Raw genomic sequence first — 56,699 nt, 5'->3', positions numbered from 1 at the left:
ACGCCCGAGACGAGCAGCACGAAGACCAGGCCGATCGCCACCGTGAACAGGCTCCGCGCGTCCTCGGCGAGCGCCTGGCCGCGGGTGCGCGCGCCGGGAGCGATCCAGGCCCAGAAGATCCGCAGGCCCGCGGCCGCGGCGACGAACACGGCCGTCAGCTCGAGCTGTCCGTGCGGCGCGATGTAGAGGAAGAACGTGTCGCCCTCCCCCACATGGAACATCACCGCGATCGACGTGCCGAGGTTCTGCGCGTTCTGCAGCAGGATGTACGGCACGTAGACGCCGACGATCCCGAAGGCCACGCACTGCGCCGCAATCCAGGCGTTGTTGGTCCAGACCTGCCCGGCGAACGAGGCGGCGGGGTTCTCGGAGTAGTAGTCGATGAAGTCGCCCCGGGCGAAGCGCCGCAGCTCCTCGTCGTCGCCCAGCGCGGCGAGCAGGCGCGGGTCGCCGAGGATCCAGAGCGCGTAGAGCGTCGCCACCACCGCGGTCGCGAGGGCGACGGCGAGCGTCAGCCAGCGCAGCCGGTGCAGAGCGGCCGGGAGCGAGAGGACGACGAAGCGGGAGACCGCGGCGAGCGGCTCGTCTCGCGTGCCGGTCAGGCGTCCCCGAGCCCGCGAGAGCGAGACGGCGAGCCGCGTGCCGACGGCCGTCGATCCGGCGGTGGAGGAGATCGTGGCGAGGTCCGCGGATGCCGCCTGGTAGCGCTCGATCAGCTCGTCCGCCTCGGCTCCGGTCAGGCGGCGCCTGCGCGAGAGCTCGTCGAGGCGGGTCCACTGCGCAGTGCGGGCGGCCGAGAGAGCGTCGATGTCCATCTCCTGACAGGATAGCCAGGCACGCCGCCGAGGCCGAGCATCCGGGAGGAGCACCGTGGAGGAGCAGCGCACCGAGTTCGACGACGCCGACCTGATCACCGGCGAGGCGATCGCGCTCGAGGTGCCCGTCACCTCCTTCGTGCTCCGCGCGGTCGGCGCGATCATCGACCTGATCGCGGAGCTCCTGCTCGCGCTGGGCCTGTTCCTGCTGGTCTCCTCCCTCTCCGGGGACGGCGGCCTGGACCCCGCCGCCTCGGCCGCCGTGGCGATCGCGGCCCTCGTCATCGCCGTGGTGATCGTGCCGGTCACCGTCGAGACGGCCAGTCGCGGCCGCTCGCTCGGGAAGCTCACCGTCGGCGCTCGCGTCGTCCGCGACGACGGCGGTTCCATCGGCTTCCGGCACGCCCTCGTGCGCGGCCTCACCGGCGTCCTCGAGATCCTGATGACCTTCGGCGGGCTCGCCGCGGTCGTCGGCCTCCTCTCGCGCCGATCGCGCCGTCTCGGCGACGTCCTCGCGGGCACGCACAGCCAGCTCGAGCGCGTTCCCCGCGCGGAGCCGCTGGTCGTCGAGATCCCGGAGCCGCTGCGGGGCTGGGCCGTCACGGCGGACACCGCGCGCCTCCCCGACGCCCTGGCGCGCCGACTGGCGCAGTTCCTCCGTCAGCGCCACGGCATGACGGAGCCGTCGCGCTCGCAGCTCGCCGCCGCGCTGGCCGACGAGACCGCGGTCCACGTCTCCCCGCTGCCCGCCGCGCCCGCGGAGGACTTCCTCCTCGCCGTGGCCGCACTCCGCCGGGCGCGGGAGGAGCGCGCCCTGCTCCTGTCCGACCAGCGCCTCGAGCGGCTGGCCCCCGTGCTCTCGAGCACGCCGCGCGGCTTCCCCGAGCGGCCCTGACGCGCGCGGCAGCGGCCTAGGCGGGCCCCGCGCCGTAGCGGACGGTCTCCCAGCCGCGCGGGACGAGGAGCCGCCGGTCGTGCTCGGCGCAGAGGTCGTAGCCGTGCGGATCCGGCGCAGGACTCAGCGGCCCGACCGCCACCAGCGAGTCGCGGTAGTCGTAGGTCAGCGTGACGACGGCCTGCGCACGGCAGCCCGTCCGCGAGCAGTGCCGTCCGGTCATCGCCGCCCACAGTAGCAATAGGCTGGAGCCATGCCCCGTGCTCGTCGTTCCGCCGCTCGCCCGACGAGCGGGTCGCGCGGAGGCTCCCGCGACCGGCACGGCCGCGGCGCACGAGGGCCGATCACCGGTCCGCACCTCCCCCTGCTGCAGACCCGCTCCGACTTCTTCGAGGCGACGATCGGCTCGGCCTTCGACTACCTCCGCGGCACCTGGCCGGAGGAGCTCGCCGGCATCCGCGTCGACGTCGCGGCGACTCCCGACGTCGACCCCGACCGGCTGCAGGGCACGGGCATCGCGCGGTGGCGCGTCGACCACGCCGCGCGCCGCATCACGCTCTACCGCGTGCCGATCGAGCGCCTGGCGAAGCTGCACCGCCGCGACGAGTGGCACCAGCGCATGCTGATCGAGAGCTACGTGTTCCGCGCCGTCGCGGAGCTGCTCGGCCGCGACCCGTGGGACATCTCCCCGGACCGCTACCGGCACCCCTGAGGCGCCGGCAGCTCTGAGGCGCCGGGACCGCTGAGGCGCCGGCACGGCCGAGGCGCCGCCGCCCCGCGTCTCAGTGCGAGTAGACCGTGATCGGCGAGGAGAGCGGTCCCGGCGGGACGATCGTGTACGAGGCGATCCGCCCGTCGCGCGCGATCGAGACCGAGGCCTGCACGGGCTGGGTGCTGCTGACGACCGCGCCGTCGCCGTCCAGCGGGGTCGCGAGAGCCGCGAACGGGCCGAGCTCGAGCGTGCGGGTGCCGCCCGGGGCCTCGATCTCGACCGAGGCGGTCGAGTCGCTGCCGTTGACCAGGTGCAGCCGCGCGTCGCCCTCGCCCGTGCCGGCGACGCCGAAGGGCGTCGTGGTCGCGGTGCCGGAGGCGAACCAGGCGAAGTCCGTGCCGGCCGAGCCGGTCGAGGTCGTCCGCCCCGCCGCGACGATCGGCTGATCGGCCCGCAGGACGATGCGGTAGGAGCCGTCCGCCAGGCCCGTGAGCGGGACCTCGCCGACGAGGCCGGCGGGGACGACGACCTGGGTGGAGGCGCCCGACCCGCTCGGATCCTCGTTGGTGACCTCGACCGAGACCGTGCTGTCGGCGTCGCCGGGGGTGAGGATGCGCAGCACGGGGCTGCCCGCGCCGCCGCTGCCGTCGTCGCTCGCGGTCTCGGCCGGAGGCGACGTGACGGTGAAGCCGGCGATCACGGCGAGCGTGTCCGGGCCGGCGGAGGGGCCGGTGGTCTCGACGCCCTCCGGGGTGAGGCCGGAGATGGCGCTGCTCTGCATGCTCGCGGCGACCTCGCCGCCCCGGGCGGTCACGTGCACGACGGGCTGGACGACCCCGGGGGCGAGCCCCGCGAGCGGGAGCGCGCGGACCGCTCCGGCCGGAACGACGATGCCCGTGGCGCCGGTGGCCTGGACGGTGCCGGTCTCGGAGAAGAGCGTGAGGTCGACGGTGGAGGCGACCTCGCTCGGGTTCGCCAGGATCAGCACGGAGGTGCGCCCGACGTCGGTCGAGCCGGCCACGAGCCAGCTGTCGGCCGAGGGCTCGGCGCAGGCGCGGGCCGACAGTCCGGAGAGGGTGTCCGTGCCGATGCCCTGGACGGTGGCTCCGCCGGGAGCGGGGTCGGAGCCCGCGGGCACGCTCAGACCGGTGATGCCGGTGCCCGGTGCGGCGACGTCGTCCTCGTCGAGGACCGTGGGGTCCGAGGTGGAGCCCTCGGGCCGGACCGCGGTCGCCGCGCCGTCGAGGGCACGCAGCTGCTCCGGCTCTCCGGCGTCGATCAGATCGCCGCCGCAGACCAGCGAGCTGTCGGCCGCGACGGGCGTCACGACGACGCCCTCCGCGGCGCTCGAGACCAGGGGGGACGGGAGGAGCTGGGGCACGACCACGGCGGCCGCGGCGATCACGACTCCGGCCGCGCCCACCGCACCGCGCAGGGCCGTCCGGCGCCGACGGGCGGCCGAGGGTGCGCGATCGGGCGTCGAGGCCGCGGCGCGATCGGCGCGGCGCTCCGCGCGGGAGCGGCGGGCGGAGGACTCGGGCATCTGCTTCTCCTGGTCGGCGGGGTCAGACATCGTCGTTCCCGTCGTCGAACTGGCCGGTGGCCTCGCCCGGTTCGTCGTCGATCCCGGCGACCGCGCCGCTGGAGCGGCCCCGCTCGAGCGAGAGCCCGGTGGGCACCGCCAGCAGGAGGGCGACGACGAAGACGAGGAGGAGGGCGATCGTGTAGGCGATCCCGAAGGGCCCGACCACGCCGGACGGAGCGGCCTCGGTGCGGGTCCCCTCGGTGTCGACGGCCGTCCAGAGGAGCCCGTAGCGGGTGTCGCCGACGGCCGAGAACGCCGCGTTGCCGTCGAGGGAGACGGCCGCCCGCGCGCGCACGGCGGCGGCCGCGTCGCCGACCTGGGTGCCGGCCGGCTCGGTCAGCACGACGAAGCGCACGCCGAGGCTCTCGAGCGCGGAGGGGACGTCGTAGCCCGTCCGCGAGACGAGGTTGCCCGCCAGCTCGTCGATCGCGTCCGTGCTCTCGGCGCCGGTGTTCGCGAGGGTCGACTGCTGGTCGAGGGTCGCGCCCGCTCCGCGCTCCAGCCGGGCGAGGACGCCGCCGTCCGCCTGCGGGACGAGCACGATCGTGCCCACCCGCGGGTCGTTCCGGGCCTCGGCCGCCACGTAGGCAGGGAGCGAGCGGTCCGACGTGGTCGACACGGACGTGCCGGCGCCGGACGGGAAGGCCACCGCGAGCGGACCGACCAGTGCTGCTGCCGCGGCCGTGACGACGAGCGCCGGCACCACGCGCACGGAGCGCACGGCGGCGAGCGAGAGCGACGCGCCGATCACCAGGCCGAGCCAGTAGAGGCTGAGACCGGTGCCGCTCCAGACGGAGACCGCCTCGGAGCCGGTGGTCGCGACCTGCACGCCCTGGGCGAGCGAGGCGGTCACGAGACCCGCCGCCGCGACGCCGACGCCGCCGAGGGCCGAGAGGTTGTTCGGGAGGAGGAGGGCGGCCAGCGCCGCGACGATCAGCGGCACGACGAGCACGGCCGTGACCAGCGGGGCGGCGGAGGCGCCGATCCCCAGACCGCCGAGGAACGCGAGCCATCCGTCGGGCAGACCGGCCGGGAAGCCGGCGAGCAGCGCGACGAGGTCCGACTGCGCGGAGGGCAGCGGGACGCCCGGATCCGCGAGGACGCCGAGCCAGTCGCCCCGCGGTGCGCGGGCGACCACCAGCGGGAAGAGGAGGACGGCCGCGGGGATCGGCAGGCCGAGGAAGCGGCCGATCCGCCGCCCTGAGGTGGCGACGACGACGAGCCAGATCACCAGGAGCGGCACGGCCAGCACCGGCGCGCACGCGACGACGGCCGCAGCCAGGATCGAGGCGCTCGCGGAGGCGGACCAGGAGCGGTACGCGCCGAACCCGGCGAAGAAGAGCCAGGGAAGCAGCACGTGCACCAGCAGCGGGGCGGGGTGCCCGTCGGCCTGCGCGGCGAAGAAGGCGGGAGCGAGGATGTAGACGAGGGCTCCGGCGGCGCGGGCGGTCGCGCGCGGGGTGAGCCGCGCGATCATCAGCCAGGCGCCGAGGGCGGCAGCGGGGAGCGCGACGAGGTAGAGCAGCACCATCGAGTAGCTGGGCGACCAGAAGGTCAGCGAGCCGAGCACGGCGAGGACGGCGGCGAACGGGTCCGCCGCGCCGATGAACCCTGAGCCGAGGTCGCGCCAGCCGTAGGCCGCGTTGCGCCAGAGCTCGCCGACGGTCGGCGAGAGCGTCAGCAGACCGCCACCGCTGAGCGCGGGAGCAGCGAGGAGCGGCGTGTAGATCACCAGGCCGGCGAGCGCGGCGACGAGGACGACCCACACTCCCCCGCCCTGGAAGAAGTGCAGCGGATGGCGGTCCCGCCCGGCCTGCACGCGCACGGCGTCGTGGCGCACCGAGCGCAGCTGCCGCACCACGTCCAGCGGGATGCGCAGCGGCGCGACGGCCTTCCAGCCCACGTTCTTCGACGAGCGCAGCACCGTGCGGGCCCGCAGCACCTTCGTCCCCCCGAAGGCGACGACGAGGGCCGCGAGCAGCTCTCCTCCGACCAGCCCGGGCTGCTTGCGCAGCAGGCGCACGACCGCGCGGCCGATCGCCAGGGGGACGAGCGAGAGCCAGTGCAGGAGGAGGAGCGCGACGGGCGCGTAGGCGAGCCGGCGGTGCAGCTGCGCGGTGCGGTGCTGGCGCGCGCGGCGCCGCTCCCCGCTGTCGATGCGGCGGCCGTCGGGGCGCTGCAGCCCGATGCGGGCGGTGGTGACGCGGGCGTCCGGCACGCGGCTGACCCGGTGCCCGGCGAGCCGGGTGCGGATCGAGAAGTCGAGCGCGTCGTCGACGACCGGCAGGCCGGGGTCGAAGCCGCCGAGCTCCTCCCAGAGGGAGTGGCGCACGAGCATGCCGCCGGCGGCGACGGCCAGGACGTCGGGCGTGGAGTCGTGCTGGCCCTGGTCGAGCTCGTCCTCGACGAGGTGGACGGTCGTGCCGTGCTTGGTGATCGACTCGCCGTAGCTGCGGATGTAGCCGGAGCGCGTCCAGTCCATGATCTTGGGCCCGGCGACCGCGACGGAGGGGGCGACCTCGACGGCTCCCAGCAGCGCCGCGAGGGCGCCGGACTCGGGGGCGGAGTCCTGCGCGAGCAGCCACAGCCACTCGTCCTCTCCGGCCGGCGGCTGCATCACGCGGACCGCGCGGGCCACGGCCTGGCCGAAGGGGAGGTGCTCGGCGACCTGCACGAGCTGCGTCGGACCCCAGGACGCGAGGAGCTCGTCGGTCGTGTCCTTCGAGCCTCCGTCGACGAACACCGTCGCGTCGGGCTGACGGGTCTGCGCCCGCAGAGCCGCGAGGGTTCGTTCCAGATAGGCCGCGCCGTTGCGCGCGACGAGGACGGCGGTGACTCGTGGATACATCGCGGACCACCCTAAGCGATGCCGCCGCGCCGCCCGCCTGCGGCTCGCCGCCCCGTCGGTCGGGTCGCGGCGAGGAGGGGACTAGGCCCGGCGGCGCAGCTTCCGGCGCTCGCGCTCGGAGAGGCCGCCCCAGATGCCGAACCGCTCGTCGTTCTCGAGCGCGTACTCGAGGCACTGGGCCCGGACCTCGCACGAGGTGCAGATCTTCTTGGCGTCGCGGGTCGAGCCGCCCTTCTCGGGGAAGAAGGCCTCGGGATCGGTCTGCGCGCACAGCGAGTCGACCTGCCAGGAGAGCGCGCCCCCCGGCGCCTCGGTCGCGGTGTCGATCCCGGGTCGGACCCCGGGCACGCCCAGACGGACCGGATCGACGAACCAGTCCTCGGGGACTCCGGAGTGCTGTTCCGGAAGCGTCATGCCGTCTCCTACCCCGCCTGCGAACCGATGATCGGCGGCCGCTCCTCCCGGAGCCGCTGCCTAGGTAATTACAGCGGTGTCATTCGCTCAGGTCAAGTCGCGGACCATAAACCCTCAACCCGCCGTGGAGGGTTCACGACACACCGGCGTGTCGCGAACGTGAGATCCGATCAGGCGGTCGCGGCGCTCCGTGCGCGCCAGGCGCTCTCCACCATCTCGGCGACGGTGTGCCGCATCTCCCAGCCCAGGTCGCGGGCCGCCGTCTCACCGGAGGCGACGATGCGGGGCGGATCGCCCGGCCGCCGCGGGGCGACCTCGGGCGTGAAGGCGATGCCGGTGCTGTCGGCGATCGCGCGCATGATCTCCCCGACGGAGGCCCCGGATCCGCTGCCCAGGTTGTAGACCGGGTCGATCGGCTCGCCGGCGGCCAGGCGGCGCGCCGCGGCGACGTGCGCGAGCGCCAGGTCGGCGACGTGGATGTAGTCGCGGACGCAGGTGCCGTCCGGCGTCGGGTAGTCGTCGCCGTTGATCCGGGGCGTGCGGCCGTCCAGCAGAGCCTCGAAGACGAGGGGGAAGAGGTTGTGGGGGCTGGTGTCGTAGACGTCCGGGTAGCCGGACCCGACGACGTTGAAGTAGCGCAGGGAGGCGTGCCGGACGCCGTGCGCCCGCCCCGCGTCCGCGAGCAGCCACTCGCCGATCAGCTTCGACTCGCCGTAGGGCGACTCCGGGCTCTTGGGGGTGTCCTCGGTGACGATCTCGACGTCGACCGCGCCGTAGACGGCAGCGCTCGAGGAGAAGACGATCGAGGAGACACCGGCGCGCTCCATCGCCGCCAGCACGCGCATGGTGCCGGTGACGTTCTGCTCGTACGTGTGCAGGGGGCGCTGCACCGAGACTCCGGCGTACTTGAACCCGGCGACGTGGACGACGCCCTCGATGTCGTGCTCGGCGAGCACGCGGTCGAGCAGGGCCTCGTCGAGGATCGATCCCTGATGGAACGGGACGCCCTCGGGCACGAACGACGCGTGCCCCGAGGAGAGGTCGTCGAGGACGACGGGGTCGATGCCCTGCTCCGAGAACGCGCGCACCACGTGCGCCCCGATGTATCCGGCTCCCCCGGTGACCAGCCATGCCATGTGGATCCTCCTCGGTGCGGGCCCGCAACTCCGCGCGCCGGAAGACACCCTAGCGGCGGGGATCGACGGCGCGGATAGGCCGAATGACGACGGGTGGCGATATCCTGCCGCCGTGCTCCGCTCCGTCGCCCTCCTCGCCCTGCCCGGCCTCGCGCCGTTCGAGTTCGGGGTCGTCTGCGAGGTGTTCGGGATCGACCGCGGCGCCGACGGAGGTCCCGCCCTCGACTTCCGGATCGCCACTCCCGATCCGGGCCCCGTCCGGACGAGCCTCGGATTCGACCTGCTGATCGCCGATGGTCTCCACGCGGCCCGGGACGCGGACCTGATCGCCGTCCCCGCCCACGGCCGCGGGCCCGCCGACGAGCGGGTGCTCGACCTCCTCCGCGAGGCTCACGAGCGCGGCGCGTGGATCCTCAGCGTCTGCAGCGGGGCCTTCACCCTGGCGCAGGCGGGCCTGCTCGACGGTCGGCGCGCGACCACCCACTGGATGCACGCCGCGGAGCTCGCCCGGCGCTTCCCCTCCGTCACGGTGGACCCGGAGGTCCTCTACGTGCAGGAGGGGCGCATCGTGACGAGCGCGGGCACCGCGGCCGGCATCGACGCGGCTCTGCACGTGGTGCGCGAGGAGCTGGGCGCGACGGCGGCGAGCGTCGTCGCCCGGCGGATGGTCGTACCCCCGCAGCGCCACGGCGGGCAGGCGCAGTACCTGCGGACCCCCGTTCCCGAGGCGCGCGCGGACTCGCTGGCCGAGGTCACCGAGTGGATGCTGGAGCACCTCGACGAGGACCTCTCGATCGAGGCGCTGGCCCGTCGGGCCCTGCTGGCCCCCCGCACCTTCGCGCGCCGCTTCCGGGCCGACCTCGGCACGACTCCGCTCGCCTGGCTCACCCGCCAGCGCCTCCTCCGGGCGCAGGTGCTGCTGGAGGAGACGGAGCTGACCCTCGAGGCGGTCGCCGCGCGGGTCGGCTTCGGCACGGCTGCGGTGATGCGCCACCACTTCACGCGCGTCCTGCGGACCACGCCGGCGGCCTACCGCCGCACGTTCGCCGCCTGAGCGGCCGGCACCGGGATCGCTGGAGGGATCAGACCGTCGCGACGAAGAGCGTGCCCCGTCCGGTGACGGCGAGAGTGCCCTCCGACGGGGTCACGAACACGCTGCCGCCGCGCTCGACGCGGACCGAGCCCTCGGCGCCCTCGAGCGAGAACGAGCCCTCGGTCGCGATCGCGATGGCGGGTCCGTGCAGGGCGACGCGGGCCGGCGTCTCCGACTCCGGCTCCACGACGGCGAGCACGAAGTCGGGGACGTCCGGACGGTAGACGCGCACGCCCGGTCCGGCCTGCTCGGCCGGGAGGTAGGGCACGGGCAGCGGCGAGAACTCGAGCACGCTCACCAGCTCGGGCACGTCGATGTGCTTGGGCGTGAGGCCCCCGCGCAGCACGTTGTCGGAGGCGGCCATCAGCTCCACGCCCGTGCCCGCGAGGTAGGCGTGGATGTTGCCTGCGGGCAGGTAGAGCACCTCGCCGCGGGCGAGGCGGACGCGGTTGAGCAGGAGCGAGAGCACGATTCCGGGGTCGCCCGGGTAGCTCTCGGCCAGGTCCCGGACCGTGGTCGTCTCGAGGCGGTCGTCGCCCGCGGACGCCGCGACGACCGCGGACACCAGCGCGGCGACCTCGGCACGGTCGCCGTCGGCGAGCAGCCACGACACGGCGCCGCGGAGGACCTCCGAGGGCTCGCCCTCGAGCGTCCGGGCGAACCGCGCGATCGCGGCCGCCTCCTCCGCTGGGGCGCGCCCGGCCAGCTCGGCGAGCAGCGCCCGGGCGTCCGCCGGCTCACGGAAGCCGCAGAGCGCGTCGAAGGTCTCGCTGAGCGCGTAGATCAGCTCGGGCTTGTGGAACGGGTCCTTGTAGTTGCGATCGGCGGCGTCCCGCGGGATGCCGGCCTCCTCCTCCTCGACGAACCGGCGCCGGGCCCGCTCGGACGAGGGGTGGGCCTGGAGCGACAGCGGCCCGCCCGCCGCGAGGATCTTGAGCAGGAACGGCAGACGGGGAGCGCCCGATACCGGATCGACCGACCCCTCCACTCCGGCGAGCGCCGCCTCGGGGTGCTCGGCGATCCACTCGGCGAGCGTGCCGGCGCCGACCGAGGCGGGGTCGAGGATGCGCGCGGGCGAGCCCGGGTGCGCGCCGAGCCAGAGCTCGGCCTCGGGGGCGCCGGAGGGCGCGGTGCCGAGGGCCTCCGAGATGCCGGTGAGCGAGCCCCAGGCGTAGTCGCGGGGGGTGTTGCCGATCGGGATGAACACGGGAGCGCTGGCCTTCCGTCCGAGGGGTGGGTCCGAGCCGCTCAGCCGGACGCGCCGGGGCCGCTCCGCTGCGACGCTAGCAGGATCCACAACGCGGGCCCGGGAGGAGGGCCCGCCTGTTGGTGCTCTCCGCCAGAGGACGCGGCACTCGCAGGCGCGCTTCGTACGCTGGGAGTCGCAGCACTGTCGCCGTCGGAGCGGTCGCCGTGCCGCATCCGACGAGCGAGGGAGCACAGAGCATGGACAGCACGACCTTCGAGACCCTGGGGGCCGACTTCTACGGGTTCGAGGCGGCGCTCACGCCCGCCGAGAAGGAGCTGCTGGTCGGCGTCCGCGCGTTTCTCGAGGAGCAGGTGCGGCCGATCGCCGACGAGTACTGGGAGCGCGCGGAGTTCCCGCGGCAGCTGATCCCCGCGATCCACGCCACCGGCGTCATCGGCCTCTCCTGGCCCGAGACCCGCGCGATCGAGAACTCCGCCGTGTTCCGCGGCTGGGTGGCACTCGAGCTGGGCCGGGTGGACGCGGGCATCGCGACCTACGTCGGCGTGCAGAACGGCCTGGTGATGGGCACGATCGGCGTCGCCGGCTCCGAGGAGCAGCGCGCCGAGTGGCTGCCGAAGCTCGCCTCGGGCGAGGTCGTCGGCGCCTTCGGCCTCACCGAGCCGCACTCCGGCTCCGACTCCGCCCAGGGCCTGCGCACCACCGCCCGCCGGGACGGCGACGACTGGATCCTCGACGGCGAGAAGCGCTGGATCGGCAACGCGACCTTCAGCGACGTGACCGTGATCTGGGCGAAGGACGCGGAGGACGGCCAGGTGAAGGGCTTCCTCGTCCCCACCTCGACACCGGGCTACCGCGCCACCGCCATCGCGCGCAAGCAGAGCCTGCGCACGGTGCAGAACGCCGACATCGTGCTCGAGGGCGTCCGCGTCCCGGAGTCGCTGCGCCTGCAGGGCGCGAACTCGTTCCGCGACACCGCGAAGGTGCTCCGGCTCACCCGCGCCGAGGTCGCCTGGCAGGCCATCGGCGTCGCGATCGGCGCCTACGACGCGGCGCTGCGCTACGCGAAGGAGCGCGTGCAGTTCGGCAAGCCGCTCGTCGGGCACCAGCTGGTGCAGGACCTCCTGGTCAAGAGCATCGGCAACATCACGGCCAGCATCGCCCTGGCGACCCGCGTGTCCGAGATGCTCGACGCCGGCGAGCAGCGCGACGAGCACTCCGCCCTTGCGAAGGCCTACGCGACGGCCCGGATGCGCGAGACCGTCGCCTGGTGCCGCGAGGTGATGGGCGGCAACGGCATCGTCCTCGACTACGGCGTCGCCCGCTTCTTCGCCGACGCGGAGGCCCTCTACTCCTACGAGGGCACCCGCGAGATGAACACGCTGATCGTCGGCCGCTCGATCACCGGCACCGCTGCGTTCGTCTGAGCCTCCCCGGCCGGGGAGGGTGCGGCTGCGCGCCCGGCACGCCGCCGCGCCGCCCCCGCTCCCTAGACTGGTCGCCATGATCCGACGCGCCGCCCCCGCCGCTCCCCGAGCGCTCGCGGTGGCGGTGCTGGCCGTGCTGCTGGCCGGCCAGTCGCTGCGGAACCTCGCCGGATGGTGGGGCTGGGGCGTCGTCGTCGCGGTGCTCCTGGGCGCCTCGATCGCCGTGCTTGTCCGCGCCCGCCCCCGCCTGCGCTGGGCCCGCACGCCGAAGTCGCTGGTCCTCTTCCTCGGGCTCGCGGTGCTCTCGCTGCTGTGGTCCGCCTATCCGGGAGCGAGCGCGATCGGAGTCACGGCGCAGCTCACGACGACGCTCGGCGGCGTCGTCCTCGCCGTCACGCTGAGCAGCCGGGAGCTGCTCACGGCTCTCGGACGGGCCCTGCGCCTCTCCGTCGGCCTGTCGCTCCTCTTCGAGCTCGTGATCGCGGTCGTCGTGCGGCAGCCCGTCCTGCCGTTCGGCGTCGAGCCTCCCGCCGACGGACCGACGCCCGACGCCTTCTACTGGTCGCAGGCCGCCCTCTTCACCGGCGAGCCCGTCCAGGGGATCGTCGGCAACCGCAACCTCCTCGGCTTCCTCGCCCTGCTCGGCCTGATCGTGATCGCGATCGAGCTGGCGGCCCACTCGGTCCGGCGCCGGTGGGGAGCGGTCTGGGTCGCCCTGTTCGTCGCGACCCTCCTGCTCACCCGCTCGGCGACCGTCCTGCTCTGCCTCGTCGCCGTCGTCCTCGCGGCCGCGTTCGCGCTCTGGGCTCGCCGGAGGGGCGAGTCCCGCCGGCGTCCCGTCTACCTGACCGCCGCGGGGCTGGCGGTGGCGGCCGTCGCCGGAGGCGCCGCGGGCTGGGGCGCCCTCCTCGGCCTGCTCGGCAAGAGCGAGGACGCCACGGGCCGCCTCGACATCTGGGACTCGGTGATCGCGCTCACGCTGCAGCGCCCGGTCCTCGGCTGGGGCTGGGTCAGCTACTGGGCTCCCTGGGCCGCCCCGTTCGACACCCTCGCCGAGCGCAAGGGCGTGCTCTACCTGCAGGCCCACGACGCCTGGCTCGACGTCGCCCTCCAGCTCGGAGCGGTCGGCCTCGTCCTCTTCGCGGCGCTCGCTGTCTCGACGCTGTGGCGCTCCTGGTTCCGCGCGGTCGACCGCCCGCGGCGCGACGCGACCTCGACCCTCCCCTACACGGCCGTCAGCCTCGCTCCGCTGCTGATCGTGGTCGCCCTCCTGGCGCAGTCGCTGTTCGAGAGCCGGATCCTCATCGAGGGAGGCTGGCTGCTCCTCGTCCTCTTCGCGGTGCAGACCAAGCGACCGGCGACCGAGACGCCCGAGGTCCTCGCCACGACCCCGCTCCCCCTCGCCGACGCGACGGCGTCCCCGCAGTTCGCGGCGGCCCTCGCGCAGACCACTCTCGTCACCGTCCTCTGCGCCCCGGCGGTCCGCGGGCTCCTCGGCTGGCCCGGCTACATCGCCGCCGTCGCCACGCTCACCGCCCTCGCCGCGGTCATGCTCGTCCTGCGGCGCGGGCGGCTCGACTGGGAGGGCCTGCTGCCTACGAGCATCCTGGTGTTCCTCGGCTGGATCGCGCTCAGCGTGCTGTGGAGCGACTACACCTGGGCCACGGTCTCGAGCGTCGTCTACCAGTTCGCCCTGGCGTTCCTGGCGATCGCGATCGGCCTCACGCGCGACATCATCCAGATCATCCGCTCGGTCGGCGACGTGCTGCGGGTCGTGCTGATCGCCTCGCTGGCCGTGGAGGTGCTCTCGGGGGTGCTGATCGACCAGCCGCTGCGCTTCCTCGGCGTGGAGGGCCTGCTCGCGGTCGGCGGGCCGGTCCAGGGACTCGTCGGCACGCGCAACCAGCTCGGGCTGGTCTGCCTGCTGGCGATCGTGACGTTCTCGGTGGAGCTGATGACCCGCTCCGTCGCCCGCGGGCCGGCCGTCGCCTCGCTCGCCCTCGCCGCGGTCACCCTCCTCTTCACGCGCTCCGCCGTGAGCGCGGGCGTGCTCGCCGTGGCCGTCGTCGTCGCCCTCGCTCTGCGCTGGGTGCGCCACGGCGACGGCACCCACCGCCGTCGGCGGCAGTTCGCGGTGCTCGGCGTCGCCGCCGCGGCCTCCCTCACCGTGTGGCTCCTGCGCTACCGGGTGATCGAGCTGCTGAACGCGGGCAGCGAGTTCGAGTTCCGGCTGCGGCTCTGGCAGCAGGTCTGGCGCTTCACGGACCTCGCTCCGATCGTCGGCTGGGGCTGGGTGGGCTACTGGCGGCCCGACCTCTACCCCTTCACCGCCATCGACTACCTCTCGGGCCGCCCGCACTCGTCGAGCCTCAACGCGCTCTTCGACGTGGCCCTGCAGGTCGGCGCGGTCGGGGTGGTCCTCTTCGTCGTGCTGATCGGCCTCGCGCTCTGGCGCTCCTGGCTGATCGCCTCCGAGCGCAAGGCGGTCGTGCACGTCTGGCCGGTGCTGGTGCTGACCGTGCTGATGGTCACCGCGCTGGCCGAGAGCTCGATCCTGCTCGACGCCGGCTGGCTGCTCGTGGTGCTCTGCGCGATGCGCGCGGCCCAGGGACTGAGCTGGCGTCGGCTCCTGCACCCGCGGGACTGACCGGACTCCTCAGCGCCCGCGCCGCCGCGCCACCTGGCGGAGCACGGCGAGGTGCTCCTCCCGGCAGCGCTCCCAGCTGAAGGACCGGGCACGCTCGACGCCGAGCGGGCCGAGCTCGCCGGTCCGCTCGATCGCCTCGAGGATCCCGTCCGCGATCGAGCGCGGCTCGAGCGGATCGACGTAGACCGCGGCGTCCCCGCAGATCTCCGGGAGCGAGCCCGCGTCGGAGGCGGCGACCGGGCATCCCGACGCCATCGCCTCGATCGGCGGGAGGCCGAAGCCCTCGTAGAGGCTCGGGAACGCCAGCACCGCGGCTCGGCGGTAGAGGTCGGCGAGCTCCTCCGAAGTGACGTGGCCGCGCCACTCGACGAAGTCCGGCAGCGGGCCGAGGCGGTCCAGATCCCCTCCTGTCAGCACGAGGCGGAGGGCGTGCCCCTCCTCCCGAAGCAGGCGCACCGCCTCGAACAGGCGGGCGTGGTTCTTGTGCGGCCAGGCGCGCGCCGGGTAGAAGACGAAGTCCTCGCGTGTCCCCAGATTCGAGACGAAGCGCCGGGTGTCCACGCCGAGATGCGACACGTGGATCCGCTCCTCCGGGATGCCCAGCAGCTCGACGATCCGCCCCTTGGTGAAGGCGCTGATGGTGATGACCGCGTCGGCGCGGCGAGCGGTCGCCTCGTAGGCGAGCCGGCGGAAGACGCGCTCGACGCGGGGGAAGAGGTGCGGGAGGTCGCGGTGCTGCAGGTCGAACAGCATCTGCACGTGCCCCTGCCGCCGCGACGGCCACGGGAGCGGGACCGTGAACGGGAAGTAGAGCACCGCGTCCCGGCCCAGGCGCCGGCGCAGGCTCGGCGTGCGCAGGAGCGCCTGGAGCATCCCCACGGCCCGGCGGCGGTGGCCCGCCCCGCTGACGACCCCCTCGGCCACGACCTCGGGCACGCCCTCGCTGAAGCCGCGCGCGTTCTCGGGGACGAGCACCTGCACGTCGGGCCCCTCCTCCCCCGGCCGCGGCGCCAGGAGGCGCGTGAGCGCGCGCGCGTAGGTCTCGCCGCCGCCCATCCCGCCCGGGTCGACGGTGAGCACGGCGAGCGTGACGGGGCGGAGTTCCGGCATGGCGTCCAATCGGTCCGAAGCCCGGCCAGGATACCGGCGGGCCGCACCGCTCCCGGCGCCCGGCCGTGCCCGTGGGTAGTATGTGTCCCGCTGTCATCGACCCCGACGAATTGGACCACCACGTGCCCCGCGCTTTGATCACCGGAATCACCGGCCAGGACGGCCTCTACCTCGCCGAGCTCCTCCTCTCGAAGGGCTACGAGGTCTTCGGGCTCGTCCGCGGGCAGAACAACCCCAAGTACGAGCTGGTCCGCCGCACCGTGCCCGAGGTGACCCTGCTCACCGGCGACCTCACCGACGTGTCGAGCCTCGTGCGCGTGCTCGCCGCCGCCCAGCCCGACGAGGTCTACAACCTCGGTGCGATCTCGTTCGTCGCCTACTCGTGGGAGAACGCGTCGCTCACCACCGATGTGACCGGCAAGGGCGTGCTCAACATCCTCGAGGCGACCCGCCTCTACGCCGGCTCCGACATGTCGCGCGTGAAGTTCTACCAGGCCTCCTCCTCCGAGATGTTCGGCAAGGTCCAGCAGGTCCCGCAGAGCGAGGAGACGCTGCTCTGGCCGCGCTCGCCCTACGGCGTGGCCAAGGTCTTCGGCCACTACATGACGATCAACTACCGCGAGTCGTACGGCATGCACGCCTCCTCCGGCATCCTCTTCAACCACGAGTCGCCCCGCCGCGGCCCGGAGTTCGTCACCCGCAAGATCAGCCTCGCGGTCGCCCGCATCAAGCTCGGCCTCCAGGAGACGCTGGAGCTCGGGAACCTCGACGCGAAGCGCGACTGGGGCTTCGCCGGCGACTACGTCGACGCGATGTGGCGCATGCTGCAGCAGCCCGAGGGCGACGACTACGTGGTCGCGACCGGCGAGACCCACGAGATCCGCGAGTACCTCGACATCGCCTTCAACCACGTCGGCATCGAGGACTGGACCCCGTACGTGACCCAGAACCCCGCGTTCATGCGTCCCGCCGAGGTGGACCTGCTGATCGGCGACCCGGCGAAGGCGCGCGACGTCCTCGGCTGGGAGCCGAAGGTCTCGTTCCCCGAGCTCGTGGCGATGATGGTCGAGAACGACCTCGCCGAGCAGTCCGCGCTGATCAAGTAGTCATGCCTGCCGCTCTCGTCACCGGAGCGAGCGGTCAGGACGGGGGCTACCTCGTCGAGCGCCTGCTCGCCGACGGCTGGGAGGTCTCCGCGCTCGTGCGCGGGACCGACGACGCCGCTCTTCCCGCCGCCGTCCGCGCCTTCGAGGGCGATCTCCGCGACGCCTCCGGCCTCGGCCGTATCGTCGCGGAGGCGCGGCCGGACACGGTCTTCCACCTCGCCGGCCTCTCCTCCGTCGCGCTCTCGTGGAAGGAGCCCGTGCTCACGGCGGAGGTGACCGGCACCGCGGTCGCCGCGCTCCTGGAGGCCTCGCTGTCGCTCCAGGAGTCGGCGGGCCGCGAGGTCCGCTTCGTCCAGGCCTCCTCTTCCGAGATCTTCGGGGCCGCGACCGAGAACCCGCAGACCGAGCGGACCCCGATCCGCCCGGTCTCGCCTTACGGAGCCGCGAAGGCGTTCGCGCACCACCTCGTCGCGGTCTACCGCGGCCGAGGGCTCCACGCCTCGTCCGGCATCCTCTACAACCACGAGTCGCCGCGTCGGCCGCTCGGCTTCGTCACCCGCAAGATCACCGCCGGTGTCGCGGCGATCGCGACGGGCGCCGAGTCGGAGCTCTCGCTCGGCAATCTCGACGCGCGCCGCGACTGGGGCTGGGCCCCCGACTACGTGGACGCCCTCGTGCGCGCCTCGCGCGCCGAGGAGGCGGGCGACTACGTCGTGGCGACCGGAGTCGCGCACTCGGTCCGCGACTTCGTCCGTGCCGCCTTCACCGCGGCCGGCGTCGACGACTGGGAGCAGCGGGTCACGATCGACCCGCGGTTCGCGCGCCCCGTGGACGCACCCGAGATGCGCGGCGACTCCTCCCGGGCTCGCGAGGTGCTCGGCTGGGCGCCCACCGTCGGCTTCGAGGAGATCGTCGCCCGCATGGTCGAGAACGACCTCGAGCTGGCGCGCCGCTCCCGCTGAGCCGCGCGCACCGCGTGCAGAAGGCCCCCGCTCCTGGAGCGGGGGCCTTCTGCACGCGGTGTATCGAGGACGCCTAGGCGGTCGCGTCCGACTGCTCGGCCCGGGCCCGCTCGTCGACGCCGTCTCCCTCGACGAGGTACGACCAGACGCGGGCGGCGTACTCGTCCCAGGTGCCGCCGTCGATCGCGAGCGCCTCCGTCGAGAGCCGCGCGTGCAGCTCGTCGTCGGTCAGCAGCCGCTCGAGGGCCGCGGCGATGTCGTGGTCGTCGTGCGGATCGACGAACAGCGCGCCGCCCGAGGCGGAGACCTCGTGCATGCTGCCGAATCCGGAGGTCACGACCGGGGTGCCGACCGAGATCGACTCCACGATCGGGAGACCGTAGCCCTCGTTGATCGAGGGGAACACGGTGCACCGGGCCAGGCGGTAGGCGCTCCAGAGCAGCGCGTCGGTGATCTTGGAGAGCGAGCGGACCGGACGGCCCTGGCCCTCGAGGACCTCGAGTCGGTACTCGAACTCGGCGCTGCTCCAGGCGTTGCCGCCGATGAAGACCAGGCTGAAGCGAACGCCCCGGCGCCAGAGCAGCTCGGCGGCCTGGAGCACCGCCAGGTGGTTCTTCCGCGGCTCGTGGCTGCCGACGCAGACGACGAGCGGGAGGTCACCGGTCACCAGCGAGCGCGCGGCGGTGGCCAGCTCCTCGTCCGAGACGCTCTCCGGCTGCGAGGGCAGCAGGATCGGGCGGATGTCCGGCCCCTGCATCCCGACGCTGCCGAGCATGTGGCGCCAGCCGGAGTACTCGGTCGCGGCCGCCTCGGAGATGGTCGCGATGCGGTCCATGTGCGACACGGCGACGAGCGTGCGCGAGAACGCGGCGCTGATGCCCGTGCTCGCCGTCTCGGCGGTGGTGACCGGCACGCAGTCGAAGCCGATGGTGCCCGTGCGGTTGCCGCTGAACTCGGCGAGGGCGGAGACGCGCGACGTCCGCTCGTCCTCCACGGCGAGCTCGGGCAGGAGGTAGGTGCCCTGCCACGGGACGATCACGCGGGAGCGGTCCTCGGCGGCGTCGGGCACGTCGCCCGAGACGGCGTTCCGGCTCTGCTCCGGGGTGAGCATGACGAGCGACTCGTGGGTCGAGTCCCAGCCGGCGAGCAGGATCTCGTGGTCGCGCGTCCAGCGGACGAGGCTCTGGCGCACCACGCGCTGGATGCCCGTGGCCAGCCCCGTGCGCGCGGTGTGGTGCACGTCGACGACGACCGCGCCGACGACCACCTCGACCTCGGGGTGGTGGAAGCGGGCGAAGACCCGGTTCGAGGCGATGGTGGACGCGGCGTGGGTGAGCAGACCGGCGGTGCCGTCCAGCCGGGCCCGGCGGCGGCCGTCGACGACGTCCTCCCGGCGCGGGAGCGTGCCGCGGAGGACGGCGAGCACCAGCCAGACCTCGCGGTCGGTGGGGGCGGGCAGCAGAACGCTCAGCTGTCCGGTGAGGGCGTCGACGCTGCCCAGCGGCTCCACGGTGGGGGCCAGGGTGCGCACCAGGGTGGCGAGACGGTCGACCAGGTACTGCTTAGAGCGCACGGGGCGCCTCCTCGTGCTCGATGAGGGCCGAGGGGCCGATCAGGGCGGCCCACAGCTCCCGGGCGTAGTCGTCCCAGGTGCGTTCGGGCCGCTCTGCCGCCTCGAGGCGGAGCTCGTCGACGAGCTCCGGCGACGTCAGCAGGCGGCGCATGCCGTCGGTGATCTCCTCGTCGGACTCCGGGTCGATCAGGACGCATCCGCCGTGCTCGGCGATCTGCGCCGTGCTGCCGTAGCGCGAGGTCAGCACGGGCAGCCCGATCGACAGCGCCTCGGCGACCGGCAGGCCGTACCCCTCGTGCAGCGACGGGAACGCCAGGAACAGCGCCTCCCGGTAGCTCGCGATCAGGACGTCGTCGTCGGCTCCGCGGAGCACCTCGACCGGGCGCCCGGCGGCGACCAGCTCGCGCACGCGGGGATCGAAGACCTGGTGCGCCCACGGGTTGGCCCCGCCGATGAAGCGGACGCGGAACCGCAGGCCCTCGCGCCAGAGGACCTCGGCGGCGTGCAGCACCGCGAGATGGTTCTTGCGGGGCTCCTGGCTGCCGACGCAGAGCACGAGCGGCAGGCCGGACGCGCTCCGGCCCTCGGAGCGCAGGCCGTCCGGGAGCTCCACGGGCAGCGGGACCGGGACGACGGTCGGGCCGGTGAGGCCCTGAGCGGGGAGCGCTCGCACGAAACCCTCGAACTCCAGCGCGGCCGCGGCGCTCACCGTGGCGACGCGCTCGGCGTGCTTGACCACGGAGAGGAAGTTGACGAAGCGCACCGTCTCCTCCGGCGGCACCGTGTCGGCGCTGACGACGGGAATGGCGTCGTGGCCGAGGACGACGACCTCGTTGCCGGAGTACTCGGCGAGGGCCGCGAGCGGCCCGCACTGGTTGTAGTCGGGCACCGAGGGGATGACGACGACGCTGCGGTAGGGCACGACGAACTCGATGCGCTCCGGATCGCCGTGCTCCCAGTCGCGCCGCCCGGCGGAGGACCAGTCGACGACGCGCTCGTGCTCGATCGCGCTCAGGCGCCGGAAGGACATCGATCCGTGGACCCAGGCGACCGGGACGATCTCGTGCTCGGCATCCCAGCGGGACACGGTCTGGCGCACGACCCGCTGGACGCCGGTGTTGTGACCGTGGCGGGCGGGGAAGTCGACGTCGATCAGGACGGCCCCGGTGACGACCTCGACACGGGCGTCCAGATCGGCGAACCCGGTCGCGGTGCGGGAGCCCGCCTCGAGGAAGATGCGCAGCGCCGCCTCCTCGGGGGCGAGCTCGAGGGCGCGGCGGAACCAGTCGAACAGCTCGCTCGTCGGGTACGCGGCCGTGAACGACACCAGCGCGACCCAGGTCAGCTCGTCGTCCTGGCGCAAGCGGATCTCTCGGGCCACCTCGTCGAGGTACGGGCCGGGCCCGCGGGTGCGCAGCGAGGCGCGGCGCTCCTCGTCGAAGAGGAGCGCGCCGATCTGCTCCAGGCGCTGCAGCATCGCCTCCGTGCGGTGGGCGCGCGCGGCGGCCGAGCCGGCGGCCGAGATCTGCGACCGGTCGCTCATCGCGCCCGACCGGACAGGCGGCGCTTCACGAAGCGCGCGCTGTGGCCGACGGCGCCCGACAGCCCGAGCTGCTCGACGCGGATCTGGAAGGTGCGCACCAGGCGGAGCGGCTTCGTCACCCGCCAGGAGAGGGTGCGCTCGAAGCCGGAGGCGGTCACTCCGCCCACCTGGATCCGCTCGACCCACTCGTCGAAGGGGTCGTTGAGGAGGGAGTCGACCTGCGCGCGCAGGCGGGCGAGCTCCTCGTCCGGGGACTCGGGCTCGGCGAGACGGGGCTCCACCGGAACCCCGGACGTGCGCGCGGGCTCCGCCGGGACGGCTGCGGGAGCGGCGTCGCCGACGGCCGACTCGAGGCTCGGGTCGGGAGCGGGAGGAGCGTCCTCGCCCGTGCCGTCGAGGACGGGGGCGGGGTCCCCAGCGCTCTGCGGCGCCGGGTCCAGGGGGACGTCGGAAGGCTGCGTGGGCATGGCGAACACCTCGTTCGTGTCGTTCAGTCGGCGAGCGGGAGCAAGACTACCCGCCATGCGCCGCGCACCGGCACGCCAGCCAGGGGGCTCCAGGGTGGGCCGCACGTATAATGATGCGGTCCGTCGCCCGGCGGAGGCCGAGAGCTTGGAGTTCCATGCCCAGCAAAGCTGTGGATCGCGCGCGCGCGATCGCCGACGAGCCGTTCCAGATAGCCGGCACCACGTCGGCCGTCGGCGGCGGCTCGGGCGGCTTCGTCGCCTCCCTCGCCGAGATCCTGCGGCACCGCGAGCTGCTCCGCCTGCTCGTGGGGCGCGAGCTGAAGTCGCGCTACAAGGACAGCAGCCTGGGCTTCGTCTGGAGCCTCGTCCGGCCGCTGATCATGCTCCTCATCTACTACGTGGCGATCGGCCAGATCCTCGGGGCCTCTCGCGGCGTCCCGAACTTCGCGATCTTCGTCTTCTCGGGGCTCACCCTCTGGGGCCTGTTCAGCGAGATCGTGACCGCGGGCACCACGTCGATCCTCGGCAACGGCGGACTGATCAAGAAGGTGTACCTGCCGCGGGAGATCTTCCCGGTGGCGGCCATCGGCTCGGCCCTCTTCAACTTCGGTGTGCAGTTCGTCGTCCTGATCGCGGGAGCCGTCCTCACGGGCTCGCTGATCTTCGGCGTCCAGCTCCTCTACATCGTGCCCGCGCTGGCGATCGTGCTCGTGTACGGCCTCGCGCTGGCCCTGGCCCTCTCGGCCCTCAACGTCTACCTCCGCGACGTCCAGTTCCTCGTCGAGGTCGGGCTGCAGATCTTCTTCTGGCTCTCCCCCATCGTCTATGCGTGGAACTTCGTCGTCGCCGCCTCCACCGGAGCGGGCCACGGCTGGGCCGAGCAGCTCTACCTGATCAACCCGATCTCGAACGCGATCCTCGCCTTCCAGCGCGCGATCTGGGGAGACGGCTCGCGCGTCAGCATCATCGACGGCAACGAGATCGCCCCCCAGGTGTGGCCGCCGGACATGGAGCTGCGCCTTCTCATCGTCCTCGTCGTCGGGCTGGTGTTCGTGTGGATCGGCCACCGGATCTTCCGCCGCCTCGAGGGCAACTTCGCCCAGGAGATCTGATCGTGACCCTCACCAGCAAGCAGGAGTCCGTGCCCGCCTCCTCCGGCACCCCGACCGTCGTCCGGGTGCGCAACGCCTCCAAGCGCTTCGTCATCCGCAAGGACAAGTCGTTCAAGGAGCGGATCGTCAACTTCGGCCGCGGGCGCAAGCACCGCGACGAGTTCTGGGCACTCCGCGACGTCGACCTCGAGATCCCACTGGGCTCGACCGTCGGCCTCATCGGCGCGAACGGATCGGGCAAGAGCACGCTCCTCAAGCTCATCGGCGGCATCGTGCAGCCGACGACCGGCACCGTGGAGCGCCGCGGACGCCTCGCCGCGCTCCTCGAGCTCGGAGCGGGCTTCCACCCCGACCTCACCGGGCGCGAGAACGTCTACCTCAACGGCGCGATCCTCGGACTCTCGCGCAGCGAGCTGGACAGCAAGTTCGACTCGATCGTCGACTTCTCCGAGATCGCCGAGTTCATCGACACCCAGGTCAAGTTCTATTCGTCGGGCATGTACGTGCGGCTCGCCTTCGCTATCGCGATCCACACCGATCCCGACCTGCTGCTGGTCGACGAGGTGCTCGCCGTCGGCGACGAGCCGTTCCAGCGCAAGTGCATGGACCGCATCCGCGCCTTCCAGCGCGCGGGGAAGACCATCGTGCTGGTCACCCACTCGCTCGAGCAGGTCGGCGAGCTCTGCGACCGCACCATCGTCCTCGAGAAGGGCACCGTCGTCTTCGACGGCGAGACCTCGGAGGGGCTCCAGGTCCTCCGCGAGAGCTTCGAGGACCGTCGGGCCGCCCGCCAGGAGCGCGAGGCCGAGGCCGCCGAGGCCGCGGACGAGCCCGCCCCCCAGCTCATCGAGATCCTGGGCTGCCGACTGCGCGGCGGATCGATCGAGCACGGCGGCACGGTCGTCCGCAGCGGCGAGACCCTCGAGTTCGACGTCACGGTGCGCACCAGCCGCCCGGTCGACGACTGGAACATCGGCATGGGCATCGACACCCCCCTCGGCCAGCGCGTCTTCGGGACGAACACCGAGCGCATCGGCACGCCGCTGAGCGCGGTCGACGGAGAGATGACGGTCACGTTCACCCTCCCCGACCTGCACCTCGGCGCCGGCAACTACGCCGTGCACGCCTCCTCGGCCACCTTCTCGCAGGGCGAGACCATGCGGATCCCGGTCGCCGCGACCTTCACGGTCGAGCGGGCCTCCGTGCACGACGGCGTCGTCGACATCGACTCCACCGTCCGCCTCAGCAGGCCGTGACCGCGCGGCGCCGCCGCCTCCTGGTCGACGCGACCGCCCTCGCGGCGCCGCGCCTGACCGGGGTCGGCCGCGTCCTGCTCGGCCTGCTGCACGCGCTGGACACCGACGCGACCGCCGCAGAGGTCGAGGTGCTCCTCGTCGTCCCGGCGAGTGAGGCGGGCTCGCTCGGGCGCTTCGGCTTCCGTACGCTGCGCGTCCGACCGGTGCCGCTGCCCCGGCCGGTGTGGAGCGCACTGACCCGAGTGCCCGCGCCGGGGATCGACCTCCTGCTCGGCCGCGGCGCCTACTTCTTCCCGAACTTCCGGAGCTGGCCGCTCGCCCGCTCCCGCTCGATCACCTTCGTGCACGACGTCTGCTTCGCTGTGATGCCCGAGCTCGTTCCGCGCGAGCGCCGAGAGCTGCTGTCGCGGTCCGTGCCCCGGTGGATCCGGCGCAGCGACCTGGTCCTGACCGGCACCCCGTCCTCCGCGGCCGAGGTCGAGAGCGCTCTGGGCGTCGATCCGGCGCGCGTCCGCGTGCTGCCGACCACGATCGACGCCGACCTCTTCCATGCCCGCGGCGAGGAGGAGGTGGCGCGGGTCCGCGCGGAGCACGGGCTCGGGTCCTACCTGCTCTTCGTCGGATCGATCGAGCGCCGCAAGAACCTCGTCACCCTGGTGAACGCGTACCGGCAGGCCGAGCGGCCGGAGAACCACACCCTGCTCCTGGTCGGCGGGGACGGCTGGGACAACGAGGACGTCCACTCCGCCGTCGCCCGCGCGGTCGCCGCAGGAGCCGACGTGCGCTTCGCCTCCTCCTACGTCGCCGACGAGGATCTGCCGGCCCTGCTCACGGGCGCCGACGCCGTCGCCATGCCCTCCTGGCACGAGGGCTTCGGCCTGCCCGCCCTCGAGGCCGTCGCCTGCGGCACTCCGGTGCTCGCGGCAGACATCCCCGGCCTCCGCGACGCGCTCGCCGGGCGGGAGTCCGCCGCCGTCTTCATCGACCCGGCGGACCGCACCGGGTGGTCGGCCGCGATCGGAGAGGCGCTGCGCCGTCCCCGGCGACTCGCACCGGAGCCCATCCCGGGGTGGGACCGCACCGCCCGGCGCCTGCTCGAGCTGGCCTTCGACGACCGCTGATCAGCGCCGGGTCGTGAACAGCAGCCAGCGCCCGGAGGCGGAGGCGACCTCGGGCTCGACGTCCCCCGTCGCCGCCTCGACGTAGGCCCGCCAGCCGTCGGGGTCGTCGGTGTAGCCGGCGGTGTCCACGTAGACGGCGCAGGCGCCGCTGCCCGCCACCGCGTCGGCGAACTCCGCGGGGTCGTCGACGTCGCCCCAGACGTCCCAGCCGTAGGTGCCCTCCACAGCCCCGTAGCTCCAGCGGAGGCGTCCCTCCTCGGTCGCGAGGTAGGGCAGTGCCTCGTCGTAGTCGGAGAGCGCTCCGATCCGCCCGCTGTCGGGGAAGCTCTTCAGGGGGAGTTCCACCACTCCGCAGCCGTCGTCCAGCTGCGCGTCGGCCTCCGACACGAACGAGCGCATCTCGGAGTCGTCGGTCGGAGCGATCGGCACCGCGGCCGATACTCCGGCCAGCTGATCGACCACGGCGACGGCGGCGAGCAGCGCCGCCACGAGGATCCGGACACCGCCACGGGCCGTGATCCGATCGAGCAGGAGCGCGAGCACGCCGAGGACGAGGACCGCGATGACGATCGACATCCGCGCCCACGCACGGATCGTCGGCCCCGCCACCAGCGAGACCACGACGCCCAGGCCCGTCACCGTGTAGAAGAGGAGCGCGGCCAGTGTCGCCACGGCGAGGACGCGCACGCGGGCGTCCGAGAAGAACCGGCCGACCGCGGTCGCACGGAGCGCCCGTCCGCCGCCGAGCGCGGTGATCGGGAGCGCCACGAGCGTGATCAGGAGCGCGACGCTGGCGAGGATCGAGAACCCGGGCGGCTCCGTCGTCGGCGCCACGCCGGACTGGCCCGCGTAGGTGTTCAGCAGGCCGTACCCCTGCGGCAGCCCGGTCCCCGACCAGGGCAGGCCCAGCAGCACCAGCTTGCCGGCGTAGGCCTCCGACTCCCCCACGGTCCGCGACGTGAAGTACGGGCTGTAGCGCTCCCCGAAGTCGAGCGAGAGCAGCAGCAGCGAGAGCCCGACGAACACGCCGAGCGCGAGGATCGGCACCGACGAGACCGCGAGCACGCGCAGCCGCTCGCGGGAGAGGAGCCCGGCGGCCGTGCTCACCGCCCAGGTCGCTCCGAGGACCAGGACCGCGAAGACGTAGTAGTAGCCGCCCGTGCTCGCCACCAGGAGCCCGAGCACGACTCCCGGGACGACGGAGCGCAGTACGCGGCTCCTCCGCGTCGCGCCCCGCTCGGACCAGGCTCGGAGAGGATCGGTGCGCGGTCCGGCGACCATCAGCACCATCACGCCCAGGAGCGGGATCGCCCAGTAGTTGGCGAGGAACGCGTGGCCGAATCCGATCCGGAGGAAGTGGTACGGCAGCAGCGACAGCAGGACCGCGGAGAACGCCGCGACCCAGGGCCGCGTGCGGAGAGCGCGGAAGAACACGTAGCCGGTGACGGCGACCGTCGCGAACGTGCCCAGGTAGAAGACGTTCAGGAGCGTCGTCCCGTCGCGCACCAAGAGGGCCAGGACCGACACGGCGAGGGCGGAGGCGACGTCGAACTGCGCGCTGAAGAAGGCGTTGAACCCGTCGGGGAAGCCGAGCGCCGCGTTGCCGTCGAACGGGAACGCCTGCGTGGCGCTGGTGAAGAGCGTGTAGTGCAGGATCTGGTCGTCGCCGCCCACGGTCCAGCGGGCTGTCAGGTCCTGCGGCCCGATCCCGAGCGCGAGCACGGCGGCGACGACCGAGACGAGGGCGGCGACGAGGGCCCATCCGAGCTCGACGAGCGTCCGGCGCCGCCGACTCGCCGTCCGCGGGCCGCGCACGTCAGTAGCCGCGCTCACGGCGCTGCTCCTCCACGCTGGTCTGGACGATCCGGTTCAGCTCGGTCTCGCCGTCGGTGCCCGCGTAGTCGTAGATGTCGAACCCCCCGCAGGCGACGATATCGGAGGGAGCGCCGAGCGTCCCGCGCGCGAGCCCCGCCCAGTCGGGCGAGCGGTCGGCCAGGACGAAGCTGTACTGCCGGTCGCGGTAGTCGCTCAGGTTGTTCATCCACAGCTGCACCGTGAAGTCGAAGTTGACCTGCTGGACGTGCAGCGAGGCCGGCCCGTAGAGGTCCAGCGGCCGCGTGGACCAGAACGAGCCGACGCCCGCGAGCTCGCGGCCGTCGATCCAGCGCTCCAGGCAGTCGGCGTCCGGGTCCGATCGCGCCTCGGCCGCCGCCGAGGCGACCGCCGTTGTGGCCGGCACGGCGGCCACGACGAGGCCTGCGGCGGCCAGCGGAGCGACGACGCGGACGACCGGCGCCAGCCGCGCGCCCGCAGCACGCCGGTGCGCCGCCGCGGCGCCGATCAGGGCGATCACGACCACGGTCGCGGTCACCGGGATCGGCATCAGGTAGCGGCTGACCGAGCTGCCGGTGAAGACCTGCACCACCAGGAGCACCGCCGTCTGCGCCGGCAGGAACGCGCACACCGCGAAGCGCGCACGGGCCGCCTCGTCGAGGGCGGCTCCCCGCGCCAGTCGGGCGGCACCGGCCACGACGACGGCGAGGGCCGCCAGCAGCAGCAGACCCAGCAGCGCCACCTCGAGCTTGCCGATCAGCGGCGCCTTCAGCACCAGGAACTGCACGATCAGGTCGTCCAGGGCCGTCCCGGCGAGCGGCAGCCGGAGGTACCCGCCGGCGTCGGTCCCGATCAGGAAGCCGAGCGGGACCCGCAGCGCGGCTCCGAGCGCGGCGGCCCCGAGGACCGTGCCCGCGACGATCAGCACCGCTCGGGGAGCAGCGAGAGCGAGCACCAGCAGCACGACGAGGACCACCAGCAGGGGGCCGACGAACTGCACCAGGAGGAGCGGATCGGAGAGGGTCGTCGCGGCGACGGCCGCCCCGACCAGGAGCAGCGGACGCGCGGCCGGACGGCGCTCGCGCAGTGCGCCCAGAGCGACGGCGAGCCCGGCGAGGCCTGTGAGCACCGCGCCGTAGTAGTAGGTCGTGAGGAGGAAGGTGGTCGCCAGGGCCCCCTCGTTGTTGAGCGCGCGGCCCTCCGTCAGGCAGAGCACCAGCAGCACGGCGATGCCGGCGAGCGCGGCCGCGGGCCGCAGCCGGCGGTGCCGGTCCGCGACGAGCCGTCGCGCGAGTATCCGGAGCACGCCGTAGAGGAGGACGACGTTGAGCACGGCGTTGACCGCGAGCGCCGCCGCGGGATCGCCACCGGTCAGCAGCCACGCGACGCCGAAGACGGGGAGCTCGGGGAAGAGGAAGAGCTGGCTCGTCATCACCCACGCCGCCGGGCGGCCCTCGGCGAAGGACTGCAGGATCAGCGGCAGCGCCAGCGAGTCGCCGTCGCGGAAGAGCAGCGGCCGCCACGGCGTGCCGACCATGAATCCGAGCACGAGCAGGGTCCCGCTGACGACGACGGCGAGGGCGGCGAGCTCGAGGAGGGCCCTCCGGGTCCGAGGGGATCCCGTCGGACCCGCCGTCACCGGTGCTTCCCGCCGAACCGGATGGCCAGGACGAGCAGGAGGTTCTTCAGGAGGGTGTCGCTCGGGATCTTGGAGTTGCCGACCGTGCGGTCGAGGAAGACGATCGGGATCTCCTTCACTCCGCGGGCCCGGCGCAGCGCCCGGTACTTGAGCACGATCTGGAAGCCGTAGCCGGCTGCGCGGATCGTCTCGAGGTGGAGGGTGCGCAGGAGGTCCGCGCTGAAGAGGTTGAAGCCGCCGGTCCAGTCGGTGATCTTCGAGCCGAGGAAGAGGCGCGTGTAGAGGTTGCCGCCACCGCTCAGCAGCTTGCGGTCGAGCGTCCAGTCGGGAGTGCCCCCGCCCGCGATGTAGCGGGAGGCGACCACGAAGTCGGCGCCCGCGCGAACCTCGCGGAGGAAGGCGTCGATGTAGTCCGGGTCGTGCGAGAGGTCGGCGTCCATCTGCAGCAGGTAGTCGTAGCGGCGCTCGGCCGCGAGGAGGTGCTGGAAGGCCCAGATGTACGCCGCGCCGAGCCCCTCCTTCTTCTCGCGCGAGAGCACGAGGACCTCGAAGGTGTCGGACCCGAGCTCGGCCGCGAGCTCGCGCGCGCGGTCCGCGGTGCCGTCGGGGGAGCTGTCGTCGATGACGGCGACGGTCACGTGGAAGTCGGGGTTGCGGGACGCCGCGAGCGCGACCCGCGGCAGCGCCGTCGCGATGTTCGCGACTTCGTTGTAGGTGGGGACGACGACGGCGAGGGAGCGCATGAGGCGGGGAGGATCCGTTCTTCCGGTGCACCGGCTGACCGGTGAGAGCCCTGCGAGTATAACGAGGCGGTGCTCGCGAGCCTCCGAGCGCGCCCGCGGCCCGCCGCCCCGTCCGCGCACTCTCTCAGGAACATGGCACCGGCTGTTCGACCGCCCGGCAGGGGTCCGCGGTTACGATGGACGACAGTGCACGGCGGTTCACCCCTTGTTCGCCTGCCCCGATGGACGCCCGTCGGAGCCCGACGGTCGGGCATCGACGCCAGAGGGGGACGGGAAAGAGCGCCGCAGATGAAGAGACTCCTCGAATCGCAGAAGGTCCGCTTCCTCATCGCGGGCTGCACCAACACGGCGATCGACTTCCTCATCCTCAACACGCTCGTGCTCCTGCTCGGTCTGCCGACCCTCGTCGCCAACGTCTTCTCCGTCCTGGTCGGCATCACGATCTCGTACGCGCTGAACCACTTCTTCGTCTTCCGCCACCCGGGCAGGGTCTCGGTCGCCACGTTCGCGAAGTTCTTCCTCGTCACCGGGTTCAGCTCGCTGGTCCTGCAGTCGGCGATCATCTACGGCTTCGAGGTCTTCTTCGACACCCGCTTCGGCAACTCGCTGCTCTTCCTCCCCAGCTCCGGCGAGAACGCCTTCCTCGCGATCAACATCGCCAAGGCCGTCGCCGTCCTCGTGGGACTGGTGTGGAACTTCTGCATGTACAAGTTCGTCGTCTTCCGCCGTCCGGCGCACGATGCGCTGCCCGCGATCGAGACGGTCTCCCCCGCCGCCGTGGCCGTCAGCACCGAGCCCGTCGACATCGTCCGCTGAGGGCCGCAGGCTCCCGGGCCCCGCTCGAGCCGCGTGCTAGCCTCGTCGAGTTCTTCCGACGGGGCACTCCTCCCGTCGACGCCGCACCACCCGGAGGCTCCCATCGCCCGCTCGACGTTGCCCATCGCGGTCGTCGTCGTCACCCACTTCTCGGGTGAGGTCCTCCGCGCGTGCCTCGAGTCCGTGCCGGAGGCGACGGAGCACGACGTGCGCATCCTGGTGGTCGACAACCTGACCACGGACGACTCCGTCCGTAGCGTCGTCGAGCGCCTGCCGCAGGTCGAGTTCCACGAGACCGGGCAGAACCTCGGCTACGGCCGGGCCGTCAACTACGCGGTCGACCGCCTCGGGCCCGAGGTCGAGTGGATCCTGGTGACCAACCCGGACACGGTCTTCCTCCCCGGCTCGATCGACGCCCTCTACGCCGCCGCGACGGCGGACGACCGGATCGGCTCGATCGGGCCGCGGATCCTCGACTCCGACGGCACGATCTACCCCTCCGCCCGCGCTCTGCCCTCGCTCGGCACGGGCGTCGGGCACGCCGTCTTCGCCCACGTCTGGCCCGGCAACCCGTGGTCGGCGACCTACCGGCGCTCGCGCGCGGTCGAGACCCTCCGCTACGGCCGGATGGAGGCGGGCTGGCTCTCCGGCGCCTGCGTGATGGTGCGCCGCACGGCCTTCGAGGAGATCGGCGGGTTCGACGACCGCTACTTCATGTACTTCGAGGACGTCCAGCTGGGCGACTCGCTCGGACAGCGCGGCTGGACCAACGTCTACCTCGCCGACGCGGTCGTCTCCCACCTCGGCGGGCACTCCACCCGCCTGGCCTCGGCGCGGATGCTCGCGGTCCACCACCGCAGCGCCTACCTCTACCTCGCGCAGAAGTACGGGGCCTGGTATCAGGCGCCGATCCGCGCGGCGGTCCGCGCCGGGCTGGGCGCCCGGGTCGCGCTGATGCGCCTGCGCTCGAAGAGCTGATCCGCTCCGATCGGGCGGGCCGCCTGGCCGGCGCCGGGCGGCCCGCCCACCGGATCGGCGGTCAGGACGCGGAGTCGAGCTCCGTGTAGAAGGCCCGCGCCTCGTCCCAGGTCGGCAGCAGGCCCTGCGCCTCGGCCTCGGCCAGCGTCGGTGCGTCGGTGTCCTTCGGCGAGAGGAGCAGCTCGCCGGCCTCCTCCGGGAAGCGCAGGCCGATCTGCTCGTCGAGCGGGTCGATCCCCTTCTCCCGCACCGGGTCGAAGGTGGCGTTCACGAGGTACGAGACCACGGCGCCCTCGGTCAGCGCCACGAAGGCGTGCGCGACCCCCTCGGCGATGTAGACGGAGCGGCGGTCGACGTCGTCGAGCAGGATCGACTCCCAGCGCCCGAAGGTCGGCGACCCGACGCGCACGTCGATCACGTAGTCGAGGACCGCGCCGGAGAAGCACGAGACGTACTTGGCCTGCGACGGCGGGATCTGCGCGAAGTGGATGCCGCGGACGGTGCCGCGCCGTGAGACGGAGGTGTTGCCCTGCCGGAGCGAGAGCGGGTGCCCGACCTTCTCGGCCAGGCGGTCGAAGCGGTAGAACTCGTAGAAGACCCCGCGATCGTCGGGGAACTGGCGCGGAGTCACTTCGTAGACGTCGGGGATGTCGAGCTCTCGGATCTGCACGGTCGCCAGTGTAACGACGGCGTGTCACGGGCCCGCGACGCCTCTCTGCGCCACCCGGCGGCGTACCGGAGCGCCGACCGTCGGCCGACGGACCGCTCGGGCATGATGAGGAGGTGACCTTCCTCCTCACGGGCGCCTCCGGCATGCTCGGCACCGACCTGCGCGCGGCCCTCGGCTCCCGCCCCAGCACCGCCCTCGGCCGCTCCGACCTCGACGTGACCGACCTCGACGCCGTGCGCGCCGCCGTCGCGGGACACGACGCCGTGGTGAACTGCGCCGCGTACACCCGCGTCGACGACGCCGAGACCGACGAGGAGGAGGCGTCCCGCGTCAACGCCGTCGGAGCGCGCAACCTCGCCCTCGCCACCGCAGAGACGGGAGCCGCACTCGTGCAGGTCTCCACCGACTACGTCTTCGACGGCTCCGCGACGACCCCGTACTCGGAGGACCACCCCCGGAATCCGATCTCGGCCTACGGCCGCACGAAGGCCGAGGGCGAGCGCCTGGTGCTCGAGGCCAACCCGGAGCGCGGCTACGTCGTCCGCACGGCCTGGCTCTACGGCGAGCACGGCGGCAACTTCGCGAAGACGATGGTGCGACTGGCGGGCGCGCACGAGACGCTGACCGTCGTCGACGACCAGCACGGCCAGCCCACCTGGACCGCCGACCTCGCCGCGCGCCTGATCGAGCTGGTCGACGCGGAGGCCCCGGCCGGCGTCTACCACGGCACCAGCTCCGGCGAGACGACCTGGCTCGGCTTCGCCCGTGCCGTCTTCGCCAAGGCGGGCCTGGATCCCGAGCGCCTGCGCCCGACCGACAGCGGCTCGTTCGTCCGCCCCGCTCCGCGTCCGGCCTACTCGGTCCTCGGACACGACGGCTGGAGCCGGGCGGGCCTGCCGCCGCTGCGCTCCTGGCAGGACGCCCTCGCCGCCGCACCCCTCGAGGCGGTGACCCCGTGACCACCACCCTCCGCGTCGTCGTCGACCAGATGCTCGCCCGCGTGCCCGGCGGCATCGGCCGCTATACCGAGGAGCTCACCCGCGAGCTGATCGCGACGGCACCCCGCGACTGCGAGGTGGAGGCCGTCGTCTCCGCCCACCCGCCCGAGAAGGAGGAGGAGCTGCGCCTGCGCCTGCCCGGCCTCGCGCGCATCCACCGGCTGCCGCTCGGGCGCCGCGAGCTCTCGCGCGCCTGGCAGTACGGGATCGCCATCCCGGCCGGCGGCGGCATGATCCACGCCCCGAGCCTCTTCGCCCCGCTGCGCAGCCACGACGGGAGCGAGGGCGAGCAGATCGCCGTCACGATCCACGACACGGTGCCGTGGACGCATCCCGAGACCCTCACCCCGCACGGCGCGAAATGGCACCGGGCGATGGCCAAGCGCGCCCGCAAGCACGCGGACGCCGTCGTCGTCCCCACCCACGCCGTCGCCCACCAGCTCTCCCAGCTGATGGACTTCGGCGATCGACTGCGCGTGATCGGCGGAGCCGTCGGCTCCGGCCTGGTCGTCCCGGAGGACGCCGACGAGCGCGCCACGGCGCTGGGCCTCCCCCCGGAGTACGTGCTGAGCGTCGGCACGCTGGAGCCGCGCAAGGGCCTGGTCTCGCTGATCGCGGCCTTCGGAGGAGCGTCCGCGCCGGCGATCCCGCTGCTCCTGGTCGGCCCGACCGGCTGGGGCGACCTGGACGTGGCCTCCGTCGCCGACGAGCAGGGCCTCGACGAGACGCGCGTGCGCGCCCTGGGAGTCCTCAGCGACGCCGACCTCGCCGTCGTCCTCTCCCGGGCCACCCTCTTCGTCTACCCGAGCATCGCCGAGGGCTTCGGCCTGCCCGTGCTCGAGGCGATGCACTTCGGAGTGCCGGTGGTGCACTCCGACGACCCCGCGCTGATGGAGGTCGCCGCGGACGCCGGCGTCGCCGTCGAGCGCGGCGACGCGAAGGACTACCCGGACCGCCTCGCCCTCGCCATGAGCAGCGTGCTCGCCGACACCGGTCTGCGCGAGCGGATGTCGGTGGCCGGCCGCGACCGCTCCCGCGCCTTCAGCTGGCGCGACTCCGCGGAGCGCGTCTGGGCGCTGCACGCCGACCTCTGAGGCGTGCGGCACCCGGCCGTCTACGGCGCGGAGTCGCCCGACAGTCCGGCACTCACCAGCGAGTGCACGACGTCGTAGTCCGGGTCCTCCGGGTCGACGGCCGGCGGGACCAGCTCGATCGGATCCACTGGCTGCGACTTCGTCTTGAGCCCCAGCTGCACGAAGTAGCCGAGCATCCCCTGCGGGACATCCGTCTTGATGACCTGGGACCCGGCGGACGCGACGTCCTGGAACTTGGCGAGGACGTTGCCCGGCTCGAACTGGGCGAGCAGCGCCTCCTGCACCTGCCGCTGGCGCGCCATCCGGTCGTAGTCGCTCGTGGTGTAGCGCGACCGGGCGTAGGCGAGCGCCTGCTCGCCGTTGAAGTGCCAGTGCCCGGGATCGATCCACTGGTTCACGCCCTGCATCACGCCGTCGGAGTCGGGCAGCCCGCCCAGGGGCAGCGGCTCGTCGGCCACGTAGTCGATGTCGATGCCGCCGAGCGCGTCGATCAGCTGGGCGAAGCCCTCCATGTCGATCAGCGCGTAGTACTGGATCCTCAGATCGAGGATGCCCTCGACCGCGTCGCGCATCGCCTCGATGCCGGGCTCGCTGCCGTGGTCGACGGCGTCGGGGTAGAGCTCCGGGTGCTTCAGCTCGACCTCGGTGTAGACCGAGTTGAGCTTGCAGACGTCGACGGCGCAGTTGTCGGTGTCGTAGCCGTCGGGATAGAGCTCGTGCATCGGGCTGGTCTCGGGGAACGGGAAGTCGACGAACTCGCGCGAGACGCCGATGATCGAGGCCTTGCCGCTCGACGCGTCGATGCTGACCACCGAGATGCTGTCGGGGCGCAGACCGTCGCGGTCCTCCCCCGCGTCGCCGCCGAGGAGCATCACGTTGTAGCGGCCGTCGATCGGCTGCTCGATCGCTCCGCCGCCGAAGATCGACGACAGCGTCCCCCGGGTAACGCCGAGCAGGTAGGTGCCGTAGGCGGTGGTGCCGACCGAGACCGCCATCAGCGCGATCGTCGCGAAAGCGAGCACGCCGCGCATCCGCGGGCGCACCCGGACGACGCGGATCAGGCGGAGGGTGTCGAGCGTCAGCACGGCCCAGACCACCCCGTAGACGACGAGCGCGGCCTGGAGCGCGAGCATCGAGAGGTCGAAGGTCGCGAGCGTGTAGAGGCCGGTCGGGAAGACGAAGTAGAGGAGCACCGCGACCAGGAGGGCGACCCAGAGCCCGAGGGTGAAGCCGAGCCCCAGGCGCCCGAGCCGGCGGTTGCCCGCCAGGACCTGAGCGGACCCGGGCACCAGGAGGTTGACGATCAGCAGCCACCACGCCCGCCGCGTCATGAAGGCGCGGGAGGCGACGTCCGGGTGCCGCAGCGGCAGGGCGACGGCCGTCACAGACCCGCCACCAGGGCGTCGTTCTTCGCGGCGACCTGCACCTCGAGGTCGGCGGCGAAGGCGTCGAGCGCTGCGGAGAGGGCGTCGTCCGCGGTCGCGAGGATCTTCACCGCGAGCAGTCCGGCGTTCCGCGCTCCGCCGATGGAGACGGTGGCGACGGGGACGCCCGCGGGCATCTGCACGATCGAGAGGAGGGAGTCGAGCCCGTCGAGTCGGGCGAGCGGGACCGGCACTCCGACGACGGGGAGCGAGGTCACGGCGGCGAGCATGCCGGGGAGGTGGGCGGCTCCGCCCGCCCCGGCGATGACGACCTTCAGGCCGCGGCCGCGGGCCTCGCGGCCGTACGCGATCATCGCCTCCGGGGTGCGGTGCGCGGAGACGACCCGGACCTCGTGCGCCACGCCGAACTCGGCGAGGACGGTGGACGCCGCCTGCATGACGGACCAGTCCGAGTCCGACCCCATCACGACGCCGACGAGCGGCGCGGGCCCGTTCACGAGCGCGTCCGCGCTCACGAGAGGGCTCCGGCAGGGGTCGGGGAGGTCGGCAGGCTCGTCACGGCGACCATCGTACGGGTCAGTCCGTGAGAACGGCCGCCGCCGCGCGAGCCTCGTAGACCACGAGGTCGAGGTCGTCGCCGCCGGCGTTCACGTGCCCGACCTTGCGGCCCGGTCGCGGCTCCTTGCCGTAGTTGTGCACCTTCACACCCGGGTGATCGGCGAGCACCCGCGGGTAGCGGTCGGTCAGCGACTCCCCCACCGGGCCGCCGAGCACGTTGACCATCACGGTCCACGGATCCCGGCAGCCCGTCGCGCCGAGCGGCAGGTCGAGGACCGCGCGCAGGTGCTGCTCGAACTGCGACGTGGTCGATCCGTCCATCGTCCAGTGGCCGCTGTTGTGCGGGCGCATGGCCAGCTCGTTGACCAGGATCCGGTCGTCCGTCGTCTCGAACAGCTCGACGGCCAGAACGCCGGTGACCCCGAGGCTGTCGGCGATCGTCTGCGCGATCTCGGCCGCGGCGGCTGCGAGCCGGCCGGCGGACGCGGGGGCCGGAGCGATCACCTCGGCGCAGACGCCGTCGCGCTGCACGGACTCCACCACCGGCCAGAGGATGCTCTCGCCGGAGGGACGCCGGGCGACGAGCTGCGCGAGCTCGCGGCGGAAGCCCACCAGCTCCTCGACCAGGAGCGAGCCGCCCCGGCCGTCCTCGGCGAGGGCGGTGAACCAGTCGTCCGCCTCGTGGGCGCCGCGCACCACGCGAACGCCCTTGCCGTCGTAGCCGCCGCGCGCGGTCTTCACCACGGCGCTGCCGCCGTGCTCGGCCAGGAACTCCCCCAGCTCCTCGGCGGAGGAGACCTCGGCCCACTCGGGCACGGGCACGCCGAGCTCGGTCAGGCGGCGCCGCATCATCAGCTTGTCCTGGGCGAACAGCAGGGCGTCGGGCCCGGGGTGCACGGCGACGCCGCGGGCGACGAGCTCGCGGAGGATCGGCTGGGGAACGTGCTCGTGGTCGAACGTGACCACGTCCACGGTCTCGGCGAAGGCGAGCACGGTCGCCTCGTCGCGGTGGTCGCCGACCCGTGTCGCGGCGAGCCCCGCCGGGGCGCCCTCGCTCTCGGCGAGCACGGCGATCTCGATGCCGAGCTCCACCGCCGCGGGGATCATCATCCGAGCGAGCTGGCCGCCCCCGATCACGCCGACGCGCATGGCGCTCCTCCGTCTCCGCCCGCTGGCGCGGGGCGGCTCCATGCTACCGAGGCCCCGACGCGCTCACGCGGGCGGCGGCCACTCCTGCTCGAGAGCGGGAGCCGCGCCGATCGCCTCCCGCAGCAGGTCGGCCGTGAGCTCCGGATCCGGCAGGTCCCGCAGCACGAACACCTCGGCTCCCGCCTGCAGGATCCGGACGTCGCCGCACCGGGCGAGGCGCTGGCCGAGGGAGCGCTCGACCGCGACCTCCATCCTCCGATCGAAGACCACCTCGGCCCGCCGGATCGACGCCACGCCCCGGCGCGCGCTGAGGCCGGAGGCGGTCACGCGGTAGCGCACGCTCGCCCAGCCCGCGATCCCGGGAGCGCAGAGGAGAAGCACCAGAAGTGCGGTGCCGAGCCCGATGATCCAGCGCTGCAGGGCGAGCTCGAACTGCGCGGCGAAGTAGAAGCCCGTCCAGGTGAGCAGGAGGAGGCCGACGACCGGTGCGACCGCCCGGCGGGCGCGCGGGGTCAGCCGCGCCAGCTCGCGGTCGGCGGGGTCGGTCCTGGCCATCAGGAGCGCAGATGCGTGACGTCGCCGGCCGGGAACGAGCGCAGCGCGCCGCCCTGCTCGAGCAGGAGCGAGCCGTCCGGGGCGAGTGCGGCGGCGGTCCCCTCCTCCTGCGTGCCGTCGGGCAGCTCGAGCCGGACGCGCGTTCCGAGGGTGCCGCAGGAGGCGCGGACGGCGGCGGCCGCTCCGGAGGCCTCGGGGTCGCCCTGGGCGAGCAGCGGAGCCAGCAGGCCCTGGAACCCGGTCAGGAACGCGGCGAGCACCTCGTCGGCGCTCGTCGTCCGCGCTCCGGCGAGGGCGAGCGAGGTGGCGGTCGGGACCGGCAGCTCCGCCTCCGTCAGCAGCAGGTTCACGCCGGTGCCGACGACGACCCGTCCGTCCGGCAGTCGCTCGGCGAGGATCCCCGCGACCTTCCGGCCGTCGATCAGGACGTCGTTGGGCCACTTGACGGCGACGTCCCCGTCGACGAGGGGTGCGAGGGCCCGGGCGAGAGCGGCGCCGGCCACGAGCGGCAGCCAGCCGGAGGCCTCGGCGCCGAGGGCGGAGGCGTCGACCAGAGTCGAGGCCGCGAGCGTGCGGCCCGCGGGCGCCTGCCAGACGCGCCCCAGCCGGCCGCGCCCGGCTCGCTGGTCGCCGGTGGCGACGACGGAGAGGTGCGGCCACGCGGCGGGGTCGGCGGCCGCCCGCTCGCGGAGCTCGTCGTTCGTCGACCCCGCCGACTCGAGCGCGAGGACGCGGGGGGAGACGGCGGAGGAGAGCGGGAGGAGCATGCCGCCACGGTAGCGGCGGCTCCCGCGAGGCCGCTCCGAGCGCCGCGCGCGACGGCCCGCCCTTGTCCGGATCCTCCCGTCGGGAGCGGCCCTCCCTGTGCGAGTGCGACAAGAGGAGGCGTCCGCCCCGCCGGTAGGGTGAGCGGGTGACCGCGAACACCGAACGTCCCGCGCCCGATCTGTACACGACCGCGGGGAAGATCGCGGACCTCAGGAACCGCTACCACGAGGCCGTCACGGCCAGTGGCGAGGCGGCGATCGAGAAGCAGCACGCCAAGGGCAAGATGACCGCACGGGAGCGGATCGACACCCTCCTCGACTCGGGCTCGTTCGTCGAGCTGGACGAGTTCGTGCGCCACCGCACCCACGCCTTCGGCATGGAGAAGAAGCGCCCCTACGGCGACGCCGTCGTCACCGGGACCGGCACCATCCACGGCCGCCAGGTCGCCGTGTACTCGCAGGACTTCACGATCTTCGGCGGCTCGCTCGGCGAGGTGGCCGGCGAGAAGATCATCAAGGTGATGGACCTCGCCCTGAAGACCGGCGTCCCGATCATCGGCATCCTCGACTCCGGCGGAGCACGGATCCAGGAGGGCGTGGTCGCCCTCGGCAAGTACGGCGAGATCTTCCGCCGCAACACCGCGGCGAGCGGCGTGATCCCCCAGATCTCGATCATCTGCGGCCCGGCCGCGGGAGGCGCGGTCTACTCCCCCGCCCTGACCGACTTCGTGATCATGGTCGACAAGACCAGCCAGATGTTCGTCACCGGGCCCGACGTGATCAAGACCGTCACCGGCGAGGACGTCGGCATGGAGGAGCTCGGCGGTGCGCTGACCCACAACAAGATCTCGGGCGTCTCGCACTACCTCGCGAGCGACGAGAACGACGCGCTCGACTACGCGCGAACGCTCCTCTCCTTCCTCCCGGACAACAACCTGTCGCCGGTCCCCGTCTTCGAGACCGAGGTCGACCTCGAGACGACCGACGCGGACCGCTTCCTCGACACGGTCATCCCGGACAGCCCGAACCAGCCGTACGACATGCGCGCCGTCATCGAGCACATCGTCGACGAGGGCGACTTCCTCGAGGTGCAGCCGCTGTTCGCGCCGAACATCGTGATCGGCTTCGGCCGCGTCGAGGGCCGCTCCGTCGGCATCATCGCGAACCAGCCGAGCGCCATGGCGGGCACGCTGAACATCGAGGCGGGCGAGAAGGCGTCCCGCTTCGTCCGCTTCTGCGACGCGTTCTCGCTGCCGATCCTGACCCTGGTCGACGTCCCGGGCTACCTGCCCGGCACCGACCAGGAGTGGACCGGCGTCATCCGCCGCGGCGCGAAGCTGCTCTACGCCTACGCCGAGGCGACCGTGCCGCTGGTCACGGTCATCCTGCGCAAGGCCTACGGCGGCGCGTACATCGTGATGGGGTCCAAGCAGCTGGGAGCCGACATCAACCTCGCGTGGCCGACCGCCGAGATCGCCGTCATGGGCGGCCAGGGCGCGGTGAACATCCTCTACCGCAACGAGATCCGCAAGGCGGAGGAGGCCGGCGAGGACGTCGCAGCCGTCCGGACGCGCCTGGCGAACGAGTACACCTACAACGTCGCGAGCCCGTTCCTCGCGGCCGAGCGCGGCGAGCTCGACGGCGTGATCGAGCCCTCGGCGACGCGTGTCTCCGTCATCAAGGCGCTGCGTGCGCTGCGCACCAAGCGCGCCAACCTGCCCGCGAAGAAGCACGGCAACATCCCGCTCTGACCCGGCTCGCTCGGACGCCGCGGCAGGAGACGGGAGACCGTCCGTGCCGCGGCGTTCCGCTGCGCCCACCTCCTCACGGGGCGGAGGGGCGGAACGATCAGTCGGAGGAGCCGGGGCCGGTCCGTCGGGCAGCGGACTCCGCGGGAGCATCGGGCCGCACGACGGGAGCGGCCGGCTCCGCGGCCGGAGCACCCGGCTCCCCTGTCGCGGAATCGGGCTCCGCTTCCCGGGCATCCGCCCTCGCAGCCGGAGCACCCGCCTTCACCCCAGGACCGTCCGGCTCGGCAGTCGGAGCACCCGCCTTCGCCGCAGGAGCGCCTGCCCTGGCGGCCGGAGCATCCGGCTTCGCCGCGGACGCCTCGGACGGCTTCTCCTCCGGCTTCGCCCCGACCACCCGCGCGAACGCCAGCGCCTGCGCGGCGGAGAGGTCGGGCAGATAGGCGCGACCCAGCGCGGCTCCGATCCGGGGCAGCTGCAGCGCGTCGGGGTAGCTCATCCAGAGGCCCGCGTAGCGCGGGTGGAACTTGGCCTTGAAGCGGAACAGCGACGTGAAGCCGTAGGCCGGCTCGAGCGTCCGCGAGAGGAACTCGAGCAGGCGCGAGAGGACCGTCGGCTCCGGAGGCTCCTCCCCCTCCTCGACCGGTGCGGTGGCGAGCGGTGCGCCCGAGAGCGAGAGGAACTCGGCGCCCTCCTCCTTGACGCGCAGCGCCGCGGAGGCGATGAGGAACTCCATGATGCCGGGCATCGAGTCGTCGGAGCGGCGCATGAAGTCGAGGGTCCAGCCGACCACGCGCCCCTCCCGGTGCACGGGCAGCCAGCTCGTCACCCCCTGCAGCACGCCGTCCGGTCCGACCGCGAGCAGGAGGGCGACGTCGGGATCGCGGACCTCGTCGATCCCACCGAGGGTGAAGCCCATCTCGGGCAGCGCCTTCTCGGCGACCCAGCGCTCCGACAGGTCGACGATCTGGTTGGCCATGCCGAGGGAGAGCTCGGGCCAGCTGGTCCACTGCGCCTCGATGCCCAGCTTGATGCCGCGCGTGAGCGGGTAGCGCACCTTCTGCCACCGCTTGCCGGTGAGCTCGAAGGAGGAGAGCTCGATGATCGTCTCCTCGCCGACCGAGAGGCGCGACCAGCCGAGCCGGTCGAAGACGGGGAGCAGCTCGTCGTGGATGCTGTAGAAGACGGGCGTCCAGCTGCGCTCGTCGCAGAAACGCACGAACTCGGCCACGACGTCCTCCCGCCGCTCGGGAGCGCAGGCCGGGTCGGAGAGGGTGATCGCCACGCCGCCGATCACCCGGTAGGCGACTCCGCCGGTCCCGTCGGCCGAGATCCAGTGCGCGTTGCCCTCCCAGGTCCCCTGATGGCCGAGGCTGCCGGCGCCGTGCAGGGACAGGAGCGCGCGGTACCGCGCCTCGTCGCCGCGGTTCCGCTGCACGTCGGTGGCCCGGAGCAGGGCGACCACCGCGACGACGACCACGAGCCAGAACACCGGGCCGACCCACTCGAAGACGATCCGCGCGACGGGCTCCCGCGGCACGGCGAGCAGTCCGGCGCCGCCGAGGAAGCTCACCGGGACGAAGCGCAGCAGCCCGTCCAGGAGGAGCCTCCCGAGGCCCAGGAGCGGCTCGAAGCTCGTGCGCACGCCGGCCGAGAGCGCCAGGTAGCCGCCGAGGGACACGACGAAGGCGATGGCGACGACCCGCGTCCAGAGCCTCGCAGCGGCACGGGGCGCGCGGATGCGGAAGTGCCTCCTCCCGATCACGAGCATCGCCACGACGGCCAGCGGCACCAGCACCGTCGTCGCCACCCAGAGCAGGTACTCGGCGTAGTACAGGAACTCGGGGTGACGGGCGGCGCGCTGGAGGGAGAAGACCTCCAGGATCGCGATCGCGATGTTCACCCCGACCGCCAGCAGCAGGCCCAGGCGGCGCCCGGAGCGCAGGCCGTAGGCGGCGACGAGCAGGAGGAGGAGCGGGACGAACGTCAGCAGGATCGGCCCGGGGGCGACCAGGCTCAGCTTCACGTGGTGCGCGCAGTGCCGGAGGGCGCGGCTGCACGGGTCCTCGAGGTCCGTCGTCCCCGTGAAGGCGCTCTGCAGCAGTCGGCCGAGGAACGAGAACGGACCGTAGCCCGAGTCCGAGAGGACGGCGACGAGCGGACCGATCGCGGTGACGACGACGACCGCCGCCAGCAGCCCCCGGGACTCGCGGTGCGAGCTCGGCGCCGGACGCTGCGGACGCAGCCCCGCCGCTCCCCGCGCGAGCACCGCGCCGAGCACGAGCCCCGCGCCGCCCGCGAGGAGCCGGTACGCGTCGGCGGAGTCGCCCGCGTAGAGAACGAACATCAGCACGACGGCGAAGACGGTCACCCGGAGCCGGCGACGCCACAGAGCGCCCATGAAGGCGGTCGAGGCGATGAGGGCGCCGACCGCGCCGATCAGCGGGTCGAAGGTGTGGTCGCCGACGGTGTCGCCCGCCCACCACTCGCCGGCGAGAGCGCCGATCGACTGCACGGAGGACCCGACGACGATCCCGACGGCGCCGGTCACGAGGAAGGCGAGGAGGGTGCGGGCCGAGCCGAGGCGGCGCTCCGCGGCGAGGAGCATCGGGAGCACCAGCACGACGTCCAGGAGCAGCTGCAGCGGGTCCGCCGCGATCAGGAGGGCGGTCACCGCCGTCCACGGACGGCCGTCGAGGGTCGTCATCGGGCCCGCCGCCCACCAGGCCGTCGTCTCGGCTCCCGCGGGGGCGACGAGCGTCCCCGTGATCGCGCTCGCGGCCAGGAGGACCAGGACGACCGAGACGGCCGCAGGCGACCTCCGGACCAGCAGACGCAGGGGGCGCAGCGCCGCGGCACCGCTCCTCGGGAACCACGTCGGCATGCGGGGACGCTCCTGTTCGCAACGGACGGACGACGCTCCGGCGGCATCCGGCGTCAGCATAGCCATGCCCCGCCGACCGGCGCCGTGAACGGCATGCGATAGCGTCACGGGATGACCGCCTCCGACTCCGCACCCGCCGTCGTCATCTCCACCCCCGGCCTCGACGCCGCCGAGATCGCCGCCGTCACGGCCGTCGTCACCGCACTGACCTCGCGCACCGAGGCCGAGCCGGAGACCCCGCAGGAGCTCAGCGGCGGCTGGAACGACCGCGCCGCGGCGGTCCGCGGGCCGCTCCGGCCGGCACCCGGAGCGTGGCGCTCCTTCTCGGGCTGAGCGGACTCGCAGACGCAGTCCGTCGGGGAACGAGCGATCCGCGACGCGGAACGTGAAATTTGTCCCCCGATTAGTCCCCTAAAGTGCTGACTATGCGCCTCCTGGCGGAGCGAGCACACTAGTGGACGTACGGTGCTCCTCCTTCGGAAGGGGCACCGCCAATCACTCGCCGACCAGGGTAAGCAGGCGGGTGTGTTGGGGGCGAGTGAGGGTAATATTCGGGTTGTTACCCTCACTCGGGGTTTGACGGCGGGCCGGGCCCCCTCTTCGGAGGAGTGGACGGCCCGCCGCACTCCGTTAACGGGCTTTCGTCCTGACGCGCTCTGCGCTCAACGGGCTCTGCCCATGACGGCTCTACTCACGCTCGTGCCGCGCCGACGATCGGTCCGCTCCAAGAGACCGGGCGCGCCGAGACCTGAGCCGTGCTGAGAGCCGGAGCGTCCCGCCCGCGGCACCGATCCGACATCCGCACGCCCTCCGGGGCGGGTCGCCGCCGGTCGCTGCGCATGCGGACGGCCGCGCCGTCCCGCGCGCGCTCCGCCGCTCAGACGTCCCGTCCGCCGACGCCGTCGCGCCGGATCTCGACCCAGGCGTCGACCTCGTCCCCCGCGTCGTCGGAGCCGAGGGCGCCCGCGCTGCCGTCGCCGGCCGTCCGCAGGCCCACCACTGTGACCGCCGAGGCCGAGTCGGCCGACGCGGTGCGCACCACCACGCGGTCGACCTCCTCGCGGATCCCGCTCAGAGCCTGGGCGAGCTCCCCCAGCACCCGTCGGCTCTCGCCCTCGGAGGTGCGGTCGAGGCCGCCGTCGTCGAGCACCGACACGGTCACGCCCCGCCGCCGCGCGTCGAGCACGAGACGCCGCACCTCGTCGTCCAGCAGCCGCCGGCCGCGGATCTCGTCGCGCACGGCCGCCTCGAGCAGCCGGCACTCGCGCCGCTCCTCGTCGGTGAGGCCCGGTCCCGGCTCGGCGATGCGCAGCAGCATGTCGGCGGCGAGGGCGCGCGTCTGCTCCAGCCGGACCTCGCGCTCCGTGAGGTGCGCCTCCTCCGCGGCCCGCCACGACGCGGCCGCGCGCTCGGCCGCCTCGAGCACGCGCGCCTCGGAGCCCGCGCGCCCGAGCTCGACGATGAGCAGCTGCGCGATCGCGACCCAGGCGATCCCCCCGACGACGCCGAGAGTGGCCAGCGCGGCCGGGCCGGCCCAGAACACGGTGTGCACGATCAGGAAGCCGACGCCGACCCAGGCGCAGGCCGCGCGCCGGCGGGCGCACACGATCGTCATGAGGGTGCCGACCGCGGCGATGTACCAGGTGGAGTAGCCGTTGGAGGCGCCCGGATCGAGCGACGGCGCGACCAGCAGCGGCAGCGCGACGGCGACCGCGGTCATCCCGACCGCGACGGGCAGGGCGAGCCGGGTCGTCGCTCCCGGCCAGAGGGCGACGACGGTCGCCGCGACGTACAGCGCGACCGCGACGAGGTCTGCCGGCGTGGCCGGGGAGATGCGGAAGGAGAAGAAGGCGAGCACCACGTGGTACAGCGAGAAGCCGGCGCCGAGCGCCTGGAGCAGGGGGCGCGGGTAGGCGATCACGGCCCTCCTCCCGCGTCCGCCCGCCAGGAGAGGACGACTCGGGTGCCCTCGCCCGGAGTCGAGTCGACCCGCGCCGATCCCCGCGCGTTGTGCACCCGCTCGAGGATGGAGAGCCGGATGCCCAGCCGCTCGCGCGGGACGTCGGCGAGCCGGAAGCCGCGTCCGTCGTCCTCCACCACGACCTCCACCGCGCCGTCGCCCAGCAGCCCGTGCACGGCGCGGTGGACGCTGCCGCTCGGACCCGCGTGCTGGACGCTGTTGGCGAGCGCCTGCCAGACCGCGCCGAGCAGCGCCTCGGCCACCGGGCGCGGCAGCGTCGTCGCGCGCGGATCCACTCCGTCGGCCGTCGCGACTGCGATCTCGGTCCCGAAGGTGGACGCCGCGTGGGCGAGCTGGCGCTGCAGGAGCTCGAGCGGGACCAGCCCCTCGGGCGGCTCCGGCTCGTGGTCGGGCAGCAGCACGGCGAGGGTGCGCTGCGCCATCGAGGAGACCAGCGCGCGCTCGGCCGGCGACTCGGCTGAGGCGGCGGAGAGCAGCGTCGCGAGCACGTTGTCGTGCACCAGGGCGTCGACCTCGACCCGCTCCACCTCGCCGGCGTGCTGGCGCATCGCCGCCTCGTACTGCTCCATGGCCGTCGTCTGCGCACGGTCGATCTCGTCGGCCGACTGCCGGAGCACGGTGATCAGCACCAGCATCACGAAGCCGACGATGCCCACGTAGGCGGCGTCGAGGATCGCGCGGGTCGGCTCCGCCCCGCCGCCGGAGGGGAGGACGCGCAGCAGCCCGAACAGCACGGTCGTCACCGACACGTACGCGATCGCGATCCGGAGGGGAGCGGCGATCGTGCAGAAGGCGGTGCCGATGGTCAGCAGGTACCAGATCCACGGGGTCTCGCGGTCCGCGCCCCCGGTGGAGACGGCGGCCGGCCAGGTCAGGAGGGCGATGAGGACACCGACGGCGACCAGGACCGCCGTGATCCGCGTGCCCCGCCGCAGCACGGCGGTGACCACGGCGGCGGTGAGCGATCCGAAGACCAGCACCAGCACCGGCCAGGCCACCTCGGGGCGCAGGAGGGGCAGCTGCGCGAGGATCGGCGGGACGGTCTGCACGCCGAAGCCGAAGCCGAAGAACGACACGACCGTGCTGATGATCCGGTCGATGCGCTCGCGCCCGGCGTTGCGGCGGGCGATCGGCGCCTCAGCGCCCGCCATCGCCGTCGTCCGGGTCGATGCCCGGCAGGATGCCGTCCTCCACCGCGCGCCGCAGCAGATCGACCTTCGTCGGGGCGGGACGGCCGATCTCGACGTACTTGTCGCGGATCCGGTCGAGGTACTCCTTCGCCGTCGACACCGAGATCTGCAGCCGGTCGGCCACCAGCTTCAGCGGCAGCCCCGAGGCGTAGAGGTGCAGGACGTCGCGCTCGCGACGGCCGAGCACGGCCCGCGCGAAGTCGTCGTCGGCGTCGATGGCCGAGGCCCACTCCAGATTGTTGAGGACCTCGCCGCGGGCGACCGTGCGGATGGCGGCGACGACCGTCGACATGGGCGAGGACTTCGGGATGACGCCGGCCGCTCCCGCGGCGAGCGCCTCCCGCACGGCCACGACGCGGTCCGCGATGCTGTGGACGAGGACGGCGGAGCCGCGCACCTGCCCCCACTTGACGTTGCTGGTGATGCTCGAGCCGTCGTTCAGGGACAGGTCGAGGACGAGCACCTCGATCTCCGCGCCGCCGATCGTGCTCTCGAGGGCCTGGACGGTCTCGGCGGCGGCGACCACCTGCATCCCCGCGCTCTCGACGGCGGCGGCCACGCCCAGGCGCACCGACTCGTGGTCGTCCACGATCGCCACGCGCACGCGCGGGGCCTCGGCTGCGTCGACGTGGGGCTCCATCCCGCCCATGGTACGCAGACGCGGGCCCGCGGTCAGTCCTCTCGGCGGACCAGTCGCGCAACGGCCTCCACGTGGGAGGTGTGCGGGAAGAGGTCGAAGCCCTCGAGGCGCTCCAGCTCGTAGCCCGCCCCGGTCAGGGCGCCCACGTCGCGGGCGAGCGCGACCGGGTCGCAGGCGACGTAGACGAGCTGCGCCGGCCGCAGCTCCGCCAGAGCGTCGGTGACCGCTCGGCCGGCGCCCGAGCGCGGCGGGTCGAGGACCACGGTCGCCGCGCGCCACCGCGCCCGCTCGCGCGCATCGGCCTGGGCGACGACGTCGCGGAGGTAGCGGTCGACGCGGGCGGTCACCGCGCGGGCGCCGACCTGGTCGGCCAGGTTCTCGAGCGCGTGCTCGGTGGCGCGGGAGTCGCTCTCGACGCTGGTCACGCGCACTCCGGCGCCGAGGCGGTCGGCCAGCGCCGCGGCGAGCAGGCCCACCCCTCCGTAGAGGTCGTGGTTGGCGGCCGACGGGTCCGCCGCATCCGCGTCGACGGCGGCCTGCACGGCCTCGAAGAGCGCGGCGGCGGCTCCGCGGTGCACCTGCCAGAAGCCGGTGCGGTCGACCCGGAAGGTGCGGTCGGCGACGAACTCGCTCACCACCGTGCGGTCGCGGCGGGCGCGCTTGTCGGAGGGGTCGTGCACGAGCACCGCGGCCCCCTCGGACCCGGCCGCGTCGACGAGGTCGACCACCGAGCCGGGAGCGAGGCGCTCGCCGAGCGGTGCGGCCAGGGAGGAGTCGGCGGTCGCGAGGGGCAGCGACTCCACGGTGACGACGTGGTGGCTGCGTGCCGCGTAGGGGCCGACCCGTCCGTCGTCGTCGACGTGGAGGCGGTTCCGCGTGCGCCAGCCGAGGCCGCCGGACGCGTCGTCCCCGCCGATCGGCGAGACCTCCACCTCGACCTCGCGACGGGCGAAGCGGGAGAAGGAGTCGACGAGCACGAGGCGCTTCAGCTCGCGCTGGTAGGCCAGGTCGGCGTGGCCGAGCTCGGCGCCGCCGACGCGCTCCCCCGGGCGGCGGTCGAGGGCGGCCTCGGGCCAGACGTGCTCCACCCGGTGCTCGGACGCCTCGAGCACCTCGAGCGCCTCGGCACGCCAGAAGCTGTCGTGCCGGACCTCGCTGATCCGCGCCCGCACGCGCTCGCCGGGGAGGACGTCCGGGACGAAGACGACGCGGCCCTCGTGCCGGGCGACGAACACGCCGCCGTGGGCGACGTTGCTAATGTCGAGCTCGATCTCGGTCCCGAGTGCGTCGTCGGCCCCGTCGGGGCGGGCGGATGCTCGGGACGGGGTCTGTGCCATCCGTCGAGCATCCCACAGCGTGGGCCCGGCCGCAGGGAGCCCTCGTGCGCCTCTACCTCGCCTCCACCTCCCCCGCGCGCCTCGCGCTGCTGCGGGCCTCCGGGATCGAGCCCGTCGTCGTCCCCTCCGAGGTGGACGAGCCCGCGGCCGTCGCCCGGGCCGAGCAGGAGCGGGGCGCGGCGCTGGACGCGGACGCCACCGTCTCGCTGCTCGCCCGCGCCAAGGCGCACGCCGTCCTGCGCCCGGACATCGACGGTCTGGTGCTCGGCGGCGACTCCGCGTTCGTCCTCGACGGCGTCGTCCACGGCAAGCCGCACGAGCCCGAGCGGGCCCGGGAGCGCTGGCGCGCCCAGCGCGGACGCACCGGCCGCCTCCACTCCGGCCACTGGCTCGTCGACCACCGCGGCGGGAGGATCGTCGCCGAGGCCGGAGCGGTCACCTCCGCCGCCGTCACGTTCGCCGACGACATCGACGACGCCGAGATCGACGCCTACGTCGCCACCGGCGAGCCCCTCGAGGTGGCCGGCGCCTTCACCATCGACGGCCGCGGCGCCGGCTTCATCACCGCGATCGAGGGCGACCCCTCGACGGTGATCGGGATGTCGGTGCCGACCTTCCGCACTCTGGTGCGGAGCCTCGGCGTCGACTGGACCGCGCTCTGGAACCGCTGAGGCCCGTCCCGCCCTTGTGAGGAACCGACGAAGGCCCTCCGCTTCTTTGTGGTGAGCCGCGCCGGGCCGGGCGGAGCCGCCCCCTAGGGTTGGGGACCATGCCGAAGATTACGAAGGTGCTCGTCGCCAACCGGGGCGAGATCGCCGTCCGAGTCATCCGCGCCGCCCGCGACAGCGGGATCGCCTCCGTGGCCGTCTACGCCGACCAGGACCGCGACGCCGTGCACAGCCGCCTCGCCGACGAGGCCTACGCCCTCGGCGGGACGACCAGCGCCGAGACCTACCTCGTCATCGACAAGCTGCTCTCGGTGGCGCGCCGCTCCGGTGCCGACGCCGTGCACCCCGGCTACGGCTTCCTCGCCGAGAACGCCGACTTCGCCCGCGCCGTCATCGACGCCGGCCTGATCTGGATCGGCCCCGGCCCCGAGGCCATCGAGCGCCTCGGCGACAAGGTCTCGGCCCGCCACGTCGCCGAGAAGGTCGGCGCGCCGCTCGCCCCGGGAACCCTCAACCCCGTCTCCGGCGCCGCCGAGGTGCTCGAGTTCGTGGACCAGTACGGCCTCCCCGTCGCGATCAAGGCGGCCTTCGGCGGCGGCGGTCGCGGCCTCAAGGTCGCCCGCGAGCGCGACGAGGTCGAGGAGCTGTTCGCCTCCGCCACGCGCGAGGCCGTCGCCGCCTTCGGCCGCGGCGAGTGCTTCGTCGAGAAGTACCTCGACCAGCCGCGCCACGTCGAGACCCAGTGCCTGGCCGACGCGCACGGCAACGTCGTCGTGGTCTCCACCCGCGACTGCTCCCTCCAGCGCCGCCACCAGAAGCTCGTCGAGGAGGCGCCCGCGCCGTTCCTGACGGACGCGCAGAACACCGAGCTCTACCGCGCCTCGAAGGCGATCCTGCAGGAGGTCGGCTACCTCGGCGCCGGAACCTGCGAGTTCCTGATCGGCAAGGACGGCACGGTGTCCTTCCTCGAGGTGAACACCCGCCTCCAGGTCGAGCACCCCGTGTCGGAGGAGATCACCGGCATCGACCTCGTGCGCGAGCAGTTCCGCCTCGCCGAGGGCGGCGTGCTCGACTACGACGACCCGGCGCCCCGCGGCCACTCCTTCGAGTTCCGCATCAACGGCGAGGACGCGGGCCGCGGCTTCCTCCCCGCTCCGGGCCCGGTGCACGTCTTCAAGGCCCCCGGCGGACCCGGCGTCCGCGTCGACTCAGGCGTCGTCGCCGGGGACGTGATCTCCGGCTCCTTCGACTCGCTCCTCGCGAAGCTGATCGTCACCGGCGACAGCCGCGAGCAGGCGCTGGAGCGCTCGCGCCGCGCCCTCGCCGAGTTCGAGGTCACCGGGCTGCCGACCGTCCTCCCCTTCCACCGCGCGATCGTCGAGGACCCGGCCTTCGCCCCCGAGGGCGGCGCGCCCTTCACGATCTACACCCGCTGGATCGAGACCGAGTTCGAGAACACGATCCCGGCCTGGAGCGGCGAGCCCGGAGCGACCGACGAGCCGGCGGCCCGCCGGAACGTGGTCGTCGAGGTCGACGGGCGCCGCGTCGAGGTCACGCTCCCCGGCGACCTGGTCGGCTCGGGACCCGCCCGCGGGGCCGCTGCCGCCTCCCCGAAGCGCCGCGGCTCCTCCTCCGTCAGCACCGTCACGGGCGACTCCGTCGCCTCGCCCATGCAGGCCACCATCGTCAAGGTCGCCGTCGCCGAGGGCGACACGGTCGTCACCGGCGACCTGGTCGTCGTCCTCGAGGCGATGAAGATGGAGCAGCCGCTCACCGCCCACAAGGACGGCGTCGTGAAGGGCCTCGACGCGACGGCCGGAGCGACCGTCCCCGCGGGACACGTGCTCCTCCAGATCGTCTGAGCTTGTTCCGGGCCGCTCCCCGCGCGGCCCGGCGCGGTCGGCTCCTCGACGTGAGGGATACCGCAGAGCGGGTCGTGTCGCGCTGCCGTGAATCGCTTCGCACGCGATTCCCGGTCGCGCGCTCTGCCGATGAAAGGCCGCTCCCCGCGCGGTCCGGCGCGGTCGGCTCCTCGACGTGAGGGGTACCGCCGAGCGGGTCGCGTCGCGCTGCCGTCAATCGCTTCGCACGCGATTCCCGGTCGCGCGCTCTGCCGATGAAGGGCCGCACCCCGCGCGGCCCGGTGGAGGGGCGCGTCAGGTGACGATGTGCATGGCGCGCGCGGCGTCCGAGATCGAGCCGGTGAGGCTCGGGTAGACGGTGAAGGCCCGCGCGACCTGGTCGACGGTCAGGCGGTGCTCCACGGCGAGGGCGAGCGGGAAGATCAGCTCACTCGCCTTCGGAGCGACGATGACGCCTCCGATGACGGTGCCGGAGCCGGTGCGCGCGAACAGCTTCACGAAGCCGTCGCGGATGCCCATCATCTTCGCCCGCGGGTTCGCGGCGAGCGGGAGCTTGTAGATCTCGCCCTGCGCGATGCCCTCCTCGATCTCGCGCTGGCTCCACCCGACGGTCGCGATCTCGGGCTGCGTGAAGATGTTCGCCGCGACGTTGCGCACCTCGGTCGGGTTCACGGCGTCGCCCATGGCGTGGAACACGCCGGTGCGGCCCTGCATGGCGGCGACGGAGGCGAGCGGGAGGAACGTGGTGCAGTCCCCGGCCGCGTAGATCGAGGGGACGCTGGTGCGGGCGACGCGGTTGACGCGGATGTGCCCCGACTCCGTCAGCTGCACCCCCGCGTCCTCGAGGCCGATGCCCGCCGTGTTCGGCACGGAGCCGACGGCCATCAGGCAGTGCGAGCCCTCGACGACGCGTCCGTCCGAGAGCACGGCCTGCACGCCCTTCTCGGTCCGCTCGACGCGGTCGGCGCGCGACTTCGAGAGCACGACCATGCCGTTGCGCTTGAAGACGTTCTCGATCACCGCGGCCGCGTCGGCGTCCTCGCCGGGCAGCACCTGGTCGCGGGAGGAGATGAGGGTCACGCGGGCGCCGAGCGCACGGTAGGCGGAGGCGAACTCCGCGCCGGTCACGCCGGAGCCCACCACGATCAGGTGCTCGGGGACGGACTTGAGGTTGTAGAGCTGGGTCCAGCTGAGGATGCGCTCGCCGTCGGGAGCCGCGGTCGGGAGCACGCGCGGGCTGGCGCCCACCGAGACCACGATCGTGTCCGCCTCGATGCGGTCGAAGTCCATGCCCTCGCCGCCGGCAGCCGTCGAGACGATCAGGGCGTTCGAGCCGTCCAGGCGCCCGTCCCCCTGGACGATGCGCACGCCGTGGTGCACCAGGTTCGCGCGCATGTCCTCGGACTGCTGGCGCGCGAGGCCGAGCAGGCGCTTGTTCACCGTCGCCAGGTTGACCGCCACGTCCGGGCGCACCGGCTTGTTCTGCTCCGAGCGGGTGAAGAACTGCACGCCCAGGTCGGCGGCCTCGCCGATGGCGTTGGTGGCCTCCGCCGTCGCGATGAGCGACTTCGACGGGACGACGTCGGTGATGACGGCCGAGCCGCCCACTCCGACCCGCTCGACCAGGGTGACCTCGGCGCCGAGCTGCGCTCCCGCGATGGCGGCTTCGTAGCCGCCCGGCCCCCCTCCGAGTACAGCGATCCTCTGCGCGCGCTCGAACTCGTAAGCCATGCTTTCCATTGTCCTCTCTCACTGAGTGTTCGCCCAATCGCGGGGTGTCGGATCGGCCGCGGGAGTCGCCCTCCGCCGCCGCGCAGCCCGTCGGTAGGGTGGGAGGATGTCCGACCAGACCCTGCACCCCCTCGACGCCCCCGACGCCGATCCCTTCGAGATCGCGGCCCGCGCGGCCGCTCAGATCGCCGAGGCGACAGGGGTCGAGAAGCACGACATCGCCCTCACCCTCGGCAGCGGCTGGGGCAAGGCCGCCGACGCGATCGGCGAGACGACCGCGACGGTGGAGGCCACCGAGATCCTCGGCTTCTCCAAGCCGGCCGTGCACGGGCACGGCGGCACCCTGCGCTCCGTCCTGCTCCCCACCGGCAGGCGCGCGCTGATCATCGGCGCCCGCACCCACTACTACGAGGGCTACGGCGTGCGCCGCGTCGCGCACAGCGTCCGCACCGCCGCCGCGACGGGCGCGACGGTGATGATCCTCACCAACGGCGCGGGCGGCATCAAGGAGCACTGGACGCCCGGGACCCCCGTGCTGATCAGCGACCACATCAACCTCACCGCCGACTCGCCGCTCGAGGGCGCGACCTTCGTCGACCTCACCGACCTCTACTCCTCGCGCCTGCGCGACCTCGCCCGCGGGACGCGTCCTGAGCTGGACGAGGGCGTGTACGTGCAGTTCCGCGGGCCGCACTACGAGAGCCCGGCCGAGGTGCAGATGGCGAAGATCATCGGCGGCCACATCGTCGGCATGTCGACCGCCCTCGAGGCCATCGCCGCGCGCGAGGCGGGCATGGAGGTGCTGGGCATGTCGCTCATCACGAACCTCGCCGCCGGCATCCAGAAGACCCCCCTCAGCCACGAGGAGGTGCTCGAGGCCGGCCGCGACGCCGAGGACGACCTCGCCCGCCTGCTCGCCGGGATCACGGGCGCACTGTGAACGCCGACGTCCGGGAGCTCGCCGAGGCCTGGCTCGCCCAGGACCCCGACCCGGAGACGCGGGAGGAGCTGGTCGGCCTGCTGACCGCCTCCGACTCGGGCGACGCCTCCGCCCGCGCCGAGCTCGAGGACCGCTTCGGCGCCCGCCTGGCGTTCGGCACCGCGGGCCTGCGCGGCGCCATCGCGGCGGGATCCAACCGGATGAACCGCGTGCTGGTCTCGCAGGCCGCCGTCGGCCTCGCCGACTTCCTGCTGGCGCAGGGCGTCCAGCGGCCCGTGGTCGTGATCGGCTACGACGGCCGGAAGAATTCGCGCGTCTTCGCCGAGGACTCCGCCGCGCTGATGGCGGGCGCCGGCGTGGACGCGGTGCTGCTGCCCCGGCTCCTGCCCACCCCCGTGCTGGCCTTCGCCGTGCGCCACCTCGGCGCCGACGCCGGAGTGATGGTCACGGCGAGCCACAACCCGCCGCAGGACAACGGCTACAAGGTGTACCTCGGCGGCGCCGACGAGGGCTCGCAGATCGTGCCGCCGGTCGACTCCGAGATCGCCGAGCGGATCCTCGCGGTCGCGCGGGACCGGCGCGTTCCGGAGCTGCCGCGCGGCGAGTACCGGCTCGCGGACGAGTCCGTGGTCGCCGCCTACATCGAGGCGACGGCCGCCGTCGGCCGCCAGTCCGCTCCGCTGCGCGTCGTCTACACGGCGATGCACGGGGTCGGCTGGGAGACGGCGCACCGGGTGCTCTCCGCGGCGGGATTCGACGAGCCGGCCGTCGTGGTCGAGCAGATCGAGCCCGACGCGGCGTTCCCCACGGTCGCGTTCCCCAACCCGGAGGAGGCGGGCGCCCTCGACCTCGCATTCTCGACCGCGCGCTCCGGTCGCGCGCAGCTGATCGTGGCCAACGACCCGGACGCCGACCGCTTCGCCGCCGCCGTGCCCGACGCCTCCGCCCCGGAGGGCTTCCGGCGCCTCACCGGCAACGAGGTCGGAGCGCTGCTCGGCTGGCGCGCCGCCGAGCAGGCCCGCCGCGAGGGCCGCACCGGAGGAGCCCTCGCCTGCTCGATCGTGTCCTCCCCCGCCCTCGGTGCCGTGGCGGCCGACTACGGCCTCGACTTCGCCGAGACGCTCACGGGCTTCAAGTGGATCTCGCGCGTCCCCGACCTCGTCTTCGGCTACGAGGAGGCACTCGGCTACCTGGTGAACCCCGGGACGGTCCGCGACAAGGACGGCGTCTCGGCCGCGCTCGCCTTCCTCTCCCTCGCGAGCGCGCTCGCCGCCGAGGAGCGCACGATCGACGACGAGCTGGAGTCGTTCGCCGAGCGGTTCGGGCTCTTCGGATCGGAGCAGATCTCGCTCCGCGTCACCGACCTCTCCGAGATCGGCCGGATCATGGCCGGACTGCGCGCGACGCCTCCGACCGCGATCGGCGGGCTCGCCGTCGAGCGGAGCGAGGACCTGCTCGCCGAGGGCGGCGCGCTGCCCCCGACCGACGCGCTCCGCTTCTCCCTGGACGGTGCCCGTCTCATCGCGCGCCCGAGCGGCACGGAGCCGAAGGTCAAGCTCTACCTCGACGCCTGGTCGCACGACTCCGACGCCGACGCCCGCCGGTCGGCCGTCTCGTCCCGCCTCGCCGCCCTGCGCACCGGCGCCGCGGAGCTCCTCGCGTAGGTCCCCCTCCGGTCAGCGGGGCGCGCGGACACCGATCCGCTCGCCCCGCTTCCAGAGCCACTCCACCGGACCGAGCTCGAACCGGCGCAGCCACAGGTGCGCCGCGAGCACGACGACCGCCGCGATGAGCAGGAACGCTCCGACGGTCGCCGGGACGCGCCACTGCGCGGCGGTCACCGCCAGCCCGAGTCCCCAGCCGTAGAAGAGGGCGCCGCCGAGCAGGTTCTGCAGGAGGTAGGCGCTCAGGGCGACCCGGCCGACCTCCCGCGCCCGGCGTGCCGCCCAGCCCTCGGCGCCCCGGCGGAGGCAGGCCTCGGCGAGGGCCGCGAGCAGGCCGAGCCCGACCAGGGGCGCGACGAGGTAGCGCTCGGCGAGCAGACCGGCGGCGCTCCCCCCGACGCCCAGCGCGAGGTCGACGGGGAGGGCGAGGGCGCCGAGGACCATCATGCGACGGCGGAGTGACGCGCCCTCGGCGGCGAGGACCCCCGCCCGATGGAGGCGCGCGCCGAGGAGGAACATCGCGAGGCTGAGGAGCCCGATGAGCACCGGCTCCGCACGGAAGACGCCCGCGTTCTGCAACCGGAAGGCGGCGAGACCGAGGAACGACGCGTCCGCGTAGGGGCTCCGGCCGGTCGGCCCCTGTCCGGCACCGTCCGGGCTCGCCGCCACGAGCGCCACGAGCGCCGAGATCAGGACGACGTGCAGAGCGCCGCAGACGAGGATCACGCGGCGCTGCGTCGTCGGCCGGGTGAGCAGCAGCCAGGCGACGACCGCTCCGGTGACGGCGTATCCCATGAGGACGTCGAACTCCGCGATCAGCACGTAGTTGACCGGGCCGTCCAGGAGGAGGAGCGTCGCGCGCCAGAGGTAGCGGCCCGGCCAGCGCGTCCCGCGCCGAACCGCGGACGCGTGCTGGATCGCGAGGCCCACCCCGAAGGCGAGGGAGAGGAGGGCGAGGAACTTGCCCTGCGCCAGCGCCATCAGCAGGAGCTGCGCAGTCCCGGCGGAGGAGGAGGTCTCCGGCGTCACCGGGACGGAGAGCAGTCCGAGCATCCCCCAGGGGTGGGAGAAGATCCAGATGTTCGTGCCGAGGGTCCCGATGATCGCGACACCGCGGACGACGTCCAGGGTCGCGATGCGGCGGCCGGCTCCGGCACGGGGCGGCAATACGGTCGTATTGGTCATGTCCGAGAGCGTAGCCTGCTCGAGCAGTCGAACGAGAGGGACGCCATGCCGGATCGGCGCGAGAGCAGGAGCGACATCCTCTCGGCGGTCGTCGCCGTCCTCTCGACCCGCGGGGCGGAGCACCTCAGCATCCGCACCGTCGCGGCCGAGGCCGGCGTCTCGGTGGGGGCCGTCCAGCACCACTTCCCGACGAAGCAGGCGCTGCTGGCCGGCGCGATGGCCCGGGTCGAGGAGCGCTTCCGCGAGCGGATGCGGAGCCGCCTGGAGGCCGAATCCTCGGCCGAGGTGCGGCTGCGCGTCTTCTGCGACGAGATCGCGTGCGTCGCGGACGAGGACGTGCCCGACGCGATCGTGTGGACCGCCTTCGCCTCCCGCGCCGGCACCGATCCGGAGATCCGCGCGATCCACACCGCCGGCTGGTCGCGCACGGAGGACGTCGTCCTGGAGCTGCTGCGCGCCGCGCATCCCGCGGCGTCGTTCGGCGCCGACGACGCCGCGCTTCTCCTCGCAGTCCTCGACGGCATCGCGGTCTCCCGAGCGGCCGAGCGGCCCGCCCGCCTCTCCGTCGTCACGCTGGCCGAGCCCGTCGCCTTCGGGCACAGCACCAACGACCCGGTGTCGGTCGTCATCGGGATCGCCGCCACCCAGGCGCACG

The 56,699-nt window shown here is 73.4% G+C and carries 48 protein-coding genes (1 of these 48 running past the window's edge); 21 read left to right on the top strand and 27 right to left on the bottom strand.

The genetic code is table 11. The features are described from left to right. On the bottom strand, positions 1 to 815 hold the 5' portion of the coding sequence (locus C5D04_RS02205) for a stage II sporulation protein M (RefSeq protein WP_104224139.1). Its footprint begins 181 nt before the window's first position; 815 of the gene's 996 nt are visible here — the first part of the coding sequence; the start codon lies at positions 813 to 815; its stop codon lies beyond the left edge, outside the window. A gap of 55 nt (positions 816 to 870) precedes the next feature. Here C5D04_RS02205 and C5D04_RS02200 point away from each other — a divergent pair, with 55 nt between their 5' ends. Continuing rightward, on the top strand, positions 871 to 1,710 hold the full coding sequence (locus tag C5D04_RS02200; RefSeq protein ID WP_244230605.1) for an RDD family protein: 840 nt from the start codon (positions 871 to 873) through the stop codon (positions 1,708 to 1,710). A gap of 16 nt (positions 1,711 to 1,726) precedes the next feature. Here C5D04_RS02200 and C5D04_RS02195 read toward each other — a convergent pair whose 3' ends face one another. Next, positions 1,727 to 1,933 carry a DUF3499 family protein gene (locus tag C5D04_RS02195; protein WP_104224141.1) on the bottom strand — a complete coding sequence of 69 codons (207 nt, stop codon included), beginning with the start codon at positions 1,931 to 1,933 and terminating at the stop codon, positions 1,727 to 1,729. Positions 1,934 to 1,963: 30 nt separating this feature from the next. On the opposite strand from C5D04_RS02195, the gene C5D04_RS02190 reads away from it, so the two are divergent. Then, positions 1,964 to 2,422, top strand: a complete 459-nt coding sequence (locus C5D04_RS02190; protein ID WP_104224142.1) for a metallopeptidase family protein — start codon at positions 1,964 to 1,966, stop codon at positions 2,420 to 2,422. Positions 2,423 to 2,492: 70 nt separating this feature from the next. Here C5D04_RS02190 and C5D04_RS02185 read toward each other — a convergent pair whose 3' ends face one another. From C5D04_RS02185 to galE, 4 genes are all read right to left on the bottom strand, one after another. After that, positions 2,493 to 3,995, bottom strand: coding sequence for a DUF5719 family protein (locus C5D04_RS02185; RefSeq protein ID WP_146078918.1), 1,503 nt, complete (start codon positions 3,993 to 3,995; stop codon positions 2,493 to 2,495). Then, on the bottom strand, positions 3,988 to 6,855 hold the full coding sequence (locus tag C5D04_RS02180) for a glycosyltransferase family 2 protein (protein ID WP_104347155.1): 2,868 nt from the start codon (positions 6,853 to 6,855) through the stop codon (positions 3,988 to 3,990). The genes C5D04_RS02185 and C5D04_RS02180 overlap by 8 nt, the downstream gene beginning before the upstream one ends. A gap of 81 nt (positions 6,856 to 6,936) precedes the next feature. Further along, positions 6,937 to 7,269, bottom strand: a complete 333-nt coding sequence (locus C5D04_RS02175) for a WhiB family transcriptional regulator (RefSeq protein ID WP_104224145.1) — start codon at positions 7,267 to 7,269, stop codon at positions 6,937 to 6,939. A gap of 170 nt (positions 7,270 to 7,439) precedes the next feature. After that, complete coding sequence (galE, locus tag C5D04_RS02170; RefSeq protein ID WP_104255247.1) at positions 7,440 to 8,405, bottom strand: UDP-glucose 4-epimerase GalE; 966 nt, start codon at positions 8,403 to 8,405, stop codon at positions 7,440 to 7,442. 112 nt (positions 8,406 to 8,517) lie between these two features. Between galE and C5D04_RS02165 the strand changes: the two genes are divergently transcribed. After that, positions 8,518 to 9,459 carry a GlxA family transcriptional regulator gene (locus C5D04_RS02165; RefSeq protein ID WP_104347154.1) on the top strand — a complete coding sequence of 314 codons (942 nt, stop codon included), beginning with the start codon at positions 8,518 to 8,520 and terminating at the stop codon, positions 9,457 to 9,459. A gap of 28 nt (positions 9,460 to 9,487) precedes the next feature. Here the strand turns inward: C5D04_RS02165 and manA are convergent, their stop codons facing one another. Then, on the bottom strand, positions 9,488 to 10,705 hold the full coding sequence (gene manA / locus C5D04_RS02160; protein ID WP_104347153.1) for a mannose-6-phosphate isomerase, class I: 1,218 nt from the start codon (positions 10,703 to 10,705) through the stop codon (positions 9,488 to 9,490). 239 nt (positions 10,706 to 10,944) lie between these two features. Here manA and C5D04_RS02155 point away from each other — a divergent pair, with 239 nt between their 5' ends. Together C5D04_RS02155 and C5D04_RS02150 are read left to right on the top strand one after the other, a co-directional pair. Beyond that, positions 10,945 to 12,132 carry an acyl-CoA dehydrogenase family protein gene (locus C5D04_RS02155; protein WP_104294940.1) on the top strand — a complete coding sequence of 396 codons (1,188 nt, stop codon included), beginning with the start codon at positions 10,945 to 10,947 and terminating at the stop codon, positions 12,130 to 12,132. A gap of 76 nt (positions 12,133 to 12,208) precedes the next feature. After that, on the top strand, positions 12,209 to 14,779 hold the full coding sequence (locus tag C5D04_RS02150) for an O-antigen ligase (protein WP_104347152.1): 2,571 nt from the start codon (positions 12,209 to 12,211) through the stop codon (positions 14,777 to 14,779). A 9-nt stretch (positions 14,780 to 14,788) separates the two neighbouring features. Here C5D04_RS02150 and C5D04_RS02145 read toward each other — a convergent pair whose 3' ends face one another. Next, on the bottom strand, positions 14,789 to 15,889 hold the full coding sequence (locus C5D04_RS02145; RefSeq protein WP_104347151.1) for a glycosyltransferase family 1 protein: 1,101 nt from the start codon (positions 15,887 to 15,889) through the stop codon (positions 14,789 to 14,791). Positions 15,890 to 16,011: 122 nt separating this feature from the next. Between C5D04_RS02145 and C5D04_RS02140 the strand changes: the two genes are divergently transcribed. After that, complete coding sequence (locus C5D04_RS02140) at positions 16,012 to 16,995, top strand: GDP-mannose 4,6-dehydratase (RefSeq protein WP_104275317.1); 984 nt, start codon at positions 16,012 to 16,014, stop codon at positions 16,993 to 16,995. Between the two features lie 2 nt (positions 16,996 to 16,997). Further along, positions 16,998 to 17,957, top strand: coding sequence for a GDP-mannose 4,6-dehydratase (locus tag C5D04_RS02135; RefSeq protein ID WP_104347150.1), 960 nt, complete (start codon positions 16,998 to 17,000; stop codon positions 17,955 to 17,957). A gap of 73 nt (positions 17,958 to 18,030) precedes the next feature. On the opposite strand, the gene C5D04_RS02130 is transcribed toward C5D04_RS02135, so the two are convergent. The 3 genes from C5D04_RS02130 to C5D04_RS02120 are packed head-to-tail and all read right to left on the bottom strand — an operon-like array spanning position 18,031 to position 21,540. Further along, positions 18,031 to 19,530, bottom strand: coding sequence for a glycosyltransferase family 1 protein (locus C5D04_RS02130; protein ID WP_104347149.1), 1,500 nt, complete (start codon positions 19,528 to 19,530; stop codon positions 18,031 to 18,033). Further along, entirely contained in the window at positions 19,520 to 21,073 is a 1,554-nt protein-coding gene (locus C5D04_RS02125; RefSeq protein ID WP_104347148.1) for a glycosyltransferase, read from the bottom strand. The genes C5D04_RS02130 and C5D04_RS02125 overlap by 11 nt, the downstream gene beginning before the upstream one ends. Continuing rightward, positions 21,070 to 21,540, bottom strand: coding sequence for a hypothetical protein (locus C5D04_RS02120; protein ID WP_104347147.1), 471 nt, complete (start codon positions 21,538 to 21,540; stop codon positions 21,070 to 21,072). The genes C5D04_RS02125 and C5D04_RS02120 overlap by 4 nt, the downstream gene beginning before the upstream one ends. Before the next feature lie 155 nt (positions 21,541 to 21,695). Here C5D04_RS02120 and C5D04_RS02115 point away from each other — a divergent pair, with 155 nt between their 5' ends. From C5D04_RS02115 to C5D04_RS02105, 3 genes are read left to right on the top strand one after another with little or no spacing between them, the layout of a single operon-like run. Continuing rightward, complete coding sequence (locus C5D04_RS02115; protein WP_104223153.1) at positions 21,696 to 22,652, top strand: ABC transporter permease; 957 nt, start codon at positions 21,696 to 21,698, stop codon at positions 22,650 to 22,652. A 2-nt stretch (positions 22,653 to 22,654) separates the two neighbouring features. After that, positions 22,655 to 23,908, top strand: a complete 1,254-nt coding sequence (locus C5D04_RS02110) for an ABC transporter ATP-binding protein (RefSeq protein ID WP_244229465.1) — start codon at positions 22,655 to 22,657, stop codon at positions 23,906 to 23,908. After that, complete coding sequence (locus C5D04_RS02105; protein ID WP_104232818.1) at positions 23,905 to 25,029, top strand: glycosyltransferase family 1 protein; 1,125 nt, start codon at positions 23,905 to 23,907, stop codon at positions 25,027 to 25,029. Before C5D04_RS02110 ends, C5D04_RS02105 begins: the two co-directional genes overlap by 4 nt. On the opposite strand, the gene C5D04_RS02100 is transcribed toward C5D04_RS02105, so the two are convergent. The 3 genes from C5D04_RS02100 to C5D04_RS02090 are packed head-to-tail and all read right to left on the bottom strand — an operon-like array spanning position 25,030 to position 29,244. Next, positions 25,030 to 26,862 (bottom strand): hypothetical protein, encoded by a 1,833-nt coding sequence (locus tag C5D04_RS02100; RefSeq protein WP_146087825.1) that lies wholly within the window; start codon positions 26,860 to 26,862, stop codon positions 25,030 to 25,032. After that, complete coding sequence (locus C5D04_RS02095; RefSeq protein ID WP_104232820.1) at positions 26,846 to 28,501, bottom strand: hypothetical protein; 1,656 nt, start codon at positions 28,499 to 28,501, stop codon at positions 26,846 to 26,848. Before C5D04_RS02095 ends, C5D04_RS02100 begins: the two co-directional genes overlap by 17 nt. Then, entirely contained in the window at positions 28,498 to 29,244 is a 747-nt protein-coding gene (locus C5D04_RS02090) for a polyprenol monophosphomannose synthase (RefSeq protein WP_104223157.1), read from the bottom strand. Before C5D04_RS02090 ends, C5D04_RS02095 begins: the two co-directional genes overlap by 4 nt. 288 nt (positions 29,245 to 29,532) lie before the next feature. Here C5D04_RS02090 and C5D04_RS02085 point away from each other — a divergent pair, with 288 nt between their 5' ends. Together C5D04_RS02085 and C5D04_RS02080 are read left to right on the top strand one after the other, a co-directional pair. Then, positions 29,533 to 30,060 (top strand): GtrA family protein, encoded by a 528-nt coding sequence (locus C5D04_RS02085; protein WP_104223158.1) that lies wholly within the window; start codon positions 29,533 to 29,535, stop codon positions 30,058 to 30,060. A gap of 117 nt (positions 30,061 to 30,177) precedes the next feature. Further along, positions 30,178 to 31,038 carry a glycosyltransferase family 2 protein gene (locus C5D04_RS02080; protein ID WP_258068817.1) on the top strand — a complete coding sequence of 287 codons (861 nt, stop codon included), beginning with the start codon at positions 30,178 to 30,180 and terminating at the stop codon, positions 31,036 to 31,038. Positions 31,039 to 31,099: 61 nt separating this feature from the next. On the opposite strand, the gene C5D04_RS02075 is transcribed toward C5D04_RS02080, so the two are convergent. Next, positions 31,100 to 31,708, bottom strand: coding sequence for a dTDP-4-dehydrorhamnose 3,5-epimerase family protein (locus tag C5D04_RS02075; RefSeq protein ID WP_104232821.1), 609 nt, complete (start codon positions 31,706 to 31,708; stop codon positions 31,100 to 31,102). Positions 31,709 to 31,821: 113 nt separating this feature from the next. On the opposite strand from C5D04_RS02075, the gene rfbD reads away from it, so the two are divergent. Then, positions 31,822 to 32,667, top strand: a complete 846-nt coding sequence (rfbD, locus tag C5D04_RS02070) for a dTDP-4-dehydrorhamnose reductase (RefSeq protein WP_104232822.1) — start codon at positions 31,822 to 31,824, stop codon at positions 32,665 to 32,667. Then, positions 32,664 to 33,800 (top strand): glycosyltransferase family 1 protein, encoded by a 1,137-nt coding sequence (locus tag C5D04_RS02065; RefSeq protein ID WP_244229467.1) that lies wholly within the window; start codon positions 32,664 to 32,666, stop codon positions 33,798 to 33,800. Before rfbD ends, C5D04_RS02065 begins: the two co-directional genes overlap by 4 nt. Before the next feature lie 20 nt (positions 33,801 to 33,820). Here the strand turns inward: C5D04_RS02065 and C5D04_RS02060 are convergent, their stop codons facing one another. The 5 genes from C5D04_RS02060 to C5D04_RS02040 form a co-directional block, all read right to left on the bottom strand. After that, positions 33,821 to 35,185: an LCP family protein gene (locus C5D04_RS02060; protein WP_258062765.1), complete on the bottom strand. Its 1,365-nt coding sequence runs from the start codon at positions 35,183 to 35,185 to the stop codon at positions 33,821 to 33,823. Further along, positions 35,182 to 35,649 carry a 5-(carboxyamino)imidazole ribonucleotide mutase gene (purE, locus tag C5D04_RS02055; protein ID WP_104225651.1) on the bottom strand — a complete coding sequence of 156 codons (468 nt, stop codon included), beginning with the start codon at positions 35,647 to 35,649 and terminating at the stop codon, positions 35,182 to 35,184. Before purE ends, C5D04_RS02060 begins: the two co-directional genes overlap by 4 nt. A 112-nt stretch (positions 35,650 to 35,761) precedes the next feature. Next, positions 35,762 to 36,892 carry a 5-(carboxyamino)imidazole ribonucleotide synthase gene (locus C5D04_RS02050; RefSeq protein ID WP_104268404.1) on the bottom strand — a complete coding sequence of 377 codons (1,131 nt, stop codon included), beginning with the start codon at positions 36,890 to 36,892 and terminating at the stop codon, positions 35,762 to 35,764. Positions 36,893 to 36,955: 63 nt separating this feature from the next. Then, positions 36,956 to 37,447 (bottom strand): PH domain-containing protein, encoded by a 492-nt coding sequence (locus tag C5D04_RS02045; protein WP_104232824.1) that lies wholly within the window; start codon positions 37,445 to 37,447, stop codon positions 36,956 to 36,958. Beyond that, the gene (locus C5D04_RS02040) at positions 37,447 to 38,214 is read right to left on the bottom strand and encodes a biotin--[acetyl-CoA-carboxylase] ligase (RefSeq protein ID WP_104232825.1); all 768 of its coding nucleotides are present in this window, start codon (positions 38,212 to 38,214) and stop codon (positions 37,447 to 37,449) included. Before C5D04_RS02040 ends, C5D04_RS02045 begins: the two co-directional genes overlap by 1 nt. Positions 38,215 to 38,360: 146 nt before the next feature. On the opposite strand from C5D04_RS02040, the gene C5D04_RS02035 reads away from it, so the two are divergent. Beyond that, positions 38,361 to 39,965 (top strand): acyl-CoA carboxylase subunit beta, encoded by a 1,605-nt coding sequence (locus C5D04_RS02035; RefSeq protein ID WP_104347145.1) that lies wholly within the window; start codon positions 38,361 to 38,363, stop codon positions 39,963 to 39,965. Between the two features lie 97 nt (positions 39,966 to 40,062). Here C5D04_RS02035 and C5D04_RS02030 read toward each other — a convergent pair whose 3' ends face one another. Then, a complete protein-coding gene (locus C5D04_RS02030; RefSeq protein ID WP_181137660.1) occupies positions 40,063 to 42,846 on the bottom strand; it encodes a bifunctional lysylphosphatidylglycerol flippase/synthetase MprF in 2,784 nt (927 codons plus the stop codon). Positions 42,847 to 42,957: 111 nt separating this feature from the next. Between C5D04_RS02030 and C5D04_RS02025 the strand changes: the two genes are divergently transcribed. Further along, positions 42,958 to 43,179: an acyl-CoA carboxylase subunit epsilon gene (locus C5D04_RS02025; RefSeq protein ID WP_104223166.1), complete on the top strand. Its 222-nt coding sequence runs from the start codon at positions 42,958 to 42,960 to the stop codon at positions 43,177 to 43,179. Positions 43,180 to 43,723: 544 nt separating this feature from the next. Here the strand turns inward: C5D04_RS02025 and C5D04_RS02020 are convergent. Genes C5D04_RS02020 through C5D04_RS02005 form a run of 4 tightly spaced genes read right to left on the bottom strand, consistent with a single transcriptional unit; the run spans position 43,724 to position 47,994 of the window. Beyond that, complete coding sequence (locus tag C5D04_RS02020) at positions 43,724 to 44,767, bottom strand: hypothetical protein (protein ID WP_104225461.1); 1,044 nt, start codon at positions 44,765 to 44,767, stop codon at positions 43,724 to 43,726. Then, complete coding sequence (locus C5D04_RS02015; protein WP_104249486.1) at positions 44,764 to 45,978, bottom strand: sensor histidine kinase; 1,215 nt, start codon at positions 45,976 to 45,978, stop codon at positions 44,764 to 44,766. The genes C5D04_RS02020 and C5D04_RS02015 overlap by 4 nt, the downstream gene beginning before the upstream one ends. Continuing rightward, complete coding sequence (locus C5D04_RS02010) at positions 45,965 to 46,666, bottom strand: response regulator transcription factor (protein ID WP_104347143.1); 702 nt, start codon at positions 46,664 to 46,666, stop codon at positions 45,965 to 45,967. The genes C5D04_RS02015 and C5D04_RS02010 overlap by 14 nt, the downstream gene beginning before the upstream one ends. Positions 46,667 to 46,689: 23 nt before the next feature. Beyond that, positions 46,690 to 47,994 (bottom strand): class I SAM-dependent RNA methyltransferase, encoded by a 1,305-nt coding sequence (locus tag C5D04_RS02005; RefSeq protein ID WP_146080877.1) that lies wholly within the window; start codon positions 47,992 to 47,994, stop codon positions 46,690 to 46,692. A 44-nt stretch (positions 47,995 to 48,038) separates the two neighbouring features. Between C5D04_RS02005 and C5D04_RS02000 the strand changes: the two genes are divergently transcribed. Then, on the top strand, positions 48,039 to 48,665 hold the full coding sequence (locus tag C5D04_RS02000; RefSeq protein WP_181137659.1) for a nucleoside triphosphate pyrophosphatase: 627 nt from the start codon (positions 48,039 to 48,041) through the stop codon (positions 48,663 to 48,665). 98 nt (positions 48,666 to 48,763) lie between these two features. Further along, entirely contained in the window at positions 48,764 to 50,524 is a 1,761-nt protein-coding gene (locus tag C5D04_RS01995; protein ID WP_104223170.1) for a biotin carboxylase N-terminal domain-containing protein, read from the top strand. Positions 50,525 to 50,818: 294 nt separating this feature from the next. Here the strand turns inward: C5D04_RS01995 and C5D04_RS01990 are convergent, their stop codons facing one another. Continuing rightward, positions 50,819 to 52,255 carry an NAD(P)H-quinone dehydrogenase gene (locus C5D04_RS01990; protein WP_104223171.1) on the bottom strand — a complete coding sequence of 479 codons (1,437 nt, stop codon included), beginning with the start codon at positions 52,253 to 52,255 and terminating at the stop codon, positions 50,819 to 50,821. Positions 52,256 to 52,361: 106 nt separating this feature from the next. On the opposite strand from C5D04_RS01990, the gene C5D04_RS01985 reads away from it, so the two are divergent. Then, the gene (locus C5D04_RS01985; protein WP_104238027.1) at positions 52,362 to 53,195 is read left to right on the top strand and encodes a purine-nucleoside phosphorylase; all 834 of its coding nucleotides are present in this window, start codon (positions 52,362 to 52,364) and stop codon (positions 53,193 to 53,195) included. Beyond that, positions 53,192 to 54,859, top strand: a complete 1,668-nt coding sequence (locus C5D04_RS01980; protein ID WP_104347141.1) for a phospho-sugar mutase — start codon at positions 53,192 to 53,194, stop codon at positions 54,857 to 54,859. The genes C5D04_RS01985 and C5D04_RS01980 overlap by 4 nt, the downstream gene beginning before the upstream one ends. Before the next feature lie 12 nt (positions 54,860 to 54,871). Here the strand turns inward: C5D04_RS01980 and C5D04_RS01975 are convergent, their stop codons facing one another. Further along, positions 54,872 to 56,044 carry a DUF418 domain-containing protein gene (locus tag C5D04_RS01975; protein ID WP_104347140.1) on the bottom strand — a complete coding sequence of 391 codons (1,173 nt, stop codon included), beginning with the start codon at positions 56,042 to 56,044 and terminating at the stop codon, positions 54,872 to 54,874. A gap of 45 nt (positions 56,045 to 56,089) precedes the next feature. On the opposite strand from C5D04_RS01975, the gene C5D04_RS01970 reads away from it, so the two are divergent. Further along, positions 56,090 to 56,699 (top strand): TetR/AcrR family transcriptional regulator (locus C5D04_RS01970; RefSeq protein ID WP_104347139.1); only part of this gene is annotated, 610 nt, incomplete at its 3' end.

Source organism: Rathayibacter sp. AY1D2, from assembly GCF_002932695.1.
Classification (GTDB): Bacteria; Actinomycetota; Actinomycetes; order Actinomycetales; family Microbacteriaceae; genus Rathayibacter.
Note: the sequence above shows the minus strand (reverse complement) of the source record. Positions and strands in the feature narration are given on the sequence as shown.

Coding starts and splice junctions, on each gene's coding strand:
- C5D04_RS02195 (WP_104224141.1), bottom strand. CDS start 1,933: ATGACCGGACGGCACTGCTCGCGGACGGGCTGCCGTGCGCAGGCCGTC.
- C5D04_RS02190 (WP_104224142.1), top strand. CDS start 1,964: ATGCCCCGTGCTCGTCGTTCCGCCGCTCGCCCGACGAGCGGGTCGCGC.
- C5D04_RS02185 (WP_146078918.1), bottom strand. CDS start 3,995: ATGTCTGACCCCGCCGACCAGGAGAAGCAGATGCCCGAGTCCTCCGCC.
- C5D04_RS02180 (WP_104347155.1), bottom strand. CDS start 6,855: ATGTATCCACGAGTCACCGCCGTCCTCGTCGCGCGCAACGGCGCGGCC.
- C5D04_RS02175 (WP_104224145.1), bottom strand. CDS start 7,269: ATGACGCTTCCGGAACAGCACTCCGGAGTCCCCGAGGACTGGTTCGTC.
- galE (WP_104255247.1), bottom strand. CDS start 8,405: ATGGCATGGCTGGTCACCGGGGGAGCCGGATACATCGGGGCGCACGTG.
- C5D04_RS02155 (WP_104294940.1), top strand. CDS start 10,945: ATGGACAGCACGACCTTCGAGACCCTGGGGGCCGACTTCTACGGGTTC.
- C5D04_RS02150 (WP_104347152.1), top strand. CDS start 12,209: ATGATCCGACGCGCCGCCCCCGCCGCTCCCCGAGCGCTCGCGGTGGCG.
- C5D04_RS02145 (WP_104347151.1), bottom strand. CDS start 15,889: ATGCCGGAACTCCGCCCCGTCACGCTCGCCGTGCTCACCGTCGACCCG.
- C5D04_RS02135 (WP_104347150.1), top strand. CDS start 16,998: ATGCCTGCCGCTCTCGTCACCGGAGCGAGCGGTCAGGACGGGGGCTAC.
- C5D04_RS02125 (WP_104347148.1), bottom strand. CDS start 21,073: ATGAGCGACCGGTCGCAGATCTCGGCCGCCGGCTCGGCCGCCGCGCGC.
- C5D04_RS02120 (WP_104347147.1), bottom strand. CDS start 21,540: ATGCCCACGCAGCCTTCCGACGTCCCCCTGGACCCGGCGCCGCAGAGC.
- C5D04_RS02115 (WP_104223153.1), top strand. CDS start 21,696: ATGCCCAGCAAAGCTGTGGATCGCGCGCGCGCGATCGCCGACGAGCCG.
- C5D04_RS02090 (WP_104223157.1), bottom strand. CDS start 29,244: ATGCGCTCCCTCGCCGTCGTCGTCCCCACCTACAACGAAGTCGCGAAC.
- C5D04_RS02085 (WP_104223158.1), top strand. CDS start 29,533: ATGAAGAGACTCCTCGAATCGCAGAAGGTCCGCTTCCTCATCGCGGGC.
- purE (WP_104225651.1), bottom strand. CDS start 35,649: ATGGGGTCGGACTCGGACTGGTCCGTCATGCAGGCGGCGTCCACCGTC.
- C5D04_RS02050 (WP_104268404.1), bottom strand. CDS start 36,892: ATGCGCGTCGGCGTGATCGGGGGCGGCCAGCTCGCTCGGATGATGATC.
- C5D04_RS02045 (WP_104232824.1), bottom strand. CDS start 37,447: ATGGCCAGGACCGACCCCGCCGACCGCGAGCTGGCGCGGCTGACCCCG.
- C5D04_RS02040 (WP_104232825.1), bottom strand. CDS start 38,214: ATGCTCCTCCCGCTCTCCTCCGCCGTCTCCCCCCGCGTCCTCGCGCTC.
- C5D04_RS02030 (WP_181137660.1), bottom strand. CDS start 42,846: ATGCCGACGTGGTTCCCGAGGAGCGGTGCCGCGGCGCTGCGCCCCCTG.
- C5D04_RS02025 (WP_104223166.1), top strand. CDS start 42,958: ATGACCGCCTCCGACTCCGCACCCGCCGTCGTCATCTCCACCCCCGGC.
- C5D04_RS02015 (WP_104249486.1), bottom strand. CDS start 45,978: ATGGCGGGCGCTGAGGCGCCGATCGCCCGCCGCAACGCCGGGCGCGAG.
- C5D04_RS02010 (WP_104347143.1), bottom strand. CDS start 46,666: ATGGGCGGGATGGAGCCCCACGTCGACGCAGCCGAGGCCCCGCGCGTG.
- C5D04_RS02005 (WP_146080877.1), bottom strand. CDS start 47,994: ATGGCACAGACCCCGTCCCGAGCATCCGCCCGCCCCGACGGGGCCGAC.
- C5D04_RS01995 (WP_104223170.1), top strand. CDS start 48,764: ATGCCGAAGATTACGAAGGTGCTCGTCGCCAACCGGGGCGAGATCGCC.
- C5D04_RS01990 (WP_104223171.1), bottom strand. CDS start 52,255: ATGGCTTACGAGTTCGAGCGCGCGCAGAGGATCGCTGTACTCGGAGGG.
- C5D04_RS01985 (WP_104238027.1), top strand. CDS start 52,362: ATGTCCGACCAGACCCTGCACCCCCTCGACGCCCCCGACGCCGATCCC.
- C5D04_RS01975 (WP_104347140.1), bottom strand. CDS start 56,044: ATGACCAATACGACCGTATTGCCGCCCCGTGCCGGAGCCGGCCGCCGC.